We start from the raw sequence: 57,671 nt of genomic DNA, 5'->3' as shown, positions 1-57,671 counted from the left end.
CTATATTGTTTACCATTACAATCAAGCATCGTTCCCTGAATTCCGGCATCGGTCAGATTTCCTTCGATCACCAAATTCGCGGTACCACTCTCCCATTGTGGCGGAATTTCAAAACTGAACTTTCCATTAGCAAATTTAACTTCGGCAACGGGGCGTGCACTACCCGCAGTAGATACAAAATAACCTACTAATGTTTTTACTCCCGAAAGTTTTACTTCCAGCCAGGCTGGTGCCGGTTTCCCGTTTATATCAACAGTGATATCCCACCGGCCTATTAATTCTTTTGGCTCAGCAGTCAACGAAATATAATCACGGTTTGTAGTGGCTGCAGCAAGCGCTTTTTCAGACAAACCTGCAAGGAGCAGACAGCCTACGCTAAATAAAAAGATTTTTTTTCTCATAAGTTTGTATGTATAATCGAGGCTATTGCAAGCCTTAGGAAAGGTAATACTTATTTGTTTTAGCTGCAAATGCTTGTTATTAAAGGAACGCGGATACTCCATTATATTTGTGAAAGAAAGGTCAACTCAACACGATTTATCTAATTATGAGGTAATTTTATTACTTTAGGTAAAGTGAATAAAATATGATCAGATTTTTCGCGTCCCTCGCCCTTATTGTATGTATTTCTACCTTTAACTGTATTGCAAAACAGGATACCACTGGTAAAAAAACTGATAGTACTGCTATTAAAAGGTTTGATAACGATCTTGACAAAGTTAATCAGTTATCGGCCGAGCGACTTTCTGATTCTCTTAAAAGATCTGAACTGGAAAGGCGTGTGAGTACATTGGGTGCTGCTGATAAATCTGAACGTGCAACATTAATGGCAGAACTTTCCTCTCTAAAAAAAAGAGATTCTGCACACCTTTCACGGCAGCAACACCAAATTGATTCGCTTCGGGCAATTATTAAAGGCGTTCCGGTAGTTTTCCATTCGGATACCCTTTATTATCTTTATGCCAAACTGGGAAGTTTCAGCGCCAGCGATCGTGCACGCGCTGTTGTAGAAAGGCTAGAGCGTATTGGGGATGCTCCCGGATACTCAGGAGATTCACTCCGGCTCAGTTTATCCGAACAATCTACTGATTTACTTTATGGCAACAGCCTGCTGTTATCCATTACCGATCAGGATGCACTATGGGCGAGAAAAGACCGTGCCGGCTATACGGAATACATCAGAAAAAAAGTATCGGCTGCTCTTCTGCAATACAGGAATGATAACGGCTGGCGGGTTATTTTAGAAGAAATCTTGCTCACCCTGCTGGTTATTGCAGTAGTGATTACCCTTATTTACCTCATTAATAAACTCTTCAAAAAAATATCAAAAAGAATAATTTCTGCAAACGGAGAACCCAGGGTAGGAATTAAGATCAGAAATTACGAACTGTTAGATGCGGCGCATCAACAGAACGCGATCACCTTTATCCTGAAAATCATCCGTTATGCGGTTATTCTACTGGTTATTTACCTTGCTTTCCCGGTATTATTTGGCATTTTCCCGTTTACGCGTGATCTATCGGTTAACCTGTTGAGTTACATCCTCAGCCCTTTAAAGAAAATCGGAATAGCGGTATGGAACTATATCCCCGATTTGATGACGATATTGGTGTTACTGGTGGTTTTCCGCTACGTGATTAAGCTGGTGCGTTTTGTTAAAACGGAGATTGAGCGGGGAAAACTCACCATCCCGGGCTTTTATAAAGACTGGGCAAATCCAACCTATCAAATTATCAGGGTGCTGATTTTGGCTTTTATGCTTATCGTCATCTTCCCTTATCTTCCGGGTTCCGATTCGGGCGTTTTTAAGGGTGTATCGGTATTTATGGGCGTGCTGTTTACTTTCGGATCGGCCGGGGCACTAGGCAATGTGGTTGCAGGACTTGTACTGACGTATATGCGTGCATTTAAAATCGGCGATAGGGTAAAAATTGGTGAGGTTACGGGTGATATTACTGAAAAAACATTGTTGGTAACCCGTGTACGTACTATTCAGAATGAAATTGTGTCGATCCCCAATTCTACCGTAATGAATAACCATACGGTAAATTTTAGTATAGAGGCGGCAGATAAGGGTTTAATTGTGAATACCACGGTTACGATAGGTTATGATGTTCCGTGGCGACAGGTACACCAACTTCTTATTGATGCAGCCCTTGCCACTTCACTTATTGAGGCTGAACCAAAACCCTATGTGTTACAAACCAGCCTCGACGATTATTATGTAAGCTACCGGTTAAATGCTTATACGAAATCGCCAAATAAACAAGCCGTTATTTATTCAGGCTTACATGCCAACATCCAGGATCATTTTAACGAGGCCGGAGTAGAGATTATGTCGCCACATTATAAAGCATTAAGGGATGGTAATGCGACTACGATTCCTCTGGATTATCTTCCCGGCGACTACCAGGCTCCACCATTCCGCACAGAAAACAAAGCGCAAAAAGATCATAAGGGCAACGCAGATCAAAACACATAGACTCACAAGCGCTCAAAAAAGCTGACAAGCGTGTTTTGAAATGAAAAAGGGCCTTGCAAATGATTTGCAAGGCCCTTTTTCATTTGTATTATGATTTATCCATTAATGGCTTTCACACCTGGCAATTCTTTACCTTCCATATATTCTAATAAAGCACCACCGCCTGTAGAAACGTAGCTTACCTCATCTTCTAAACCGAATTTAGCAATCGCCGCAGCCGAATCGCCACCACCGATTAATGAGAAGGCACCATTATCTTTAGTTGCCGCTACAACTGCTTCTGCAACCGCTTTGGTACCTACCTGGAAACTTTCCATTTCGAAAACACCCATCGGGCCATTCCATAATAAGGTTTTAGAGTTTTTAATCACTTCCTGAAATAATTCAACCGATTTTGGACCGATATCTAACCCCATCCAATCTGCAGGAATCTGACCTGAGTTTACATCTTTTTTATCTGCATCATTTGCAAAACGATCAGCAATTACGGTATCAACAGGTAAAATCAGGTTTACTCCTTTAGCTTTTGCTTTTTCAATCAGTTCTAAAGAAAGTTCTTGCTTATCAGCCTCTAACAATGAGGTACCGATTTCGCCTCCCTGTGCTTTTGCAAAGGTGTAGGCCATACCTCCACCAATAATCAGGTTATCTACCTTATCTAATAATTTCTCGATCAAAAGAATTTTATCAGATACTTTCGCACCACCCATAATTGCAGTGAAAGGCCTTTCTGCGTGGTTTAAGATTTTTTCTGCATTTTCTACTTCCGAAGCCATTAAATAACCGAAGTATTTTGCATCAGGGAAAAACTGTGCAATAATTGAAGTTGAAGCATGTGCACGGTGCGCCGTACCAAAAGCATCGTTTACATAAACATCTCCTAATTTCGATAATTTCTCTGCAAAGGCAACATCACCTTTTTCTTCTTCTTTGTAAAAACGAAGGTTTTCTAACAATAATACTTCACCTGGTTTTAAATCAGCTGATTGTTTTACTGCACTTTCACCAATACAATCATCAGCAAATTTAACTTCAACACCAACCAAGGCAGATAAATCAGTTAAAATGTGTTTTAAAGAATATTTATCGGTTGGTCCATCTTTGGGACGGCCTAAGTGCGACATTAAAATAACTGAACCACCATCTTTTAAAATTTTAGAAATGGTTGGTAAAGCAGCCCTGATTCTTTTATCATCAGTGATTTTAAATTCATCATTTAATGGTACATTAAAATCTACCCTGATTAAGGCTTTTTTATCTTTAAAGTCAAACTGGTCAATTGTATTCATGTTTAATTATTTTGATTTTAAGTTTAATTTCATCTCGTAATGGAAACCGATTCCCGGGATATCAAATTCTGGAGATTCGGTAGTAAAGCCAATTTTTTTATAGAACGCTGCTGCCGTAGAACGTGCATTGCACCACAAATAATCGGTATTGTATTCTTTTAGGTATTCGATGGCAAAAGTAACCAATGCAGCGCCATAGCCATTTCCACCGGCATCGGGATGTGTAGCCATGCCACGGAGTTGATAACCTTCACCTTCTTCGGGGAAGAAATCATTACGCATAAAGGTTGCGATTGATTTTATCTCTCCATCTTTTAAAAAGCCAAGATGAAAAGTATCGTAGGCCAGGTCGCCATCAAAAACACATGCGTCAAATGGTTTACCGTTTCGTAAAACCAGGCTTCTTAAAGGCAGAACTTCTTCTGGAAGGATGAATTTGACCATATTTATTTTATCACTTAGCTCATGCCTGCTACCAGAATATGGCTATCAGGATGCGCCGCAAACGTTTGCAAAGTTAATAAAGCAATTGAAACGAGGTAATAATATCGGATAGAAAGTGCTAACATTTTAGATAGATAAGCAATCCGATCATAATGTTATATTGGCATAGAGAGCCAAAATTTTGATAATAGCAAACAGACTTCCGGTTTACTTGTTGATAAATAATATGTGCAAATGGTATAACCTAAACCAGCTTAAAGTGAAAGAAGAAAATATTAAAACCGCAGCAAGAATATTATTAGGAGCAGGTTTAATTACCGCAGGAATTGGTCATTTAACTTTTGCCCGTAAACCTTTTCAGGCACAGGTACCAGATTGGGTGCCTTTAAAAAAGGATGATACCGTTGTGTATTCGGGTTTTGTTGAAATTGCATTAGGTACAGCCCTGGTGCTGAGTCCGCAGAAATATGAAGATATAGTAGGCAAAATTGCCGCAGGTTTATTTGTCGGCGTATTTCCAGGCAATATTTCACAATATACCCATAAACGAAGTGCCTTTGGGCTTAATACCGACAGCAAACGATTTTTACGCCTGTTTTTTCAACCCGTACTGGTTTATTGGGCATTAAAATCTACACAAAAAGCTAAAATTAAGCTTTAGAAAGTATATCTATCTTTTTCACCACATCAATTAAACGGTTGCTGTAACCGTATTCATTATCATACCACCCAACCACCTTAACCAGATCGCCAACGATAGAAGTTAATAGTGAATCGAATATACAAGAGTGTGGATTATCAATAATATCAACGGATACAATTGGATCTTCGGTATACTCGAGCAGGTCTTTAAGTTCGTTTTCTGCAGCTAATTTAAAAGCGGCATTAATTTCTTCGATAGTTGTTTTCTTTTTTAACAGACAGGTAAAATCCGTCAGCGATCCGTTTAAAACCGGAACCCTGATACCTGCACCGCCTAACCGGCCATCCAGCTCCGGAAAAATGTGGGTGATGGCTTTAGCTGCCCCTGTTGTAGTTGGAATAATAGAAGAAGATGCCGCTCTTGCCCTGCGGAGGTCTTTATGGTTGGCATCGTGCAGGTTCTGATCACCCGTCATTGAGTGGATGGTGGTAATATAACCTTCCTCTACACCCCAGTTATCGTTCAGGATTTTGATCATAGGGGCAATGTTATTGGTGGTACAGCTTGCATTAGACAGTATTGGGCTTTTCAGATCAATCTGATCATCGTTAACCCCCAGTACCACCATTGGAATATCATCTGCAGCTGGTGCAGAAATCAGCACCTGTTTTGCTCCTGCTGTAATGTGTTTTTCGGCAGCCTGTTTGGTTAGGTTTTTACCTGTACAGTCGATTACTACATCTACCCTCAATGCGGACCAGGGTAATTCATCAGCCTCTTTTATGGCAAATACGGGAATGGAGAGTTGACCAATGACCACTGCATCGGGTTTAGCCGAAACTTTACCGGCAAATACACCGTGAACAGTATCGTATTTAAATAAATGGGCCATTGTTTTTGCATCTGCCAGATCGTTGATTGCGACTACCTCGAAACCCTCAGCCAATGCTAAACGTAAAAATGTTCTTCCTATTCTACCAAAACCATTTATTGCCAGCCTCATTTTCTATAAAAATTAGAGCGCAAAATTAGTATTTATTTATGAAAGCGAAGCCCTTATCATATAAGATGGAAAAGGCATGATAAAAGGGAATTTAAAGCGCTTAATTTGAGATGATTGCTATTTCTTTGCGTTTCGCAACAAACTTAGGGTGAGCAGGGCATTAAATAACATACAAATGCAAATAATGATCAGAATTAAAACAAAGTTTCCTAAGTTCTGAAGTAAAATGGTTGCTGCAAGAATAATGATGTTAAATCCTATAGTTGAAATTACAATTAAGCTTGGCCTTAATCCTAGCCGCTCTAAACGATGGTGGATATGGTTGCGGTCACCCCTAAACGGCGATCCTCCCTTTAATATCCTTATGGTAAAAACCCTTAAAGAATCGAATATGGGTACAATCAATATCGAAACAGCAATTGCGGGTGCTGAATAAAAGGCAGGATGGTTTTCGCCGGTAAACTTATTAAGCTCGATAAATTTGATTGCCAGTGCTGCTGAAATAAGCCCGATAATCAGGGCTCCGGTATCGCCCATAAAAATCTTTGCGGGAAACCAATTATATTTCAAAAACCCACCTACAGCTCCTGTCAGTGCAAATGCTATAAACGCATAAGGAATCTCTCCCATTAGCGAAAACAGCACGCCGAAGGTTAAACTGGTAAAAATACCTATTCCTGCGGCCAGGCCATCAATACCATCAATCAGATTAAATGCGTTGTTTAGGAAAATGATCAGGGCAATGGAAAAAAGACCTCCCCAAATGGCTACCATATCCCCGATACCGAGTACACCATACAAACTTGTTAAGCGGAAAGCGCCAAAAAAAACAAGGATAAAGGCCACTACAATTTGCAGCACAAATTTTGTACTGGTATTGGTTCCATACACATCATCTTTTAAACCAAGGGCGGCAAGAATAATACAGGATGCAATTAAAAAATTGGCTTCTTTAAAGTTAATAATCGACGAAAACAGGAGAATACTGATGGTAAAACTTCCCACAATGGCTAAACCACCTAAACGGGAAATATTACGCTTATGGGTTTTTCGGTGCAGGTCGTTTTTATCGAAAAGCCCGTATTTTAAGGAAGTATAAATTACACTTGGGATACTTAATATTACAATAGAAAAGGCCAGTATAAAAATGGCCAAATAAAAATAAATGGGACTTGTATGCAGGATATGCTCAAACAAAATTTTCGGGACTTAGAAGCAAAGATAAACATACAAAGATAAAGTAAAAGGTAATACCAAATGTTTAACATGATATTAATCAAATAGAAACATAGGCGAATGAAGTAAACATTCAACTTTATGCCTAAAAAAAAGGCTTATCTATTTTATTAAATACGCTCATACAAGCATCTTCTTGGAAGATTAAAACTGACCAAGTTTACTGAGTTTCTTTCTTACCAAAACAAAAAGAGGATTTGGCACTTTGTTCCTTTTTAATGCTTTGTAATCATTAATGAAGGCATAGTATCTACTTTTTAGCGACTGATTGCTTACTCCTCCTACCCGCATCTTCACCATTAATAGCGGCATGTACATGGTTTTTATTTTATGGGTATAAAAATAACGCAATATCAATTCGTAATCGGCAGCGGTCCCTAAATCGAGGGCATAATTCCCATATTCTTCAAACAAAGTACGCTTTAAATATAAAGTGGGATGGGCAGGCATCCAGCCTTTTTCCATATCTTCTGGAATTGCCGGTTTGGATCTCCATTTCCTGACTATTTTATCTGAAGTTGCATGGATATAATCCAAATTGCCATACAAGCCATTTATTGCAGGATTAGCCATAAAAACTTCTGCCACAGAAGATAACACATCAATGGTTGCAAACTTATCATCTGCATTTAAAATTCCGATGATATCACCTGTAGCTTGCTGAATGCCTTTATTTATCGCATCGTAAAGACCCTGATCTTTTTCTGAAATCAAATAATCAATATGCGATTGGTTCTGCTGAATGATGTTCAGTGTTTTATCTGTCGATGCTCCATCAATCACCAAATACTCAACATTTGGATACGTTTGGGCAATTACTGAATTAAAACAGTCTTGCAAAAATTTTTCTCCATTGTAAACAACGGTGATAAGGGATATTTTCATATGTACCAAATGGGATTCTTTGGCTTACTAGTTGGGATGAAGGCAAAAAATTATGCTAAAGATAAGAAATAGCCTAATGTTAATTCGATCAAAAAGTAATTATAGTTTATTTCTTCTTCTGATTACGAATATGCCGAGGAAGCTTGCCGCGGCGGCAAGGGGTAAGGAGTAATCGTCCAGGTTGCATTCTAGGGTTGTTGTATAATTAACTAATTCCCCATCGCCAAGACAATCATTACAAACCCCTAACACAATTGGAATTCCGGTGGGGTGCCCATATATACAGGAACCTATAACAGTATAGCTATTAACCCAACTTGTTGAACAAGAAACATCCGTAAATAAAGGATTAGAGGCTTCATAAATATTAGCACCAATTCCGATTGTTAATCCAGAACTTATTTTAACGCCTAATAAATAGGTTGTATAACTTGTGTAAATCGAATTTCCTCCCGGCACTTTACAACCTACTGCGGCATTGGAAATACCACTATAACATACAAATAGCAGTACAATCACAAAACCGCATATACATCTCATAACGAAAGGAATTGATATAATTGTAAAATTATAGCAAGACCAGGCTAGAAACTACATTCGTTTTGTTCAAGTCATGTATACAATTATTAAACTATAGAAGAAAGGATTAAAACATTCTTCATTTTAAATACGCCTATTATTGAAAAAACAACCAGGAGAATCAAAGCTCCACTATCAATCGGGCAGTCATTTAAGGATGGATCATAGGAATTTAAGCTACCCGGAGTATATGTTGATGGCCCAGTTTTCACTTTACATGACCCTAAAGATGTTGTATTAACACTATTTCGAGGAACTCCACAAGCCTGTTCCATATTATTTACAAGATGAACAGGATTTGAAGTGCTGTATACAGGAATTCCGATACAGCCTGGACAATCTCTATAAATTTCCGCTGTAAGATCAGGATAAATGTTGTCACCGAGATTGCAACCTACATCCGCTGATGAGCTGGAAATTTTCAAAAAAAACAGGGCTAAAACTAAAAATAAAACTTTCATGAATAAGACGACTTTCTATGTAGTTTAAAAACTACAATATTTGCAAATATTGCAAATAAATAAATTAGATACGAGTCTGTTTATTCCTTGGATTTCAAAAAAGACAATCAAAAAACAAAAAGAAGATGCATTAGTAAATATTATTTGATAAAAAACATTCACCAAGCTCTCTAAAGCCTATTTCGCCAGGGTTTCGATTTAAAATTAGGCCTGTTGAAGCATTGATAATTATCATGAACAAAATGAACATCAAATTGTCAAAAGATAGGTGATTAAGTGCATTAACACCAATTTACGTTTACCACCCTTAAATTTCCAGGTAAAAATACATGCGCAGCCTGGCTAGCTCTGTTACAATACCTGAGGCAATTTTTGAAATGTCTATTGAGTTTTTTAGACAGATTAAGTTGTACAAAAATACACCCTTTTACCCTACAAAATTATGCACCTTAATAAGCGATTTGTTATTAAGCTGGTAATGGTATCTAAGTACAAATACTCCCATAAAGGCTGAAAAAAATAAAAGAAATATTTCATGGCTATCTAGCGGCAAACCACAAGGAGCCATAAAAGTTTCAGAAATTGAATAAATCTGTCCTGTTTTGGTTGAACCATTTAATGTACAAGGTCCTAGCGAGGCACCAGAGGTTGCAAGATAAGTATGTGGACCACACACCCCTTCCCACCATACAAAATTATTTCCGTTCCCTGTATAAAACTGTGTACTTGTTTCGGGATTGTTAAAAACCTTATTATAAGTATCGAAATTTAACACCAGGCACCCTGTTGCAGCAGAAGCACCGATAGAAATGGATAGTGAAATAAAAAGCAAGAATAGAATTTTTAACATCTCCCGGAAAATTTGCTACAAAGATTATAAAAAGCATCATAGAAATACCAAAATGCAAACGAAATCATACAAAAAAGATAATTTTGCTTATTATTAATGAGTAGTTATGCTTTGTTAAAAGCTTTCGGCTCCAAATAATTTATAAGCAACCAGAGACTGAGTTAAGAACTAAAAGAATTTTGTTTTGTACTTTTTTGGATCCGATAAATAGCCAAAAACCCGGTTGCGCATAACATTAGCGGCATATAATCATCAATAGGGCAGTCTGTTGGGGTGTAAGTATATTCAGCTCCAGCCCTGTAATCACCTGATAAGAAAACATAACAAGTTGCCCCAGGGCTGCTAAAGCTACCAACTCTGGGGCAGCTAGAAGATGTGTTTAGTGGGAATGAATTCGTATAAACATTGCCTCCACTGTGATCGGTACCTGTGTCTGTAATGTAAAATCCAGGTCCATAAGTACCTCCTATGTAACAACCAGGACCATCAGCAAAACAGAAAAAAAAATTACTGCATAGCATCACAGTAAAGAGATAAGTCTTATACTTATTAAACATACTTAGGGACGACGGCGGGATAATTCCGTTTGACAAATTTACCTCGTATAGATCAAAAACCTCCTGTAAACCACCCCAAGGAGGTGCATTAATTGCGTTTTATCAACTACAATTTTATAACATCAGGTATTATTTATACTTACAGGGACTAAACTGAACTATATTCAATTTAGTAAATGGTAACACGAAATCTAATTATTTGTGATTGATATTAACTTATTTTCTTTGATGTACAGAATATCGTCTTAAATGATAAACCGAATAAATAACCGGAACTAAACCAAACAAAAAAATGTAATCATCGATTGGTAAGGTGAAATAACTGAATGTTCTTTGACCAAATACCCCACCATCAAAATTATTTACATAATAATGAGAGTTGTCTCCACAAGTAATCAAAACAACCCCATCATAAATGCATCCACCACTTAAAGTACAGGGCGAGATTCCAGCAATATTATTGCCGGGACAAGTATATGTTTGACTCAAGGCAGATTTTCTCGACGAGGCAAAGATAAAAAAGAATAAAATGAATAATTTAAATGTCCGCATAGTGTATAATGTTTCATCAAATACAACCTTGAGTTGTAAACATGATACTTGACAATTTTTGATAAAATCAAAAAATCGTCGTAACCATGTATTCCTACATTATAAGCGGGATAGTATATGAATATAAGCATTTAATACTTAACTTAATAAGCTTAACGATGGCTCAATACCAGATCAAGCTTAAAAATCATTTTCCCATTAATTTTTTTTTAAGCATCTTTAACCCATATTTTGCGTGTATTGCCCATTAGCAGTCACTGTACATCCCGATTCTTGATTATGATCCCAACAAAAGCAATTATTAAATTTCTTTGTATCCTATCTGTTTGCGCAATGTTTTTAAGTTGTGCCTCACGGAAAGAACACAGTTTGTTTAATGCGCCTAGTGATATTGTTACCGATACCATTAAACAGGTATATGTGGTAAATGATCAGGGTATTAGTGATGCTTATTATAAAATAAAGGTGAATGATCAGCTGGCCATCCGGAACTTACAAAATAAAGAATTTGGTGCTACGGCAGTTGCCAGCAGCGGCACAAGTGTTAATCAAACAGCAGGTGGAACCATCAATAATACCCTTTCATATTTAGTGGACATAGATGGTAAAGTAAATTTGCCGGCGATTGGAAAAGTTGAAGTATTAGGCCTGAGCAGAAGAGATGCTGCAATAAAAATACAGGATTTATACGCCAAACAATTGCTTCGCGATCCGATTATAGAACTTAGTGTGGTAAATTTAAAGGTTACTTTATTAGGCGAATTTGGCAGGCAGGGCAATTTTTTATTGGAAAGGGAGAATACTACCCTTATTGATATTATTGGTGAAGCGGGGGGCATAAACAAAACCGCCGATCCTAAAACGCTTAAAATTATCCGTGGTGATAGAAGCCATCCTGAAATTATTTATGTTAACCTGAATGATATCAATAGTTTGGCAAGTAAAAAACTTGTTCTTCAGAATAACGACATCATTGTACTTCAGCAAACCAAAAGTGCTGCGCTTAGCGAAAAATTAACGAGCGTAAATAATATTGTACAACCCTTTCTTGTTGTAGTCAATTTGGCTGTATTAATCTTTACCCTCACGCGCTAATGGATAACACAATAACGACAGAGCACAAGAAGTTAGCCAGCCAAACCATCAATTACTGGAAAATTGCCTTAATTTTCCTGAGCAGATGGTATTGGGTTGCCGCAACGGTACTGATTAGTTTTATACTAGCCTGGTTGTATGTACGTAGCATTACCCCTATCTACATTACTTCCGCTTCGCTAAAGTTAGATGGCGATCAGCAGCAACAAATGGCTTCGCTGCCAGGTTCGCAGATGAACTATCGTCCTTTTAATCAAAATCAGATACAAACTGAAGGGATCATTATGCGATCTGAAGATGTAATTCTAAATGCCTTAAAAAATCTTGATTATAAAATCAGTTACTATTTAGAAGGAAGGGTGCGCGTAACTGAACTTTATCCGAAACAACCTTTCCAGGTTGATATTTTAACACAGGATTCGGTTAATTTCAGCAGGGCAACCTATTCAGTTAAACCGATTGATAGCAAAACCTTTGAGTTATCCAGCAGTGACGACAACAAGAACCCGAAAAAGTACCGTTATGGCCAAGCAATTAATGCTGGCAATATGGTGTTCACTGTAAAAACAGAAGTCCCACCTGCGGGCAATTACAGTTTCAAATTTAACGGAACCAGGGATTTATATGGAAGGGCTGCAGGAGGATTAAATGTATTTGAACAGGAAAAAAACACCAATATTATGGGCGTTACCCATACCGATAGCAATCCTGTTTTCTCCGCTAATATACTCAATGAAATTATTAAACAATATGTAAAAAATGATGCAACGCTAAAAAAAAGATCAGCTAAGCAAACCATAGATTATTTAGATAGTCAGATTGCTTTTCTTGACGCACAGGTAAATAAATCGGGCAATAAACTTTCTAGTTTTCAAAGCAGCAATAAACTCATTGATCCTAATAGTGACCGCCAAATAGGCACTTCGAAATTGGGTAATCTGCAAAACCAGATTGCGGAACTACAATTACAGGAGCTTGGTATCCAACAACTGGAAAGTCAGGTTAAAAACAATAAAGACCGGATTCAATTTAATCTCAACCTGGAGGGTACCAATAGTACACTTTTAACGGGTTTAATTACGCAACTAAACTCCCTTATTTTAAGCAGAGAGAATAAACTCCAAAATTTTAATGCCGACGCGCAGCCTATACAGGATATAAACAGGCAGATCAATGAAGTTAAACAAGCCATTGTAACCAATATCCGCTTATTGCACGAGCGCAACCAAAAAACCATTAGTTATATTAATAACCAGATTGGTCAGGCCAATCAGGAACTCGGAAGCATACCGGCTAAACAAAATGATTTCGCCAAGTTACAGAGCAATTTCGATATTAATCAACGCATGTTCTCGATGTTGTTTGAAAGAAAACTTTCAGCACAGATCAGCTCCGCGGCAGTAATATCCGGCGCTACCATAATTAGCGTGGCACAGCCTTCCTTCTACCCTATTTCTCCGGTTCCAAAAAAGATTTATTCTTCATACCTGTTTATGGGTTTATTTTCTGGTTTAGGATTAATTTTATTGGTTAGAATATTAAATCCTTATTTATATGATATCGAAACCATCGAGGGTTTAACCGCAACGCCAATTATTGGGGTTATTTTAAAATATCCTAAAAAAGTAGAACCGGGAGAAAGTGTTTTATCGATAGAGCGCCCAAAATCCATATTTGCCGAATCGGTCAGGTCAGTAAGAACCAATCTGAGTTTTATGGCCAGCGATCAGGATACCAAGGTAATCTGCATTACTTCTGAAGTTTCGGGCGAAGGAAAATCCTTTGTGAGTTTAAACCTTGCTGGTACACTTTCTATTATTGAGAAAAAGGTAATCATTATCGCCGCCGATTTGCGAAAATCCAGGCTTCACCATGCTTTCGGTTCTGATAACCGCATTGGTTTGAGTACTTATTTATCCAAACAGGTCGGCTTATCCGACATTATCTTTACCGATGAGAAACACCATATCGATTACATCACTTCAGGGCCGGTACCGCCAAATCCGTCGGAGCTTTTACACCACAAAGCCATGGAAACGCTCATCGAAAAATTGCGGGAAACCTATGAGTATATCATTATAGATACAGCTCCTGTTGGATTGGTATCAGATTCAATCCCGCTGATTAGAAAAGCAGATGTTAACCTTTTCATTATCCGTTCGGGTGTTTCGAAATTCAGGGCTGCAACCATCCCTGATCGTTTATCAAAAGAATACGGGCTTAACAACATTGCCATTATATTAAATTCATTTGGTGATGAAAAATTACATGCCAATATCTACACCACTAATTACGCCCATAGCAATACCGGAACTTATTATTATTCGAATTATACCGGCTATGGAAAAAGCGGTTATTACGATGATGAGAAGAGCTGGTGGGAGTTTTGGAAAAGGAAATAAATGGAAAAGGTAAGAAGGATGACGGGAGATGGAAAAGCAATTCAGTTTAGAGATTAAGCCTTATGATTGATCAAAATTACAGGTGGTATCCGGTTTATACGCGGTCGAGGGCAGAAAAAAAAGCCCACGAAGAATTAGACAGAAAAGGGATTTTAAGTTATTTACCTCTAAAAAAGACAGTTAAACAATGGAGCGACCGTAAAAAAATCGTCGAGGAGCCCTTGATTAAATCCTATCTCTTTGCGTATATTTCGGCTAAAGAATATGCAGAAGTTTTAATGACCAATGGTGTTGCCAGGTTTATTTATTTCTCCAGTCAAATCGCCTCTATCCCTGACCAACAAATTAATGATCTTAAACTCTTACTGGCTACTGATGCCGATCTTGAGCTTATTGATTATGATATTAAACCAGGAGAAAGGGTATTGATTAAGGCCGGGCCTTTTAAAGGAATAATTGCTGAACTGGTTTCGGCACAAAACAAACAGCGTATTATTTTACGTTTACAAAATATGGGGTATTCGATTAACATCAATACATCAATTGCTTTTGTAGAGCCATTATAGGGATACGAAAAGAGATTAATGCTCAATAAAAAGCTGATACTTTTGGATCAGCTTTATTCATAAAAAAATATAATCGGTTCATTTTGAAAAACAAAATGTGACTGAAAGGGCGAAGCTGTATCCAGCGCAGCTCAAATGGTTCAAATTCTGTCAAAGTTTAAATATTTATGTGCCGTATAGCTGGCATTATCAACAGCAAAAATTCATCAGAAAAAACTACTCAACAGGTGAAAGCCATGTGTGATAGTATGCAGCATGGTGGGCCTGATGATTATGGTATTTATAGTGATGAAAACGCATCTGTATGTTTCGGTAACCGCAGATTAGCCATTTTAGATCTTAGCAGCAACGGTCACCAGCCTATGGTAAACCATAAGGAGGACATTGTAATTACCTATAATGGAGAGATTTACAACTATCAGAAAATCAGAATCGAATTAATCAATTTAGGTTATATATTCAAAACACAAACCGATACAGAAGTAATACTTTATGCTTATCAACATTGGGGAGAAACTGCTTTCGAAAAACTGGATGGAATTTTTGCCTTTTCTATTTACGACAAACGACAACAATGTGTATACCTCGTTCGCGACCAGAATGGAATAAAGCCGCTCTACTACCATTTTGATAACCACACTTTAACCTTTGCTTCCGAAGTAAAAGCATTTAAATATGCCGAAATCTCTCAAGAAAATGAAAATTGGCGGATTTATTACCTCGCATTCGGTCATATTCCTGAACCTTACACCACATTAAAAAATGTTTGCAGTTTAGGCAAAGGCTGTTTTCTCAAATACAATATTAGAAGCACGGAACATTTTATTCAATCTTATCATGAATTTGAAAGTACGTCTTATATCAGAAATGAGGCCTATGCCATCGAACGTATTCGTGAACAATTGGGTAACTCCATCAAGCAGCAGATGATTTCTGATGTAGAAATAGGTGTTCTGTTTAGTGGCGGTCTTGACTCTAGTATTATTACCATTTTAGCCAATCAATACAATAACAAACGGCTGTCTTTCATTTCAGCCAACTTTAACGAGATAGATTTTTCCGAAAAAAAACAACGCAGCAGCCTGCTCAAAAAAATAGATGGCCGCAAAATAGAGCAACTGATCACCTACCGCGATTTTGTACATAACTTCGATACGGTTTTAGCCAGCATGGATCAGCCTACAAATGATGGTATTAATACCTGGTTTGTATGTAAAGCGGCAAAAGAGCAGGGAATAAAAGTTGTGTTATCAGGTTTAGGGGCCGATGAACTCTTTGGTGGATATCCTTCTTTTGACAGGATCCATAAGATTCAGAATTTAAACTGGCTAAGTAAAAGTGTGTTACGAAGCATGCGTTTTTCTAATAACACCAAATTTAAGCGTTTATATTACCTCAGCTTAAATTCTCCCATTGGTGAGTATTTATGTTTAAGGGGCGTTTATTCTCCAGATGTAATAGCAGAGTTGTTGGATATCGATATGAGAACCGTGATCGATTGCCTCGAAGAAATTCCCCTGCAGCCCGGCATCAAAAAAACCAGTAACGAAACGCGGGCAAGCTGGTTCGAGTTTAACATGTACATGCAGAACCAGTTATTAAAAGATACTGATTTTATGAGCATGAGCCATGGTGTTGAAGTAAGGGTACCCTTTCTCGATCGCAATTTTGTTGACCTGGTGCTTTCTATCTCGACAGAGATCAAATTCAGCTATGAACAAAAAAAGAAACTGCTGGTAGAAGCTTATAAGGAAGATTTGCCTGTTGAAACATGGAAAAGATCAAAAATGGGGTTCACTTTCCCTTTTCAGGAGTGGATGAGAAAAAACAGCGATATTGCAGATCCATCACGCTACCATAATAAACGGGCAAAATCGCTCATCAAGAGTTTTGGAGCAAACAAACTGCACTGGAGCTCAGCCTTGGCGTTATACCGAACTTACCATGCCAGTTAAAGTATTATTTTTAACGCTTAAAACTTTTAGTTTAACCGGTGGCATTGAAAAAGTATGCCGAAGTTTATCACGTGTTTTATACGATCTGAGCGAAGAAGAAATTGTTCAATCTACCGTATATTCCATGTATGATAAAAATACCGACCGCGATTCCAGATACCTGAGTAAACAACAATTTCAGGGTTTCGGAGGGAAAAAAGAGCGGTTTGTAGTTCACTCTTTTTTAAGCGGGTTAAAGGCCGACGTTATTTTGCTAAGCCATATCCATTTAATCAATATTGTATATTTCATTAAAAAAATACATCCGAATAAAAAAATATATCTGCTGGCACACGGAATTGAGATCTGGAAAAAATTATCGGATTCTAAGCTCAAGATTTTAAACCAATTGGATAAAATAATTTGCGTCAGCCATTTTACTGCACAAAAAATAATGGATATGCACCATATTCCAGCTGATAAAATTGAAGTATTGAATAATTGCCTAGACCCATTTTATTACCTCTCTACACAGTTTGAAAAACCGAAGGAATTATTGAATAGGTACAGTTTAAATGATGAAAATATCATTCTGTTTTCATTATCACGCTTATCTTCTTCTGAAAAATACAAAGGATACGACCATACCATTGAGCTTTTACCTAAACTTTTAGAAAAATACCCAACATTAGTTTATTTATTGGGCGGCAAGTGGGATGCTATTGAAAAGAAAAGACTGGATGAACTGATCATTAAAAACAAGCTCCAGGATCACATCAGGATGGTCGGTTTTATCGATGAAACAGAAATTACCGAACACTTTTTACTGTCTGATATTTTTATCCTACCAAGCAAAAAGGAAGGTTTTGGGATTGTATTTATAGAGGCGCTGGCCAGCGGGCTCAGGGTAATTGCGGGTAATAAAGATGGCAGTGTAGATGCACTTCAAGGAGGAGCGCTGGGTGTACTCGTCGATCCTGACGATCAGGATGGCATCCAAACCAGTATCTGCAATTTATTAAAACATACGCAAACCGAAAGTGAGAAAAAAAACCTCCAGGAAAAATGCATGCAGGTATTTGGTTATGCTACATATCTGCAATCGGTAAAAAACTTGCTTTTAGATGGTGTGATTAATCATAACGAAACAATTGTACAAATGAACAAACCAAGCATTTATGGTTAAAGAAGAGCAACAGTGGACCATTGAGGCAAAATCTTCTTTGCTCGATCTAAAACTGAATGAGGTTTGGGCCTACCGGGATTTGTTGGTTTTATTGGTGAGAAGAGATTTCGTTTCTTTTTATAAACAGACTATTTTAGGCCCACTCTGGTTTTTTATCCAACCTTTATTTACCACCATTATCTTCACATTTATATTTGGCAATTTGGCAGGGATCTCTACTGATGGCTTGCCGAAACCCTTATTTTATATGGCAGGCATCACCGCCTGGAATTACTTTGCCGATTGTTTGACAAAAACATCTTCTGTTTTTAAAGATAATGCAGGTATTTTTGGCAAGGTATACTTTCCAAGGTTAATTATGCCATTGAGTATTGTCGTGAGCAATCTCGTACGCTTTGCTGTACAAATGGTTTTGTTTATCATTTTAATGGCTTACTATTATTTTGCTGGCGCCAATTTTAACATCAGCTGGGCAATTTGCCTGTTTCCTGTTATTGTAATCTTAATGGCTTTATTGGGCTTAGGGGCAGGCATGATCATTTCTGCCATGACTACAAAATATAGGGATCTGGCTTTTTTGATCAGTTTTGGTGTGCAACTGCTCATGTATGCCACCACTGTAATTTATCCCCTATCAGAAGCTGTAAAAAAATACCCAGCCTACGCCTGGATAATCGAATACAATCCAATGACTCCTATTATCGAAACCTTTAGATACGGCTTTTTAGGAGAAGGAAGTTTTAACTGGTTTAGTTTAGGTTATGCAACGATGATTACATTAATCCTACTGATCATTGGTACTGTAATTTTTAATAAAGTAGAACGGAATTTTGTTGATACAGTTTAGATTGATAATGGAAAATGTGAGATGGATAATGGAATATAAGTATGTCAAAAAACATTGCTATTAAAGTAGAAAATTTAAGCAAAGCTTATCAGCTAGGACAGATTGGAACCGGAACCATCAGTCGCGATTTAGAGCGTTGGTACGCACGGATTCGAGGTAAAGAAGATCCCTTCTTACGCATAGGTGAAAGCAATGATCAAAATACCAAAAGCACAAGCGATGTGGTATGGAGTTTAAAAGACATTAATTTTGAAATTGAGCAAGGCGATGCAGTAGGTATTATTGGCAGAAATGGTGCTGGGAAAAGCACTTTGCTTAAAATACTGAGCAAGGTTACCGCTCCTACTACCGGTAAGATTTCTGGTCGTGGTCGCATTGCAAGTTTATTAGAAGTAGGCACTGGTTTCCACCCAGAGCTGAGCGGTCGTGAGAACATTTTTTTAAATGGTGCTATTTTGGGCATGCGCAAGAAAGAAATCCAGCGAAAATTGGATGAGATTGTTGATTTTGCAGGGATAGAGCGGTATTTAGATACGCCGGTAAAAAGATATAGCAGCGGCATGTATGTACGATTAGCCTTTGCCGTAGCTGCGCATTTAGAAAGCGAAATATTAATTGTAGATGAGGTACTGGCAGTGGGCGATGCGGAGTTTCAAAAAAAATGTTTGGGCAAGATGGGTGAAGTGAGTAAAGGTGAAGGTAGGACAGTGTTGTTTGTGAGCCATAATATGGGTGCGGTAAAACAACTCTGCAATAGTGGGATAGTACTTAAAAATGGACTAATGAACTACCAATCTGGTACTATTTCTGAAGTCATTAACAAATACCTTGCTTCAGAAGACAAAGAATTGTCAAACATCCTCAATATAGATGACAAAAGATATAAAAATCAATATTTTACCCCTCTGATGATGCATACTACGAAAACTTCGTATAGTTTAAAAGAAGAGATTAAAATTTCAATTTTGGGAGAGGTTTTAGAACCTAACAGTTCGTTACAAATAGGATTTGCATTATATGATGGAGAAGGTCATAAATTATTATGGTCATTTCATACTGACACAATAACTCAAAATAATTTTTCATCAGGTAAAATTGAACTCACCACATCCATTATTCCTTATTTATTAAACGAGGGGAAATATTATATTTCTCTGGGAGTGGCAATATTTAACCAGTTTTGGATAATAGATCCTGATAACAACAACGATAGAATTTTTTTTGAAATTAACGGGGGTTTTGATTTTTCAAATTTTTGGACAGAAAAGAGACCAGGAATTCTCGCAAACAAATTTAACTGGAAATTAGAAAACTAAAATGGGATCAATAACAATGGGGCCCGATAAAAGGCTTGTAGAATTTATTAAAAACAAATACGGCATTCAAAACTTTATAGAAACCGGCACATACTATGGCGGCACTACAGAATGGGCTTCGACGTTATTTAAGGATGTACATTCAATTGAACTTTCTGAATATTGGTATAACCATACACGCAATAGGCTTATTGATAGAAAAAACATTAAACTATATTTCGGTGATACAAGAGAATTTCTTCCAAAAATACTGTCTGTTGTTGATAGTGCAATATTATGGCTCGATGCTCATTGGTGTGCCGACAATTCGTCAGGCGAAGATGATCAATGCCCACTAATGCAGGAACTAGAAATTATAAACGAGCACACAAAAAATTTTTTTATACTAATTGATGATGCCAGGTTATTTTTGGCTCCACCACCAGAGCCAAACCATATCAAATTCTATCCCGACTTGCTTTCATTAATTGATATTTTAAGATTGAAAAACAGACATGTCTATGTTTATAATGATATAATTATTGCAATACCCATAATTGCAAAGGATGAGTTTGATTTGTTTCTTCAGGGATTGGCTTCACAAAATCAGCTTAGCCCTCTAAAATCAACTCTATATCATAGAATCAAAAATAAACTTACTAAACTTAAATGATTGCGGTTATATTAGAAGGTCGCCTGGGCAATCAATTATTCCAATATGCTTTCGCCTACGCAACTTCTAAAAAACTAAAAACAAATTTCTATTTAGACAAAAGTATACAACCCATATTATTAACAAAATATTTTGTTCTTTATAATAGATTTAACCTACTCGACCAATACGTTTTCAGTATTAGCGGCTTTAAGAACTTCTTCACTTACTATTTAAGAATCTATTTTTATTATTTAATTAGAAGAATTTATAACTTAAAGGATATAGAATTTTCTGACACTATAATGCCAAAAATTCAACTGAATAAAATCTCACGTCAAAGTATTTTTAAAGGTTTCTTCCAGTCAGAAGAATATTTTGAAGCATATAAAGCAGAGATTTTAGAAAAATTAAGATTGAAAAAAAAATACATTGATCTTTTTGAGGAAATATATTTTAAGTTAGAGATTTCATCAAAGGTAGTTGTAATTCACTTGAGAAGAGGTGATTATTTAAGCCTAGACATCCATCTTCCAGGTAGGTACTATCACAATGCAATTTCTTTAATTCACAATAGTGAAAATTTTTACATCATAATTTCCGATGATCCCGAATTTGCAAAAATTGAATTTAATTATCTTCCAAACAAATACATTTCAAGCCATTCGGAAATAATAGATTTACAATTTTTGATACATGCCGATATTTGTATTTTATCGAATAGCTCATTTAGTTGGTGGGGAGCATATTTAAATAAAAAAAAACCAAAAGTGATTGCACCAAGATACTGGCTTGGTTTAAAAGAAAAGAAAGAGTGCCCCATGGGTGTAATTTTAGATAATTGGGACTTAATTGCCACATAAGCAAAATGAGTTACGCACCTATAGTATTATTCATATATAACAGGCCCAGGCATACTCAATTAACACTAATTGCACTTGCATCGAATGAGCTTGCAAAACGATCTGATTTATACATTTACGCGGATGGGCCAAAACCAAAAGCTGGTGCCGCCGATCAAGAAAAAATAAGTGCTGTAAGATTATTAGCAGCAAATGCAAAAGGATTTAAATCGGTTACGGTTTTCGAGAGAGAAACCAATTTAGGTTTAGCAAATTCTATTTTTTCTGGTGTAACTGAAATTATTTCAATAAAAGGAAAAGCAATAATTTTAGAAGATGACCTGATTACCAGCCCCTATTTTTTAGAATACATGAATGAAGGGTTAGCTCTTTTTGAAGCCGACAAACAAGTGGGTTCAATTAATGCCCATGCAGAATTATTTTTAAAGTCGCATAAATTTCCTGAATATTTTTTGTTAGATGGTGCTGACTGTTGGGGTTGGGCTACATGGAAAGATAGGTGGGAAGGATTTACACTAGATCCGAAGTTAATAAAAGACGAACTATTTAAAACTAACAAACTAAAAGAATTTGAATACGGCCCACATTTAAATCTACTGAATTTGCAAATAGCAAAAAAAATCGATACATGGGATGTACAATGGCATGGCTTTAATGTCTTAAAACATAGGAAAGGGATTTTTCCAAAGTACAGTTTTATCGAAAATATCGGACTTGATGGGTCAGGAACTCATGGTGATATGACTAATAAAGTTTTCGAAGTTGATTCTGATGCGCTAAATCAATACAAATTCAAGTTAACTGATTGGAATAAGCATAAAGCTGAAAAGGAGTTAATTTGGGCGCAAAAAAAATATAAAAAAATTTACAAAAAAAAGCACGTCTCTTCCCTATCGAAAAAGCTAATGAACTTAGCAACTAATAAATTAAGGAAATTAATAAAAATGATCAGGAAGTTATAAATAATCAATACTGGAATCAGTAACGCAATTTTCACAATCAAAAGTAATAATGAAAACCATTTCAGTAATTATTCCAACTTATAACAGATCTAACCTAATATCCATTACTTTAGAAAGCTTTGCACGACAAAACTATCCCAATGAATGTTTTGAAATTATTGTAATGAACAACAATTCGACTGATAATACAGCAAGAATTGTTAAAGAGCTGATGGTAAAATACCCCATTATAAAATATTACGAAGAGCCAAGGCAAGGTGTTCATTATGCTCGTAACTCGGCTGTAAAATATGCAAAAAGCGAAATATTATATTACACTGATGATGATATGATTGCCGATCCGGAGTTATTAGCAACTTTGGTTAAAACTTTCGATTTAGATCCTAACATTGCTGTAGTTGGTGGCAAGGTTTTACCCAACTGGGAAGTTCCTCCTCCCGAATGGGTTTTAAAATACTGCGTCAATACTTTTCTTAGCTTAAATCCTGACGATACTGACTTAATAATTTCAGATAAAATGATTAATGTTTTTAGCTGTCATGAAGCAATAAAAAGAGAAGCATTTTTAAAATCTGGAGGGTTTAATCCAGAAAATACTAAAGGAACATGGATTGGAGATGGCGAAACAGGTTTATCAATAAAGATTTTGAAATTAGGCTATAAACAGGCTTATAATGGCTCGTCCATTATTTATCATATCATACCTAAAAGCAGAATGACACAATCATACCTAAATAAGCGTTTGGCAAATCATGGTAATTGCGATAGCTACACAATTTACAAAGCTACCAATGGTATGAAAAAATCAGAACTATTAAAAAACATTGCCAGAAATGCTAAAAACTTAATCAATAAATGTTTAGCTACGGTATGGTACATGTTAAACTTTAGGGATAAATGGAGGCTGAGCTTAGCACAGTCTTTTTATCATCGAAACCGAATTCTTTATGATATTAAACTTTTTTATAGTCCAGGTTTGAGAAAATTAGTTTTGAAAAATAATTGGTTTGATAATGATTTAAATAATAATTGCCAATCAACTAAACTTTAATTTCATCTCCACAATAATATATGATAGAAAGAATACTTCACAAAAACCAAATCCTGGCTATTATAATAAGATCAAACTATCAAAAAGAAGGGATCTCTTTCTTTACTCCGGGAGATTTTTCTCAACAATTAGGCTATATGAATAGACCTAAAGGCTATGTAATTGAGCCACACATACATAATATCATAGAGCGCAAAGTTACTTTAACACAAGAAGTATTATATATAAAATCGGGCAAGGTAGTGGTAAACTTTTACACCGATGAAAAACTGTATCTCGAAAATAGGATTGTTGAAACCGGAGATGTTATTTTATTGGCAGCCGGAGGACATGGCTTTGAAATGATTGAAGACAGTGAAATTATAGAGGTAAAGCAAGGACCTTACTTTGGGGACGAGGATAAGATTAAATTTTAATAACAGAGGCTTTAATAAATAATCATAAATGTTTAAAAATCGCATAAAGTCTTTAGCTAAGTTTTTGGCAACTGCTATTGATGATAATGGCAGCAAAAATCATGAAAATTATATGACTGCGATGGGATCATTATTATCCAATCAGCAGGCTTTAATAAATTCATCTCATTTAAATGATTTTGAATTCAAAATATTCAGTCAGTTTGGTGATGATGGAATTATTCAGTATTTGATTAAGAACGTTAATATCGGTAATAAAATTTTTATCGAATTTGGGGTAGAAGATTTTTTAGAATCCAATACGCGGTTTTTAATGGTAAATAATAATTGGAGCGGTTTGGTAATGGATGGCTCGGAAACATCAATAAATAGGTTAAAAGCTCAAACCTGGTTTTGGAAATATGATCTCCAGTGTAAGGCTGTTTTTATAGAAAAAAATAATATAAATGAAATTTTAGCACATTTTGGATTTGCAAACATTGGTATTCTGCACATTGATTTAGACGGGAATGATTACCATATTCTGGAGGAAATTGAGTTATCTGTACTAAACCCTTCAATTCTCATAATGGAATATAATAGCGTATTCGGCGACGAGCGGAAAATAACGGTTCCTTACAGAAAAGATTTTAGCAGATCTAAAGCACATTATAGCAATCTTTATTGGGGTGCTTCGTTACCCGCAATAGCACATTTGGCCAATACTAAAGGTTATAAATTAGTTGGTTGCAATTTAGCAGGTAATAATGCCTATTTCATAAGAGAAAATTTATTAAATGAAAAAGTAAGGGAAGTATCTTTAAAATCTGCCTACAATAAAAGTCTTTATAGAGAAAGCAGAAATGAAGATGGATCATTATCTTATTTAAGGGAAGACGACAGATTAAATATTATTTCTGGATTAAACATCCTAAATATTGTTAGCAATCAAATAGAAAAACTATAACAAGAAAAATTTGACAAAGAACTTTAAATTATACAGTCAATATTACGATTTACTCTATCAGGATAAGGATTATGAAAAGGAAGCTTTTTATATACATAACCTGATCCAAAGTTATGCCCCAAAAACAAAAAAAATTCTGGAATTAGGTTCTGGAACGGGAAAACATGCCAAATTGTTTTCAAATCTTGGGTATAGTATTTTAGGTATTGAGCAGAGTGCGGAAATGGCCGAAATTGCCCGGAAAAGTGCGGGTAATAATACAAGCTTTTTAATAGAAGATATAAGTGTGTTTAGGGTAAAAGACAAATTCGATACTGCATTATCTTTATTCCATGTAATCAGTTATTTAACAGAAAGCAGCACACTAATCAGAACATTCGAAAATGTCAACAATCATTTAAAACAAGGTGGCATTTTTATATTTGATGTTTGGCACAGCCCGGCTGTATACCACCAGGTTCCCCAAAAAAGAGAAAAAAAGCTTAGTAATAAAGTGATTGAAGTGAGCCGAAAAGCATCTCCTGTAATCAATACAGAAACCAATATTGTTGAAGTAATATACTACATAGAGGTAAAATCGAAAGTCACGGGAGAAATATTAAAGCTTACAGAAACGCATCCAATGCGTCATTTCAGTAAACCAGAAATTGAATTACTTGCTTACGCAACAGGGTTTGAAATCCTGCATTCTGAAGAGTTCTTAAGCAAAACAGAACCTTCAAAAGAAACATGGGGCGTTTGTTATGCGTTAAAAAAAAATAAAGATGTCTAAGCCTATTCCGGTAAATACCCCCCTGCTTAATGGAAATGAATTGAAATACGTTACAGAATGTATCAAAACAGGCTGGATTTCTAGTGAAGGTCCCTTTATCTCAAAGTTTGAAGTGGGTTTTAGCAATTACATCGGAATGCAACATGGCATTGCCGTTAGCAATGGTTCTGCAGCCTTAGATATAGCTATTAAAGCATTAAATATAACTAAGGGAGATGAGGTAATTATACCTGCATTTACAATTATCTCCCCCGCCCAATCAATAATAACTGCCGGAGCGCTACCAGTTTTGGTAGATAGTGATTCATTAACCTGGAATATAGACATTACACAGATTGAAGCCAAAATAACCTCCAGAACAAGGGCAATTTTAGTGGTACATATTTATGGCTTACCGGTTGATATGGATCCCGTAATTGAACTGGCAAAAAAATATAATCTGAAGATAATAGAAGATGCAGCTGAAATGCACGGGCAAACTTATAAAGGTAAAATGTGTGGCAGTTTCGGAGATATCAGTATCTTCAGTTTTTACCCTAATAAACACATTACTACTGGCGAAGGAGGTATGTTACTTACTAACAACGTTGAATTGGCAGAAAGATGCAGGAAATTAAGAAATCTTTGTTTTGAACCAAATGGACCTCGCTTCATTCACCATGAAATTGGTTGGAATTATCGGATGACCAATCTACAGGCAGCATTGGGCCTAGCCCAACTAGAACAAATTGATCATTTTATAAAGAAAAAAAGAGCCATGGGTGCTTTTTATCAAGCAGCGCTTTCTTCATTACGCACCCGGGGTTATCAGTTACCTCTCGAAAAAACCGATTTTAGCGAGAATATTTATTGGGTGTTTGGCCTTGTTTCCCCAAGTATAGAAGAGAAAAATAGAATAGTTGATCTTTTAACTGCAAGTAAAATCGGCACACGTCCTTTTTTTTGGTGTATGCACGAGCAGCCTGTGTTTCAAAAAATGGGCCTGTTTAAAAATGAAAGTTATCCTGTTGCCGAAAGGTTGGCAAGAAATGGCTTTTACCTTCCAAGTGGATTAGGATTAAGTAACGAAGATCAAAAGGTTGTAATTAAATGTATAAACTAAAAATAGGGATTCCCATCGCCGATTATGATCTACATGGAGGAGGAAGTTTTTCTTACCCTACTCAGTTAATTAACGCAGTAGATAACTATGAATTTAACGATCAGATAGAAATTGTATTTGTTGATTTTACAGGAAAAAAAGAAAATCTGTTCAAAAAAAAATTTTTAAGTTTCCATCCGTTTAAGAATCTTGGTTTTAAAGATTTTTTAAGAAAAACGATATTGGAAATGCTTAAAAGCCTGAAAATTTTTCAGGCTTATTTAGTAAAACTTGAAACAATACACTCAGCAAAAAGAAATAGGAATATTAAAAAAAAATTAGAAGACAATGATGTAAAATTGTTATTTAACATAACCCCTGGTGGCAATGAGTATAATTTCCCATTCATAACTATTCATTGGGATATTGGCCATAGATCAACCTTTATGTTCCCGGAGTTTGTAGAATCGCTTGAGTCGAGAGATTTTTTTTACGAAAATGCCCTTAAAAAAGCACTGTACATTTTGACAGAAACGGAAACAGGAAAAAAGGAACTATTAAGGTATACTACACTTAATGAAAGCAAAATTAGCGTGATGCCAATATTTGCAAGTTCTGTTATAAACATAAATTTAGATACAAAAATCCAACAAGCGTTTCTAAATAAAATTTCAGTTTCGCAAAAAAAATACTTTTTATATCCAGCTCAGTTCTGGGCACATAAAAACCATACACTTTTAATAGATGCTTTTAATAAAATTCCATTTAATGATTTTGGAATAAAGCTGGTTTTTACCGGCAGTGATAAAGGAAATCTTTCTTACATCAAAAAGTATGTACTAGAGCATAATCTGGAGCAATCCGTCATATTTTTGGGTTTCGTATCAAACGAAGAATTATACATATTATATAAAAACGCCTCTGCCCTGGTTATGCCAACTTACCTTGGCCCCTCTAATATGCCTCCCTTAGAGGCCGCAAATTTAGGCTGTCCTGTTATTATAAGCGACCTTGAAGGACATAGAGAAATTATGGGCGATTATGCCGAATATTTTCCACCTGGTGATGTTGAAACACTAAAACATAAACTCCTGATGGCTATCGAAGATCCTACGGAGCGAAAATACAAATTAAATACATTTAGCATTGATAATGCGATGAGGTGTTTAGAAATAGCACTTTTAAAAATTATAACTATTCGTAAAACATGGGAGAATTAGATATTCATCTTTCTTTTATTATAGTTACCAGAAATCGTTTAGATTTTCTTAAAATTACACTAACAAGGCTTATCCAAAATCTCAAAACAGGAGAAGAAATAGTTGTAGTGGATGGAAATAGCAATGACGGATCAAAAGAGTATCTTTTAGATCTTTTTAACGCCGGAAAAATCCATCAATTCATAAGCGAACCAGACCAAAACCAGGCACATGGTTGGAACAAGGCCATGTTGATGGCAAAGGGAAAAATAATCAAAAAGATTATTGATGATGACGTTTTCGATTATTCGACCATCCGTAGATGTGCAGAATACATGTTGGTTAACCCTACAGTTAATATAATAATCTCAAATGAATTAAATGCTTCTTTAAGCAATCATAATCAAATTTCGAAATCGACAAGGCTTATACAGTTTATGGCATGGAAAGAGCAAAAAACAGAATCTTTTACTTTTAGTGATGTACATATTTTAATCAGGAAATCTGTACTGCCCTATATCGGCTTATACAATACCAGCTTTGTGATGATGGATTGGGAATATGCACTGAGAATAAGTTTTCTAAAAACAAAAATCGTATATTTTACCGGCTACAATGCACTCTCAGTAGGGCACGAAGAATCTATATCGGCCAATAAAAATGCTAAGCTAGTGTACCAGCAAGGTGAAAGAGCCAGGTTAATATACAATTATGCAGGCGATGACAGAGAAATCACTTTATGGTCGAAATTGAAAATCAAAATAGGAAAGATATTATATGCTAAAAGTAATACAGAAAAGTATCCGGCGCACAAAATAAACATATCAGAGGTTTATGCCGATTTCTATTTAAAGATTGAAGAAATAAACAATCAGAACGAAGGTAAATTTATAGCTTAACACAGTCAGCCTAACCAGTTCTATGCTTCGCCATATTAGAAAATTATTTACTTCTATATATTGGAAAATATCCAACTTTATAATCCGTAACACTTTGTTTTCTGAGGTTAAAGTCTCAAAAAGATCTGATACAGATACTAAGGTCATTTCTTTTTCACTCTATGGTTATGATAAAAGATATTTTGATAATCTTGAGCTATGCATTAAGAGCTACAATAAAATATTTCCGGATTGGGTGATAAGGGTGTATATCGCATCCGATCTGCCAGACAGTGTGATTGATGTGCTCCGATATTACCATTGTGAGATTATAATTATGAAAGGTATTGGTATAGATTTTCGATATATGTACTGGCGTTTCTTACCGTTGGATGATAAAAATGTATCACATGTTATTATTCGTGACATTGATTCCCTAGCCTCGAATAGAGAGAAAATAATGGTCGATTTATGGTTAGCATCTGATAAAAACCTTCATATTATCAGAGATCACGAGTTGCATTGCTTTAAGATAATGGGTGGAATTTGGGGTATGAAAAGACATGAGGTTATTTATGGCATTAAAAAAAAGATGTTAGCTTACAACATGCAAAACAGATACGGAAGTGATTTATACTTTCTAGAAACTATTTATAAACAACACCTTAATGATATGTTTGTTAATGATGTTATTACACGGTTTCAAAATGAGAAGCCAATTATCATGCCACCTGAAAACGATTTTTATATCGGACAAATAAATCTGATTAACGCCTCTGCAAGCTCTAAAATAGCCAATGAGTAATCGAATACCTTCTTTAGACGGATTTAGAGCTATTTCCATCATTCTGGTAGTATTCAGTCATTGTAGATTTTTTAAAGACTTTCCGGCTTACCTATTTGATTTTGCACGACAATGTGATGTTGGTGTAACCGTTTTTTTCGTAATTAGTGGTTATTTAATAACTTCTTTGCTTATACGTGAATATAAAAATACAGGTAAAATTAATATCAAAGCCTTTTTTATAAGGAGAGCATTTAGGATAATACCCGTTTTTTTTCTTTACGTATGCTTTGTGTTATCAGTAAATAACAGTTTGCAATTAGGTGTTACAACAACAAATTTTCTCTATGCAATAACATTTACAGCTAATTTCGACCCAATGCCTAGTTGGTATTTGGGACATTTTTGGACACTCTCGATAGAGGAGCAGTTTTACCTTTTCTGGCCGGCGTTTTTCTTTCTTTTCAACAAAAATATAAAACTTATAGTTGTTCTACTCATTCTATACTCTTGCATAATAAGGGTTATAGTTTATAAATTCCATCCTGATACACTTTTTGTACTTTATGGCTTCTTTGTAAAATCTGATGCCATTATGATTGGGGCATTAGCCGCACTTTTAAATTTAAAAAGACTCCCATTTTTCTTAAAAAAAACAATGGTCAATTATAGCTTACAAATTGTAGCTATTCTACTCATTGCATTGTTTGTTTATAGTTCGGCCCACGGCAAACTTGGAATTATTGCCTTACCATTTGGCAATACAATAGTTTCAATATCAATAATGTATTTGTTGTTAAGCTATGTTGAACCCAAAGAAAATTATCTATTTAAAATTCTAAATAGCAAGATATTTATCCACATTGGTGTATTGTCTTATAGCATTTATATATGGCAACAGTTTTTTATTTTTCAGAATATCCATTTTCTTAACAGATTTCCTTATAATTTATTAACCATATATGTGATATCATTTATCTCTTACAATTTGTGGGAAAAGCCATTCTTAAAACTTAAAGATAAATTTATAAGCAGGTATAACTTAGCAGGTGTAACAGTTAAGCATAAAGTCGGTTAATGTAATGATTTTTTAAAAATATGATTTCTGTTATAGTTTGTTCAATTAACGATCAGCACTTTATTGCTTTCGAAACCAGCTTAAAGAATACAATTGGTATAGCACACGAAATTATAAGAATCGAAAATTCAATAACCGATTATTCGCTGGCTAAGGCTTACAATATTGGGGCTGAGCGTGCCTCTTATCCATTTTTATGTTTTGTGCATGAAGATGTATTGTTCAGGAATGAAAACTGGGGCATCGAACTAACTTCATTTTTAAAAACTACTCCTCAGGCCGGAGTAGTTGGCATTGCGGGTGCTACAGTAAAAACCCTAACGCCTAGCATTTGGGCCAACGGATTGTTTGATACAGATTATTATAATTTCATACAGTATTACAATAAAACTAATACTTCTGCCCATTTACAGTTTAAAAACACAAATGAAGACTATATAGAGGTTAAAACTCTTGACGGTGTATTTCTTTTTACGAAAAAGGAAACCTGGGCAGCAAATAAATTTGATGAAACCCTGGCTAAATTCCATTGTTATGATTTGGATTTTTGCATACAGGTAAGTCAGTCGAAAAAAAATTATGTAGCTTATACTATACTTTTAGAACACTTTAGTAATGGGAGCCTCAATGAAGACTGGGCGGAGGCTTCTATCCGCTTATCTGAAAAATGGAAACATCTACTTCCTTTAGGAAACCTAAGTAAGAACAAAATAATGGCGCTGGAATGGAAAAATAAAAAGGCTTTCTTTTACAGAATGAATATTCTCAAATATCCATACAGGCAAATCATCACCCAGTTCATCAAATGGAATTATTTTAAAAATTTCTCTTTAATAAATCATTTAGCTTTTGTGAAAGAATTGCTGGCACATAAATTAAATTCAAAATAGCGTGCAAAAAAGGCCTAAAGTTTATATAAAATGTCAAAATGGGATAGATTTTAATATCGCTATCAAAGATATTTTCAATGAAATTGAAGACCAGATTGAATTTATTGAAAGCGATGCCCCTGATTTTATTCTTTTTGGCCCCTACGGAAATCATTTCCCGCCAAAAGGCAAGTACATAAGAATCGGCTACTTTTGCGAAAATATAATTCCCGATCTTTCTATTTGCGAATGGGGATTTGGAATACCAAGAGAAGAAGAAATAAACAACCCACGATACAAAAGGATTCAGTGGCATGGTTTAAAGCCAGATACATTGGTAAAAAACTTATCAGATAACGATATTGATTTTATTATAAATCAAAAACAGCACTTCTGCAATTTTATCTATTCACACCCGGTTGCTTATCGGACACATTTTTTTAAAGAACTTTCAAAATACAAAAAAATAGATGCTCCCGGAAAATCGATGAATAACATGCCTTCTATTGACAAAAAATACAGCGGAAACATGTGGGAACGCAAAAGAGAATTTTTAAGTCAATATAAATTTACAATAGCATTCGAAAACTATGTTTACCCAGGCTACCAAACCGAAAAACTATACGATTCTATGCTTTGCAATAGCTTGCCTATTTATTGCGGAGATCCATTTGTTGGAGCAGTTTTTAATACCGATAGCTTTGTAAACATACCTGATTACTTAAACCTTTCAAACAGTTTCTGGATTGATTACATAGAAAAAAATGCCCAAATGACACTCACTGATATTCTGCCTCAGTTTCATAACAACCTAAAAAACAAGGCTACAAGAAAAGTAAAATCCATTGCAAGAAAGCTAAAAATGCAACTTCGGTTTAACCGGTTAAATTTCCAACCTGTAATAGAGCGCATTATTGAAATAGATCAAAATCAGGATTTATACATCAAATACCTTAAAAGCCCCTGGTTAAACCATAACAAGGTTTCAGAGCATCTTTCTTTAAAAAACCGCTGGTTAGAAATTTTTAATGGACATAATAAATAAGAAAGAAATTTCTGGTATACAGATTCTAAGGGGATTAGCATCATTAGCCGTAGTACTGTGCCATGCATCTTTTGCGCTAACGGCTTACCCCGCTCTATCTGGTTTTTTAATGAATGGCCAATTGGGCATCCATATTTTTTTCTTTATTAGTGGCTATATCGTTATCTATTCATTATTGAAAAATAAATATTCCGTTAAATATTTTTTTCACTTTCTGGCCAAGAGAAGTATTAGAATAGACCCAATGTACATTCTGACTATTTTTTTAACATTGGCTAGTTTTTGGGTATTTAGTTTCTTTCCTACTTTTAAGGGAAAAGCCATTCCATTTATCTTTCAGCAGTTTGCAGCACATTTGATTTATATAGTTCCATTTACAAAATGGCCCTTTTACAATCACGTATTTTGGACCTTGTGCATTGAATTTCAGTTTTACATTTTAATTGGTACACTTTATTTCGTAGTCAATAAATGGCCCTTTAAAGCAATCTTTATTATAGCTTTTAGCCTTTGCTGCTTTATAAATGTGCCCAACTCATATTATTTGCTAATCAATTACGCCCCAATTTTTGCAATGGGGATTGCGCTGATTGAATATCAAATGACTAAGAAAAACATTTATGCCATCTGTTTTATAGTTTGTGGGATTTTGACTTACCTGCATTTTGATCTGCTAACACTCGCACTCATCCTGGCATCAGCAGCAGTTGTTGTTTTAAACAAAAAGAAGTATTTGATATTAATTTTTTTCGGAAATATTTCTTATTCATTGTATTTGATACATCCATTGGTATTGCTTTATTTAAACGGCATAACCAGAAGGTTTTTGCCTCATTTATTGTCTTATCAATTAATAGTACTTATGATGCAATTGATATTTTCAATTGCGGTGGCTTATTTATTTTACTTTTTAATTGAAAAACCTTCTATTAAGTTATCTAAGAAAATTAAGATTAGCTCATAATGCATCAAGATTTGGTTTCGATAATTATTCCGATGTATAACTCAGAAAAATACGTGGCTGAGACCATTAAATCAGCAATTGATCAAACCTGGAAAAGCAAGGAAATTATTATTGTAGATGATGGCTCAACTGATCATTCTTTTGATATTGCCAATAAATTTTCTGAAAGCCGCCTTACCATCATAAGGCAAAAAAACAGTGGTGCTGCTGCAGCCAGAAATACCGGGTTAAAAAATGCTAACGGCAATTTTATTCAGTTTTTAGATGCTGATGACCTTTTAAGTGCTGATAAGATTGAGTTACAAATGACCGAAATTTGCGGATTTTCTGAAAAAATTTCATTATCAAACGCTGTACATTTTTTTGAAGATTCCGATCCTCTTGATTCTTCCCCAACTAAGGCCGATATGGAGTTGTTTAAAAGTAGCAAAAATCCATCAGATTTTCTATTGAATTTATTTGGCCGGACAGGTAATGGCGGCATTGTTCCCATTCATGCATGGCTTACACCAAGAGCACTATTAAATAAAGCAGGATATTGGGACGAAAGCCTTAGCCTTGATGATGATGGTGAATACTTTTGTCGCGTTGTTTTAGCTGCTAAAGAGGTAGTATATTTAGAAAATACCATTGCCTATTATAGGAAATATAAATCAAATAAAAGTTTATCTGCTCAGAATTCGTTTAAAGCTTTACAAAGTGCGTATAAAACCTTAATGCTAAAACAGAATTACTTTAGCATGGTTAAAAAAACAGATTTTTATGCAAAAACATTTGCCGCATCATATTACAAGCTCGGTATACAATGCTATCCCACCTACAAAACGCTAAGCAGGCTATGTATCAATCAGGCAATATTGTTGGATAAAAATTATAAAAACAACCAACAGTACATTGGAGGCAGAATTTCTAATTATCTTGCCAACAACATTAGCTGGAAATTAGTCAGATACATTCAAAATATTAAATCATTAATAAAATGATTGCGTTAATTACGAGTACATTAATTCCGGAAGCCCATTCTTTTTTCAGTGTAGAAGAGCGTTATAATCAAACCATTGATACCATAAATAATTTAAGAAGCGTTGGTTTTGAGCATATTTATCTAATAGACAATTCTGTTTCCAGGATAGATCAAAATCGATTAAAATCGAGTTTAGCCAATAAAATCAATATCATCTCTTCTTGTCAATATAACTTCGACAACAAAGGATTAAACGAGGCCTTGCTCATTCTAAATAATTTAATCCATCTTCCTGATCATCAGCCTATATTTAAAATCAGTGGCCGTTACTCTCCCACCAATCAGTTTAATGCAGCACTTCTTTTATCAGATTTAGCCGAAAAGGAAATCTTAGGCATTGGCAGCATTGGAAAAAGTGCCGATTCATATTTTAATACACGGGCTTACCTGGTAAATAACAAAAAACATTTAGAGATCATTCTGGTATTAGTTATACAAGAAATGATTGCTTATAGCAGGGGGATTAACGGTTTTAGAGGCTGGTTTAGGGCATTAAAAACAATGTTTACACCACAAATCGGCAGTCCCTTTCAAATCTCAATTGAGAATGCTTTTGCAAGGGTTTTAAATATAAAAGGTAATTACAAGCTTATAGAAAAAATTAATATTGAAGGATTTGTAGCCGGATCAAAAACTTTAACCTTTATATCAGAATAAGTGATAATAATAAATGACAAACCCGGACAACTTTGTAATCAACTATGGTCTTATGCACCGTTTATAGCTACTAGTTTAGAAAATAAAAATACTTTTATTACACTTTACTTTGAAGATAATTTTTATTTGTTCGAGGATTTGAATCGTTTTGAAAATATAAAATTCGGTTGGTTTAGAATAGGGAAAATTGATGTTTATTTAAGGAAAATCCTTCTAAGATATATTCGCATTATTCCTGATCGTGTCCTCAAAATCTTCAATATTCATATAGATAAAGTGAATTGGAAAGCGGAAAACTGGGAAGATAATTTAATCAGTAAAAAAAATAGCATCATTTTTCTTGGAGCTGGTTGCCACAAAAAAAATAATTTGTTTTTAACAAAATATCATTCTGAAATTACCCAAATTTTTGAGCCAAAAAAAATATATAAGCAAAAGGTCGATAATGAATTTCGCGAAAAATTTAAAAACTTCGATACAATTGTTGGGGTGCATATCAGGCGTGGGGATTATAAAAACTTTTTAGATGGAATTTATTATTTTGATGATAAAGTATATATAAGAGCTATTAAAGCAATTAAAAATCAATCAGATAATAGAAATAAAAAGGTAGTTTTTTTATTATGTTCAAATGAGGAGTTAGAATTAAATTTATATAATGATATTGATATTTTCCAGATTTCAGAACCGAATTCAATCGCAGATCTTTATGCCTTAAGTTGCTGCAATTATATTATCGGACCGCCGAGTACTTATTCTATGTGGGCCTCTTATTATGGAAATGTCCCTTTAAAATTCATTAAACATAATGACGAATCAATCCGTTTAGAAGATTTTAGTGAGATTATTGCGCAGGATACTTTTGCCAACGGAGATTTGTTGATACACGATGCAAATTAAACCTTTAAACATTTTTTATCAGGAACCAGATCCTGATAGGTGGATTAAATACGACCATTATCCCAGAAAATTCATTAGAAGGATTTTTAGAGGTAAACATAAGCCTGGCGGTGTAATGATGGTAGCCCTCCATCTAATGAAGGGGTTTGATAAAATAGGAATTCCCTATAGATTTAATGATTTCGCATACATCAAAAAACATCCCGAAGAAATTGCCTGTATCATTGGCAAACCTCAGGTTTTAGACAAATTCAAATGGAAGAATCCAATTATATTCGGCGCCGGAATTTTTTCGCACCCAATCGATTGCCCGAATTTATTAAGTCTTTATCCGGGTATAAAAAAAATAGTTGTTCCCGGCAAATGGATGAAAAAAGCATTTGATCCTTTCTTTGGCGAAGATAAAGTAGTTTCTTGGCCTGTTGGAATTGACACAGATCAATGGAGTATGGCATTAAAGACATCCGAATTGAGCACTGATTTTTTAATCTACGATAAAGTTCGGTGGTTGCATGACGAGTTTGAAAAAAGTTTAATTCATCCCATAAGAACTATACTATCAGATAAGGGCTTGTCTTTTGAAAAGATTAGATATGGCCATTATAATCATGCCGAATTAAAAGATAAATTATCGAGGTGCAAGGCTGTTATATTTCTGTGTGAACACGAAACTCAAGGATTGGCTTATCAGCAAATCTTAGCTACAGGCACACCAATTTTAGCTTGGGATAGAGGAGGATTTTGGCAAGATCCACATTATTTCCCTGATAAAGTAAAGTTTAGCCCTGTAAGTGCCGTACCCTATTGGAATAATCAATGTGGTTTAAAGTTTAATGGAATTGACGACTTTGAATCAGCATTAAATACCTTCATCATAGAGAACAAAAACAATACTTTTGCCCCGAGATCTTTTATTCTCGAAAATTTAACATTAGAAATTTGTGCTAAAAAATATCTGGACATTTTTAATGCGGTAAATCCATGAGAATTCTCTTAATTATGGATCCGGGAATTGCTGTACCTCCCCCTAATTACGGAGGGCATGAGAGATTGGTACACATGTTTGCCGAAGAATATACTAGATTAGGGCATGAAGTAACATTACTTGCCGGGCCAGATTCTAAAATCTCTGGTCAAACGATTACATTTGGCATTAATAACCTGCAACGTTCTAAATTCCAAAAACTTAAAGAATTATTTAAGGCTTGGAAATATCTTTTTAGCAATCGAAACAACTTTGAGTTAATTCATAATTTTGGACGCCTAGCTTATTTGATTCCCATTTTAAACAGTCCAGCAAAAAAGATAATGACTTATGGAAGACCTGTTTCTAAAAAAGGAATTAAAATAGTCACCGCTCTTCCGAACCAAAATCTGATTTTTACAGCCTGCAGTAATTATTGTGTTTCAACAGGTAATGTAGCAGGACGCTGGGAAACTGTTTATAACGCTATAGATTTTTCAAAATACAATCTGGTTCAACAAGTGAATCGTGATGCCCCACTGATATTCTTAGGAAGAATGGATAAGATCAAAGGCTTGCATACAGCTATAGAAGTTGCACTTGAAACGGAAAATATACTTTTAATTGGAGGAAACATTCCAAATACTGCCGATAATTTGAATTATTTCAAAGAGCATGTCGAACCAAAATTTGATGGCAAACAAATTATTTATCTTGGTCCACTAAATGATGAGCAGAAAAATCATTATTTGGGCCAGGCAAAAGCGCTGCTATTCCCAATTGAATGGGACGAGCCTTTCGGCATGGTGATGGTAGAAGCCATGGCTTGCGGCACTCCCGTTATCGGATTTAAAAGAGGTTCAGTAAATGAAGTAATTACCAATGGCAAAAATGGCTTTATTGTAGAAAACAAAGAAGCGATGATTCAGACCCTTCAAAAAATTATAGCTATTGATCGACCTGCTTGCAGAACATTTACCCTTAGCAAGTTCGATGTATCAATTATTGCCAAACACTATTTAAATCTATAATATGTTTAAAAAGCTAGTATCCAAATTGATGCCTGCAAAGTTTATTCAAAAGCTAAAGGATGATTTAGGGGTACCTTCGCAAAGAAAAAGTTTACAATCGCTCAAAAAACTGGGCTTTTCTCCCAATTATGTTCTAGAAATCGGAGCTTATGAAGGAAACTGGGCAATAGAATTCAATCAAATATTTCCTGACTCTAAAATCATGATGATTGAAGGTCAACTTCAAAAACAGGAAATATTATTGCAAAGGAAAAAACAGCTGCCAAACTCAGAAGTTAAAATTGCGTTATTAGGTGCTGAAAATAAGTCTGTTGAATTCAATATATACGAGACAGCCAGTTCTGTATTTAAGGAAGATAATGAAACAGGAGCGTCAATACAAGAGATAGAACTACAGCTTCTAGATGATATTTTGTCGCCCACTGCTTTTTATAAACCAGACTTCATCAAGATAGATACTCAGGGATTTGAACTGGAAATTCTTAAACAAGCTGCAAAAACACTACAATTTACCAAGGCCGTTCTTTTAGAAGTATCATTTCTCAATATCTATAAAGGCGCACCCCTGGCAGCTGAAATAATTGCTTTCATGGAAAAAAATAATTTTGTGATTTATGATATTTGTTCACTGATGAGACGGCCTTATGATAAAGCATTATTCCAATCAGATTTTCTTTTTTTACAGAAAGATTTTTACCTGAGGACATCAACCAGATGGGCCTAGTACAAAAAATTGTGCTTGTTACCTCCGGCCAGCCTTCGCTCAACCCTCGTTTGGTAAAAGAAGCTGATGCACTTGCCCATGCTGGCTATGAAGTTCTTGTTATTTATCAGTATTGGAATGATTGGGGAACCCAATTGGACATAGAATTATTAAAACAAAAAAAATGGAATTCAATTAGAATTGGGGGAAATCCAAAAACAAACAAATTGATATATTGGAAAAGCAGAATAATGCATAAAATTGCCAATATACTAGCAGCCAGGTTTGGTTATAATTATGCTTTGGCTGAGCAAAGTATTACAAGAGGCTGCGTAAATCTTATTTGTAAGGCAAAAAAACTAAAAGCTGATTTATATATCGCACATAATCTCGGAGCGCTACCAGCAGCTGTATTGGCAGCTAAAAAGTATCATGGCAAATGTGGTTTTGATGCTGAAGATTTTCACAGACAAGAGGTTACCAACGATAATAATGCATGGGATTTTAAACTTAAAAAGTTTATTGAAGATAAATACTTTCCCAAAATTGATTATCTGACTACTGCAAGTCCCTTAATAACCGAAAAGTATGAGAGACTTTATCCTTTAATCAATCCAAAAACGATTCTGAATGTCTTCCCTTATGAAAAAAACTTATTAGAAAAAAATGGAGAAAAGCTCAAACTATTTTGGTTTTCTCAAACGATTGGGGGAAATAGGGGGCTAGAACAGATCATCAGTTCTTTAGCCTATCAAGATAATATAGAGCTCCACCTCCTTGGCTATAGTGAAGTATCAACACAGCAATATTTCAATCAGCTTGCTAAAAAAAATTTCTATAAGTCGGAGAACATTTTTTATTATAATCCAATACCTCCAGATGAAATAATTAAACTAGCATCCCAATTTGATATTGGTTTAGCAACCGAAACAGGTGTACCGTTAAACCGGGATATCTGCTTAACAAACAAAATTTTCACATATATACAATCTGGCCTTTCCCTAATCGTTTCAGACACAACCGCTCAAAAACAATTATTAGAAGAATACCCAGATATGGGTATGGTCTATAAAAAAAACAATCCTGATTCTCTGGCCCAGGTACTTCAAGCTTATATTAATGACCAGGCTTTATTATTAAAGCATCAGCAACAAGCTTATCAATACGCAGAAAAAATACTTAACTGGGAAGTTGAAAAAGAAAAATTTCTATCCGTCATTAAAAAAACACTTGATGCTTAAAATCTTCAGTTATTACTCCGCTATTAGTGTAATAAAAAAAGAGAAATAAAATTGAAAAAGGTTCTTATCATTTCTCCATACTTCCCACCGTCAAATGCCGCAGATATGCAACGCGTAAGGATGAGTTTGCCCTATTTTAAGGAATATGGCTGGGAGCCAGAACTGGTTGTTGCCGAAGAAATTTATAGTGATATGATTAAGGATTCGCTACTTTTGGATTCTATCCCAAAAGATATACAAGTGCATCAAGTAAAAGCTTTTTCAAAAAAATGGACCAGCAAATTTGGATTAGGAAGCATTGCTTTAAGGTCTTTATTTTTTTATAGAAAAAAGGTAAATGAACTTTTAAGAGATAAACATTTTGATCTAATCTACTTTTCAACAACCCAATTTCCAGTCTGCATTTTGGGGCCATTTTGGAAAAAAAAATTCGGCATTCCTTATGTAATTGATATTCAAGATCAATGGCATTCGGAGTATTATCAGGATAAACCAAAATCCGAACGCCCTAAAAAATATTGGTTCTCTTATCGGCTAAATAAATATTTAGAGCCAATAGCCATGCGAAATGTAGATGGTTTAATCAGTGTGTCAGAAGCATACATTAACACATTAAAAACCAGATACCCTAAGTTGGTTAACAAACCATGCAGCACTATAACATTTGGCGCACACCAACTCGATTTTAATATTGCAAAACAAAATTCATCTTTATCTGAGTCTGTATACAATAGGGACAATGGAAAAATTAATCTGGTTTATATTGGCCGGGGTGGCTTTGATATGCAACAATCAGTGAGTTTATTATTAAAAGTCTTTAAAAAAGGAATAGATCAAAATGCAGATGGATTTAAAAATATCCATTTTCATTTTATTGGGACCAGCTATGCACCAAAAGGAAGTGGTATACCAACACTTATGCCTATTGCAAAGAATTTAGGACTTACAGATTATGTTACTGAATATACAGATCGAATTGGCTATTATCAAAGTATAGATCATTTACTACATGCTGATGGTTTAATTGTTTTAGGGTCAAATGATCCTGATTATACAGCCTCCAAGCTTTATCCTTACATTTTAGCAAAAAAAAACTTATTGGCTATTTTACATCTAAAAAGTAGTGCTGCCCAAATACTTGAAGAATGCAATGCCGGCTTATTAATTCCTTTAGATAGCGATGCAGATCGAGCGTTTGATGCACTTAAATCTTATCTTAACAAAGTAAAACTGAAAGTTACACCATCAACTAAATGGCAGGAATTTGAAAAATATAGGTCAGACTATTTGACCAAAAAACAAGTTAATCTTTTTAATAGTATAATATCGACTAACTAGCTTGAAAAAACTAGCCATCATTACTACCCATCCAATCCAATATTATGCACCGGTTTTTAAACTGTTGGCCAAAAAAACACAACTAAAAGTATTTTATACCTGGGGTGAACAATCGATGGTTAAATACGACAAGGGGTTTGCCAAACAAATAGAATGGGATATACCTTTGTTAGATGGATATGACTATCAGTTTTTAGCAAATACTTCAAAAGATCCTGGAACACACCATTTCAATGGCATTATTAACCCGGGTTTGGTAAGTGCAGTTCAAGATTTTGAGCCAAATGCAATCTTAATTTACGGTTGGGCCTGGAAAAGTCATTTAAAAGCTTTGCGGTTTTTTAAAGGTAAAATCCCAATCTATTTCAGGGGCGATTCTACCTTACTCGATCAGCAGAATAACTTTAAAAACTTGTTGAGGAAAATTTTTCTTAAATGGATTTACAGCCATGTTGATAAAGCTTTTTATGTAGGTAGTACTAATAAAAATTATTATAGTCAATTTGGTTTAAAAGAAAAACAGTTGATTTTTGCACCGCATGCTATAGACAATAACAGATTTGAAAAAATTGATCAGCAGGAAACGATCAAAATAAGAAAAAAACTATCCATTGGAGCAGACAGTATCCTTATTCTTTTTGCAGGCAAATTAGAACCTAAAAAAGCACCTGACTTATTATTAAAAGCTTTAAAAAAACTTGCAAATCCTAATCTTCAACTGTTATTTGTAGGTAATGGACAATTGCAAAAAGAATTAAAAACAACTGCTGGTAATTTTTCTAATATCCATTTCATGGATTTTCAAAATCAAAGTAAAATGCCTGCCATTTATCAAGCCTGCGACTTATTTTGTTTGCCTTCTAAAGGTCCGAATGAAACTTGGGGCTTAGCTGTTAATGAAGCCATGGCAGCCGGAAAAGCGATTTTGGTTTCTACAAAGGTGGGCTGTGCAGTAGATTTGGTTAAACCAGGAATAAATGGAGAGGTATTTAAATCGAATGATTTGGACGATCTTATGCAAAAATTAACAGAATTAGCAGAAAGTAAAGAAAAATTAACAAAAATGGGAATCCAGTCCCAACAGATCATCCAAAACTGGTCATTCGAAAAACAAGTGGAAGCCATTGTAAATACTTTTTATAATAAAAATGCAAAATAATACCCCAACCAGACTTATTTTAACCCTGTACGTTCCTGTTCTGGTTTGTTATTTATTAATCAATAGTCCAATTATATCATATTTTGTAGCCTGGTTCGGCTCACTCTTCATCTTTTATACTACTATACTATCTCCTGCTGCCATTATTAATCAGGATTTGCCTATCCACAAGCAAATTATGCGGCCTATATTTCTTACACAGCTTATTTTTGCCGGCTTTATGTGCACCACCTCTATATTCTATTTTATGGATCATTTGGGTTATCGGTATTTAACTGAAGTTAATTATGGGGCACAATTTAAAGAAAGTGAACAAACCGCACTCATTGCCAGTTGCCAGCGTATGAGTTTACTAGCCCACGCAGCACTTGTTACTGGTATGCTATTGGTTCAAAAAAATAACATCATTATTAAGAGTGTAAAAACTTTTGAAGATGACGATTTTTTAATCTGGCTCGGCATTATCGTTTTCGGGATTGGTTCATTAGCTCAACGTTTTTCAGGACTTAGCCAAATTGCCCTCCCACTTACTTTGGTCGGAATCTCTTGTGCTGCAGTATTATTTGTTAAAGGCTTCAATACCAAAAACATTAAATATCTCGGTATAGGTGCCACAATTTTCATACTCAACTTCATACACGCATCATTATCTGGCTATAAGGAACCAATTATCATCAACATTATCGTAATTGCCTGTGTATTTTTTCCTTATTACAAGAAATTAATACTCTACGCAGCAATCCCTGTAGCTTATGTTTTGCTTTACTTTTTGCCAACCTATAACAATACCGTAAGACAGAGCTGGAGCGGTGAGGTAAGCGCTGAAGAAGCACAAAATCAGGCATTTGAAAATTTAAATTCTAAAAACGAAGAACAAATAGAAGATACCAATTGGGGCTTTCTCACCAGAAGGTTAAGTGAAATTGAAATGTTTACGCAATTTGTAGATTTCGTACCCAATCATCATCCTTATTATGATTGGGAAATTGTAGAAAATTCATTGGAAGGGCTGGTTCCCAGGATTTTTTGGGCAGGAAAGCCCAACATGGAAACGGTATCGATGCAAAGAGTGTATGATGCAGGTGTGGCACATCAAATGTCAACAGTTTCGGCAAAAACCCGCCCGGTGGTAGATGCATACTTAAGCTTTGGTATTATAGGTGTATTTTTATTCATGCTCCTATATGGGATGCTTGTACAACATTTTTCTGATCTGGCAGAAAGTTTATTCGGCGGCTACGAACTCGGCTGTGTAATTATGTTCAATAGTATTTTTCAGGGACTCTGGAGAGGGAACAACTTTGAATTTATGTTCAATAATATTTTTTGGGGTTATGTAATTATGTGGTTTCTGTTTTACCTGCTCAGAACCATTAAAGTATTAAAACCCACATTCGACTAATTCTAAAAATTGAAAGTCATACACATCACAGCGTCTTATAAACCGGCCTACATTTACGGAGGGCCGATACAAAGTGTCGCCAAACTGTGCGAAGCGCTAACAGGGCTTAGTGACAAGCAATTAGCAGTTGGCGGTAATGAGATTATTGTAAATAACATTCAGGTATTAACGACAACAGCTAACGGGAAAAAAGAACTCGACGTAAAAACTGGTAAGCCGGTTTCAATGGACGGTGTATCTGTTACCTATTTTAAGCGCTGGACAAAAGATCACAGCCATTTTTCGCCACAATTATTGTGGACGTTAAGGAGAAAGGTCCGTCGTTACGTTCAGGATGACAAACATATTGAAATTTCAAACTCTAAACTCATTATCCACATCCATGCCTGGTGGAATTTGGTTTCGGTATTGAGTTGCCTGATCGCTAAATGGTATAAAATACCTGTGATTCTATCTCCTCGTGGCATGCTTACCTCCTACTCTTTTGGTAACCGGAATTCGTTTTCAAAAAAGCTCATACACAAATTATTAGGAAAACGTTTATTAAAATATTGCCATATCCACGCCACAAGTGAACAAGAGAAACAAGATATCCTCAAAATAATTACGCCTAAAAGCATCACTATCGTCCCTAATCTGGTCAATTTCCCCTTATCCATTTCCAGTTTGCAATCATCAACCGATAATATATTTCGGTTAATCTTTCTTTCCCGCATTGAAGAAAAAAAGGGACTTGAATTACTTTTTGAAGCTTTGAGTCTGATTGAGGTTCCATGGCAATTAATCATCGCCGGTATGGGAAAAGAGGAATATGTAGAAAACCTGAAACGTAAAGCCGAAAAGCTTAAGCTTAGTAACAAGATCAAATGGTTTGGCCTGGTGAGTAAGGAAGATAAATTTAATTTAATGGCAGATCACGATTTAACTGTTCTCACTTCTTACAATGAAAATTTTGCCAATGTAGTAGTCGAAAGTTTAAGTGTAGGCACACCAGTTTTAATAAGCAAGAATGTTGGTTTAGCTGATTATGTAGCCGATAAAAACCTGGGATGGGTTACGGGCCTGGGTATTGAAGAAATCAGAATAGGAATTGTTTCAGCTTATCAGGACATTAAAAAAAGGAATGAAATCAGAACTTCGGCTCTCAAAATAATTAGTCATGATTTTAATGATGATGCACTCATTAAAAAATATGTTAAATTTTATAAGGATATCTTAGTTCAGGCTAGTGCTAAGCTTTAAAAAGTAAAATGAACAAAGATTTCAGTTTTATCATATTAACCTTTAATGAAGAAATTCACCTGCCAAGATTATTAGAGTCTATTAAAAATTTAAATGCTAAAACATTTATTTTGGATAGCGGCAGTACCGATGCTACTTTGAAAATTGCAGAGAATTACGGCGTCGTGGTAAAAGAAAACCCATTCGAAAACCACCCAAAACAATGGGATTTTGCCTTAAAAAATTTTAAGGTAGAAACTCCATGGACCATTGGACTGGATGCCGACCATACGGTTACACCTGAATTGTTCGATATACTTGCTAATTTTAAAGAGGAAGAACATCAGGATATTAACGGCATTTACTTTAACCGCAAAAACTTTTTTCAGGGAACTTGGATTAGGTTTGGTACATTTTACCCCTTTTATCTCTTAAAAATGTTCAGAACAGGCATCGGTTTCTCTGATTTGAACGAAAATATGGACCACCGTTTTATTGCTCCTGGCAAAACCAAAATCTGGAAAAAGGGCTGGATCCTGGAAGAAAACCTAAAGGAAAATGACATTACCTTTTGGAAAGCTAAACACGAACGTTATAGTGATCTGGTTGCGCAGGAAGAGATAGAGAGAATACTGAAATTAAGAAATCAAAGCTTAAAACCTAATTTATTGGGTAGCCCTGACGAAAAACGGGCATGGCTAAAACGTTTATGGTGGGAGCTTCCACTCGGTTTTCGCCCATACCTTTATTTTGGTTACCGGATGTTTTTTAAACTCGGTATATTTGATGGCCGCACAGGTATTAAATTTCACTATCTCCAGGGCTTTTGGTTTAGAAAACTAGTAGATAAAAAAATTAAAGCCATACAAAAAAGAACTGTTAAATTATAAATGCCGTTAACATATGACTCAGGAAGAAGCAAAAAAGCAAGCCAATAAAAAGGCCATCAAATTTGTTGTCGCACTATTTATTCTTTACGTGCTGTTTAGCCAGGGAAACCTGTTTATGAACAGTGTGATGACACCAGGTTCGAGATTTTACAACCCTTTTATCTCCCAGCATTTTGATTATATTCAGGGCTTAAAGTCGGCTTTAATTGTACCTGCAGTATGGATCATTAAAGCATTTGGATTTTATGCCATTTACAATGAAATGGATGTAATGGTGGTATCAGGACCATATCTGCGCATTAACTATTCTTGCCTGGGCTTGGGTGTAATGAGTTTTCTGGCGGCATTTGTCCTGGCATTTCCAGCATCCTGGAAATCAACATTTAAAATGCTGATTATCGGCTTTATTGCCATTTACGTATTAAATGTATGCCGCATCGCAGGCCTGGGCATATTACTCGGTTTTTTTAAGTCGCAACGTAATAATTTCACCTACCACCACGAGATTTTTAATATCATTGTGTATATCTGCATTTTTACCATGTTATACTTCTGGATTAAAAAAAGCAGCAAATTAACTATTGCCTAATATCCTTATTACCCATAAATAAATAATAAGCTAGTTTTGTTAAAAACACAGTTACATAAGGATTTTGATACCGGAAACTTTAAAATAGGGGCTTCTGTAATGAAGCAGTTTTTGTGGTATTTTACAGATGTATTTTTCTTCAAAAGTAGGGTGATGCCTATTAGCAGTGTACTGGTTTTTTTCCTAAAATTATTTGGGGCTAAAATTGGCAAACAGGTACGTATAAAACCTGGTATCCACATTAAATACCCATGGAAACTTGAAGTGGGCAATTACAGCTGGCTTGCCGATTGTTATATCGATAACCTGGATGAGGTTAAAATCGGGGAAAATTGCTGTATTTCTCAACAAGCAATACTTATTACTGGTAATCACAACTACAAGAGCAGCGCTTTCGACTTGCTCACCGCCCCAATTACTCTTGAAGATGGGGCATGGATTGGTGCGGCAGCCAGGGTTTGCCCTGGTGTAACCCTGCATAGCCACGCTGTATTAACCTTAGGAAGTGTTGCAACGAAAAACTTAATGCCCTATAACATTTATCAGGGTAACCCTGCAATAAAAATTAAAGAACGTACCATAAAGGAATAAAATTTTAGGCTTCAAAAGTATTGTAAACGGACTGCTAAACGGCAGTCCGTTTGTTTTATCTTTCAATTCACAAAATTATAATGACAATTATCAAAAGCTTTACAGTTCTTTTACGCTGTAAATTACCTGATATTGAAAATTATTTTGACATTTGCATTGTCTGTCGTCATAAAACTATTTAAGTTGGTGAATTTTAAGTTAATGAGGAACAAGTATTCCTTGTCTTCCAATCTTATTTTAATTACTTTTTTAATCGGGATAGTAAATTTATTTTTCTACGATTATGAGAGTACGCAGGAAACTATTGTTTTTATATCCATACTAACTATGCGTTATTTGCTTTTTATCCTTATTAAACGGAGGTTTGAATGGAGCAAATATTTGCTGGTACTCATTATTTTAAGGAGTATTTACCGATTATATACTGTTATGGGCGACATGGATGTTAACCCTGTTACCAAAATAAACCTTACTCTTCAGCTGATTATTTCTTTACTGGCATTTGGAATCCTTATCGTTTTCCCAAAGCTGAGAGAATGGATAAACGATAAAAGAAAATATATCGCAGCTCCAAGGGTATCTAATCCACAACACTAATACCCTTCTAAATCACCTACTGCAGGTCCTATTAATTTCATACTGTTAAACTTTATAAAGAATGATTAATATGCCATGGATTTTTTGTTCAGGTAGCCTAATCCTATAGCGCTAAATTGCAACTATACCATAAAACCAAATTTTCTTCGATAACCAATCGCCAGGTTTCTAAAAGTTATTTTTCCTAAAATTTTGTATTAAAAATAAGACTAAATTTCACTTTAATTAACAATAAAGCTTTATCTTGGTATCAATATATGCAGTTTGTAAATTTTCTAGCTGGTACCACTTGTTTTTTCTTGCTTTTGATCTCCCTTCATTTGTTTTTTGCAAAAAACGGGAATAGAAAGCAAAATATCTTGCTGTCAATTTTATTATTTTCCCGTTTTGGACAAATGCTTAACTCTCTGTTTATTACAACAGGAAGTGCAGCACCTCTTTCTATATCTTTTCAGTTTTTTACCCCTCTTTATTTTGCAGCGCCTGCCTGTTTTTATCTTTACATTACCGGTTTTGTACAGGAGAAAAAAACAATTGAAAAAAGAGACTTTTTACATTTCATTCCTGCTGCCATAGCTTTAATACATGTTATTCCATGGCCGGGATCAGCAGTTTTGGATTGGAATTTAATCGTTACACAACTGCACGCTGATGGATACCACTCTTTAGTAGCAAAAAGTGGTTTATTCCCCTCTTCCATTCATTTTGTATTACGGCCGGTACTCACGGTTGTTTATTTAGGTTTAACCTGGTTTGCAGTGGTTAAATCTAAAATTTTATGGAAACAAACCATAGATCCTGCTACACGCAGTTGGGCACTTTTTTTACTAAAAATTGCAACGTTCTTTCAACTTTTAGGCCTCCTTCCACGCATATTAAGAAACTTGTCCCTACCCATTGATAATTCCGTTTTTGTCGTCATTAATTGTGTTTGCCTGTTAATGATCATTTTATATTCCTTACATAAACCCAGTATTTTTTATGGCTTTTTATTGGTTGCCATTGATTGGAATAAAAATGAATGGAAAGAGAAACTGGTCTCCGATCACATCACCACTCCAGATGATTTCGACATTTCAGAAATAATTAAAGTACCCGGAGCCTTATCACTTTCGATCAAAAAGTTTAACCTTTCAGAAGAGCAGGTTTTATCTTATTCCGGCCTGATTAAAAAGGAAATGGAAGATAATTGTTTATATCTTAATCAGGATTTACAAATTATAGACCTCGCCATCCGTGTCAATATCCCTGTTCACCAATGCTCTTTTGTGATCAATAACCATATCGGAAAAAATTTTCGCGACTGGATCAACAGTTACCGCATTGCACATTTTTTACAGCAATATCCTATTCTTGCCGATAAAATCACCATAGAAGCAATTGCCCAGGAAGCTGGTTTTAAAAATCAGGCTACTTTTTACAACGCCTTCAAAAAAGAAAAAGGTATTATGCCAACAGCCTATTTTTCTCAAGAATTAAAGGCCCAAGACCTGTTTTAGCCCTATTTTGCTCTAACGATTGAATCATTAGAGACCAATCCCTCCTTTAGCTTGCCTTTTTTTGTGAATAGCCAATACTTTTGAAGAGTAGTTTTTGGGTTACCCTGCATTGCCCTGAAAATTTACTATTTTATTTAACCTATCCCAAGTAATAGTCATGATAATTGATTTTGAGAATCGTCTTTTTATGAAGCCATTTTTCAACTATTTGGAAAAGCTTCATCCCCTACCCAAGGAAGTTTTTACTTATTACGAAACAAATTGCCAACTCATTACGATACGAAAACATAAGCATATACTTTCACCCCTAGACTCTAACAATGCTATGTACTTTTTAGTTAAAGGCGTGGTGAGGGGTTTTATTAAAGACAAAAAGAAAGACATTAGTACCTGGTTTGGCTTCGAAAACCAAATTATTGAGGCCATTCGTCATCCAGATCAGCAATCAAACCATTCAGTAGAATACCTTCAGGCCCTGGAAGATTGCGACCTGATCCGCATTCCGTACGCAGCTACAGATTTTTTACATGCAAACTATCCGGAGGCGAACGTTATTGCAAGAAAAATACTTGAGACACAATATTATCAGGCAGCCGAAAGATCAATAATAGCCAGAATACCAAATGCGTTAGGGAGGTACCTCAAATTAGAAAGTACAGCTTTTGATATTGACCGGGTACCACAACGTTATTTAGCCAGTTATTTAGGCATGCGCTTAGAAACCCTGAGCCGGATTAGAAACAGGGCGGTTGATCAGGATTTAAAAATGCTGGCTTAGCGGCACCTGAATATATTTGTATGTTTTTCAAAATATAAAGGCCAAAATGCTGTATTTAGTATTCATAGTGGATTACTATTGGTCAAAAAAATCTATTTGTTTTTTAGCTTTGTACGTATTATTGCTTTAAATCAGGATCAGAAATTTTACTAGAATGAATATTATACTGGCTTCAACCTCTACCCTTTTTGGTGGAAATTACCTGGAATACTTAAAAAACGAGCTCATTACTTTATTTGATGGGATAGACGAAATCATATTTATACCATTCGCAAGACCTGGGGGAATTTCACATGAAGAGTATACCTTAAAAGCCAAAGATTTTTTTTCATCATTAAATATTAAAGTAAAAGGCTTGCATGAATTTGCCGATCCTGTTGAAGGCCTAAATAAAGCCAAAGGATTTTTTACCGGTGGAGGAAACACTTTCCTTTTGGTAAAAACACTACACGAGCTTGGCCTGATGAAGATTTTGAGTGAAAATATTAAACAAGGGAAAACCTATTTAGGCTGTAGCGCAGGCAGTAACATTGGTGGCATCAACATGAAAACCACTAATGATATGCCTATTGTTTATCCGCCATCTTTTGATTGTATGGGATTGGTACCCTTTAACCTCAATCCTCATTACCTGGATCCGAATCCTGAATTGAAACATAACGGAGAAACCAGGGAAACAAGGATTATGGAATTTTTAACGCAGAACAAGTTAAAAGTGGTTGGCTTGCGTGAAGGCAACTGGATTAGGGTATTAGGTGATAAAATCACGACAGAAGGAAGCCGGGAAACCAGGATTTTTGAACCTGGAAAAGCACCATACGAGCTTCAACCGGGTTCTCCTTTAATTGTAAGCAGCCTACCAAGTACATCTTTTAAATAACTTTCGCGATGTTTTTCTTTGCATAAAAGAAATCTATGAGAACATCAGAAGAAAAAATGTTAGCAGTTGAGGCTTGGCGCACTAGTGGGCTTAGCCAGAATGAATATTGCAAGACCCTTGAGGTTAAACGTATCACTTTTGCCAATTGGGTATCGCGCAACAAACGAAAAAAAGCTGCTCCAAATTTTGTTAGGGTTACCCATCCTCCGTATACTTGCCTAGCTGCACTAGAGTTTCTGATTTTGTTAAAAAATAACAACTCTCAGTAATTTCTACGTGGACATGAGTGAAGACCAGTCATTTTCAAATTCCCAAGTGTCCTTTTCTTATAATGTTAGGAGATGATAATGTTATAATTCAGTGTTTTTGGATTTTGCCGTGTAATAATTAAATAACCAAACATTCCAACCACAATTAAAAGATAAAGAGCATATTCATCCAATGGGCAATCGACTACGGAAGTAATCGTGACGTATGATCCAGTTGTTATGCCGTCAACTTTGCAGCCACCAGAAAATGGTGCACCACCGTAATTGAAGGTAACTTGGCAAGATTGAGTGCCAACAAAATAAGGATTGTCTGGTGAGTAGTCCCGGGTGCCATTTGTTTCGGTTGAAACATGGTTGGTATATATTCTAAATGGGCCACCAGAGGACAAAAGGCATCCGTAGGGAAAATCATCAGCTCCATATACAGATTTAGCATTTGAAAAAATTATAAGAATAACGAGTAAAAAGACGGGAAGCGTTCGCATAGTACAATAAACTAAGAAGAAAGAAAATTGTTTAAAATAATTCGGGATTTATTTCATCCCATCCAGACAGAATATCCCCCTTCGATTTTCCATTAAATATAATAAGCATGGCTACAGGAGATGAGTTTTTGTATGCAGCCCATAAAGTGCATATTTAATTAACCTATTATACTTTTAAAGTTCTGTGGAAACAGGTTTTTAATTTTCTTGTGGTTTATTGACATTATATTTTCCAATATGTATTTAAGCCACTTGTAGGGATTAACCTCATGTTTTTTTTGCAGATTGCAAAGAAAGAATAGATCATTGCTAATCTTTGCGCTGCCTGGTGGCTTCCAGCGAAGAGATAGCTTTTTCTGCTCAGGCTCACCGGTCTTATTGCATTTCCTACCAGGTTATTGTCGATTTGGAGCGTGCTATCATAAAGGTATGCACTTAAGGCATCTCATCTTGCATAAGCATAGGCCCTTGCCTTGCCAATATGGCTTTTGGGCAATGTTATCTTGATTTATTAAAGGATCCATTTGCCGATATCATTCAACATCGGTAATGACTTCTCATGCTTACCTTGGTCAATCTTTAACAGGTAAACCCTACTTTTGCTGCAACCAGTTTTGGGCAGCTTTTAAAGTTACATCGTCGCCTTCGGTTTCTTTAACCAAAACATCGGGCTGAATTTTCCCTCTATATTCTTTTTTATTGCGATCGGCAGTATAACTCACAGCCAAAAGCAATGCAGATCCATCAGATAGATTGTATTGCGCATTTGCAGAAGTGTAACCTCCGGTGGCTTGTCCGAAAAATTTGGTGTTTGCCTTGCCTATAAAGGAAATAGCAGTCATTTCGCCCGAACTTCCGGTTCCCGGGCCAACAAGTACGGCGATTTTGCTGTCAGGTTTTCTTAACTGATAAGGTTGTTCAATATTTACACCTAAACCAGAGCCTTTTTTCCCTTTTTTGGGATTATAAGACCAGGCATTATAATTCTTTTTAGCTCCACCATTGACAAAATAACCAAGGATTCCCTCACCGGTAAGAGGCCCCAAACCTGCAATCATGGGGTACATGTTCCCTCCGTTGTTACTTCTTAAATCCACAATCCAGTAAGCAAGTTTATTTTCGGTATCTAAAGTCCTGATTCGATCCTGTATATCTTTTGCGAAATCATCTTTAGTTTTTTGATCAACAGAACCAAAGCCGGGAACCGAAATATAACCGATATTATTTTCTATCAGTTTTGAAGAAGTTCTTCGGGGATTTGTATTTCCTTTTGAATAGGCTTTAGCAACTGCTGGTGGTTGGATAAAAGAATGGTTATCACCTGCCTGGTGTAACTTGCCCAACACATAATTGGTTACGATTTTAGCTTCGTCTATACTTTTTATGCCTTTGGAAAGCAGGGTAACACTTTCATCAATAGCGGTCCAATTTAGCGAATCTTTATAAATGGAATTTTTCTTGATGATCGAATTGAATTCGCTGATGTACTTAGCGGCTTCAACACTTGGCGGAAGGTCTGCTACGGCCACTTCTTCCACTTCGAAATCATCGAACCATACCTTTCCGGTACCCGCAAGATATGAACCAAAAAACAATTTTTTGATGTCCTGATCTACCGTTAAGTTTAATCTGTACTTTTTCCACTCACGCGTTCCTGAAACGCTCCCCTCTTGCATCGATAGATTTTGAAACCCGACCTGTTTGTCATTTTTATCCCAAAGCTGGCACCAGGTTGCCACTTCACCTTTAACATCCTTTGTTTTGATATAAACGCTGATTGCTATTTTTTTTAAGTTATTTACCGTTATTGGAATGACCTGCGAAAAAGTCTGAAAACCTTTAACGGTACTATCCGCATTTGAAATGCTGAAGGAAACATCCCCCGAATATTTCTCTGAATGGTCTAATACCGAAGAATAACCTTTTACCAGTGGGAGGTTCCAATCTGCCGGAACCAATGAATTATTATTTTTACCCGTTTCGAAATCCTTGTTTTTGATTTGAGCGAAAAGCGAAGTGGCAAATAAAAGCGATAAAATACTGGTGGTTATTCTTTTCATTGAGCCGTTGATTAAAATTATTTAAAATTGACGTGATCGGGATTAAAACCCTGGCAAACAATATTTAGCATAGTTACAAAAAAATAATTATCTGTGCATTTTCTCTCAAAAAATTATGATGAGGCAATGTTGTAGCATTAAAGAGAAAATAAAAAATAGGATTATCGACACCGTCCCAATGAAAATCGGGAGATTCAGGCTAATATTTAATTTAATGGTGCTGCCTACTTGTTACCTCGAAGTATTAAGAGACTGTTAATACTTAAATGCCAACATTTGAAATTTCTGAATTTAACCGGTTACAGATTTTATTAAAAAACGAACTGTTTTTCGCCCGATTTAACATCCCGTTCGTCGAGAAATTACCAGCGTTGGTATAATACGGCCATTTGTGCTGAAACGTTTCTCAAATCCTTGCGTCTCATTATCAAACAATCACAAAATATTAATTAAAAATATAAATAAAAGCATTATGAAAACTCTATTCTCAACCTCAGCAAAATCTTTAATGGCAGCTTTAGTTTTAAGCGCAACAATTTTCAGTTCAAATGTAATGGCTGGCGAAAAACAACCAGTTAAAATGTCGGCAGCAAAAAACTTCGATAAAGTAGTGGTAAGCGGAAATGTTCAGGTTACCCTGATCCAAAATGGTACGGAAGGTGTAAGTTATGCAGATGAAAATACCGGAAATGTAAAAGTAGTACAAGATGGATCAGCGTTAAAGATTACCTCAACGAATCTTAATCCTGCAAAAATTACCGTTTATGTAAAAAATATCTACAGGGTACAGGCTTCTGACAATGCAACGGTAACAACAGAAGGCAAACTTAATGTAAAATATCTTCAGGTATTTTTAACCGGAAATGCTGTAGCCAAAATCAATTCAAAAACAGAAAGTTTATACACTGTGATGGAAGGTTATGCAGATTTAAAATTGAGCGGAGCCACTCAAAGCCACAATTTGGTAATGGGCAGCACTCCAAAATTAAACCTGGATAAATTTGCTGCCTTAAAAACAGAAATGACCTCTCCAGTAACTGCTACTGTTCAGACTGCAGCACTGGCTAAATAAGCCATACGAAAAAGTGAAAAGAGCGATGGCTATCCACCGCTCTTTTTTGCGTTCAACGCGATCAATACAAAGGTACAAAAGCAACACCTGAGGCAGAGCGGCAAAAAGGAAGTTCAGCGCCCGGTCCTGTTTCCCTTATCCCCGCCCTGATGCTGCCAGGGAAACTGCTTTGCCACTCTCGGCGGGGGAAGTACCCCCTCAAAAGACCTTTTTTTCTCCGGCGGGGGATTTTCTACTTTAGACTGTCCGGTACCCAAGATATGCTCATCCCTGATCGCTTTCATGTCCCTGGAGTAAAGATCGAGGGTTTTGGCCTTTGGATTTGCCGCTAAATAGACAGGTTCTTCTTTTTCACCGATTTTGAGCGGAAGTTCAACAAGGTTTCCATAACGGAGCGCCTTGATGACGGCCTCTTTTTTTTCAGGGTCTTCAAGCCCGGAAAAAGCATATTTATCAACTGCCCTGTCAAGGTCGTAGCCATATCCAGGGAAAAACCGGTTCATGGGATGATTTCCACTGTCATCGCTTACCGATAGATCAAGCTTAAACCATACCGGCACTTTACTACGCTGTTCATTTCCCCCCTGAGCATTATTTTTAATGAATATCTCTTTTTGCAGGGAAAGCCCACAGAGCAGTTTATAACTCTGGAGAGCACTCATCCTATTGTCCCGTTCAAGTTCAAAGTTCTGGACAACTGCATCAGCGCTATTATACCGCCGCAGTTCTGCCCGGTAGCTATTTAGGAAGTAAACATCTGCATCTTTTGCTTTTGAAAAATTAAGTTCAAAATGCATGTGGTCAACCCCTTGACCAGGATCGGACCTGAACTCCCAGGGAATGTAACGCTGGTTAATTCCAAGGGAGAATTTCTCAGGCCTTCGGTATATCGAGGAGGCCAGAACTTCGTTGAGGCGTGTTCCAAAACCGAGATAATCGAGTGTTTTCTGTAGGTAGGCTAAATTATTCTCATCCATAACATTCTAATTTTATTTTATCTGATATCATTCACATACGCTTTATCCACGCTTTGATATTATCCGTTTATCTGGATAGCCCCCTGAGAGGGTTGGATATGGCGGGATTTTGCCCTATTTCTACCATCTTATGGGCGCTGTACTTTTGGCCTTCCATCTGTTCATAGGCGCTGTTGAAGGATGGTGTTGAGTAATTGGCCTGCCGGGCATTATCCATCAGGGATTTGATCCCACGCAGCAGCAGGTAAGAAATGCCCCCATCCAACAATACCGAGAAGATCAGTGCTTTCCTGTCCGAGAGTATCCCCAAAGGTTCCGAGGCGCGGTGCTGTACCAGTGTGCCATCGGCAAGTTCGATCTGTTCGCCTCTTTGATATGCGGATTTTTCTTCCTGGGAAAGGAACATCCCGTTGATCAGGTCGGGCACCTGTACACTGGATACTTCATAGGAAATGAATTCTTTGGTTTCCTTGTCATACTCTATATTGAGCATCGAATATTTCCCTTCCTCCATTTGGATACTCTTGCCGATATAGGTAGACTTTCCGTCGATAAGACTGGACATCTGTTCTTCGGTAAGCAATGGATGGGGCCTGTATTGTTTATAGATCGGGTGGATCAGTACCTGAACTTCGCCTCCAGGACTTCGAGCAAGGGAAAGTTTGGCATCTAGCCGGTCAATGGAGAAGTTCTCTGCCCTCAGCCCTTCCAGAGAGAGCAGTTCGGTCCTGCGGCCGGCCAACAGGGCCCGGATATTATGCGGATCAAGCAGCAGCTGATCCTTGTGGTAAACGCCCAGGTTTTCCAACTCCTTGAGGGGCAGTTCACTCTGATCAAATAGGTTTTTCATATTTGTGAGGATTTTATCGTCTGTTTTTTTCTTTGTTCACAGCCACATCCGGCATCACCGAAATGAGCGGAGTGGCTGAAAAGTCAACTGAGTTTTTTTGGGCCGACTTGACCTTGAGCAGTGACTGATACAGTCCGTCATTCATGGAAAGAGTAAAGTGGAGTCCGGAAGGCTGCTGTACCACCCGCAACCGGCCTTGCTTTAGATGCCCCTGGATCTGGTAAAGATTTCCTTTATACCCAAGTTCATCCCCGGTGGTAAGGTATTTGATATTGATACTTCCATCCCTCTCCGGTATTTCTGCACTCCTGGTTTGCAGCTCAATTTTCTTTTGCAGCTCAAGCTCTATTCCGATGAGAAATGAAAATATCTTTTCTGCATCCATTGCTGCCGAGTGGATCTCAACAGGACTGTTTTCCAGAATCGATACCCAGCTTTCCACATAAGCGGCATGCTGGGAAGGGTCGTGGCCGATATTCAGCTCATCGCCCAGCAGCATGGAAGCGATTTCAGCCCTGAGCTCCTCCCTGGCATACGCTTCGATTCCGTTTTTCATCAAACTTTCACGGTCTAGCCTTGAGGGATGCCCGGTCCAGTGCGCCATCTCATGGAGCAGAGTGGCGTAGTA

Annotated in this window: 56 protein-coding genes and 1 pseudogene (2 of these 57 only partly in view); 43 read left to right on the top strand and 14 right to left on the bottom strand. The window is 36.0% G+C overall.

The window, feature by feature from the left end; all coding sequences use genetic code 11:
• A protein-coding gene (locus R2R28_RS06090) for a DUF1080 domain-containing protein (RefSeq protein ID WP_316824822.1) crosses the window boundary here: on the bottom strand, nt 1–401 show its 5' portion. It extends 574 nt beyond the left edge of the window; 401 of the gene's 975 nt are visible here — the first part of the coding sequence; its start codon is at nt 399–401; its stop codon lies off the left edge, out of view.
• A gap of 185 nt (nt 402–586) precedes the next feature.
• Here R2R28_RS06090 and R2R28_RS06085 point away from each other — a divergent pair, with 185 nt between their 5' ends.
• A complete protein-coding gene (locus R2R28_RS06085; protein ID WP_316824821.1) occupies nt 587–2,482 on the top strand; it encodes a mechanosensitive ion channel family protein in 1,896 nt (631 codons plus the stop codon).
• Nucleotides 2,483–2,577: 95 nt separating this feature from the next.
• Here the strand turns inward: R2R28_RS06085 and R2R28_RS06080 are convergent, their stop codons facing one another.
• Together R2R28_RS06080 and R2R28_RS06075 are read right to left on the bottom strand one after the other, a co-directional pair.
• Nucleotides 2,578–3,771, bottom strand: a complete 1,194-nt coding sequence (locus R2R28_RS06080; protein WP_316824820.1) for a phosphoglycerate kinase — start codon at nt 3,769–3,771, stop codon at nt 2,578–2,580.
• 6 nt (nt 3,772–3,777) lie between these two features.
• Nucleotides 3,778–4,215 (bottom strand): GNAT family N-acetyltransferase, encoded by a 438-nt coding sequence (locus R2R28_RS06075; RefSeq protein ID WP_316824819.1) that lies wholly within the window; start codon nt 4,213–4,215, stop codon nt 3,778–3,780.
• Between the two features lie 226 nt (nt 4,216–4,441).
• Between R2R28_RS06075 and R2R28_RS06070 the strand changes: the two genes are divergently transcribed.
• Complete coding sequence (locus tag R2R28_RS06070) at nt 4,442–4,876, top strand: hypothetical protein (protein ID WP_316824818.1); 435 nt, start codon at nt 4,442–4,444, stop codon at nt 4,874–4,876.
• On the opposite strand, the gene gap is transcribed toward R2R28_RS06070, so the two are convergent.
• The 5 genes from gap to R2R28_RS06045 form a co-directional block, all read right to left on the bottom strand.
• A complete protein-coding gene (gene gap, locus R2R28_RS06065) occupies nt 4,866–5,861 on the bottom strand; it encodes a type I glyceraldehyde-3-phosphate dehydrogenase (protein ID WP_316824817.1) in 996 nt (331 codons plus the stop codon). The genes R2R28_RS06070 and gap overlap by 11 nt on opposite strands.
• Before the next feature lie 117 nt (nt 5,862–5,978).
• On the bottom strand, nt 5,979–7,016 hold the full coding sequence (locus R2R28_RS06060) for an MraY family glycosyltransferase (protein WP_316824816.1): 1,038 nt from the start codon (nt 7,014–7,016) through the stop codon (nt 5,979–5,981).
• Between the two features lie 225 nt (nt 7,017–7,241).
• Nucleotides 7,242–7,982 carry a glycosyltransferase family 2 protein gene (locus R2R28_RS06055; protein ID WP_316824815.1) on the bottom strand — a complete coding sequence of 247 codons (741 nt, stop codon included), beginning with the start codon at nt 7,980–7,982 and terminating at the stop codon, nt 7,242–7,244.
• Between the two features lie 626 nt (nt 7,983–8,608).
• The gene (locus R2R28_RS06050; protein WP_316824814.1) at nt 8,609–9,022 is read right to left on the bottom strand and encodes a hypothetical protein; all 414 of its coding nucleotides are present in this window, start codon (nt 9,020–9,022) and stop codon (nt 8,609–8,611) included.
• Nucleotides 9,023–9,449: 427 nt separating this feature from the next.
• Complete coding sequence (locus R2R28_RS06045) at nt 9,450–9,872, bottom strand: hypothetical protein (RefSeq protein WP_316824813.1); 423 nt, start codon at nt 9,870–9,872, stop codon at nt 9,450–9,452.
• Between the two features lie 1,442 nt (nt 9,873–11,314).
• Between R2R28_RS06045 and R2R28_RS06040 the strand changes: the two genes are divergently transcribed.
• The 40 genes from R2R28_RS06040 to tnpA all read left to right on the top strand — a co-directional run bounded on the left by R2R28_RS06040 (nt 11,315) and on the right by tnpA (nt 51,599).
• Nucleotides 11,315–12,076, top strand: coding sequence for a polysaccharide biosynthesis/export family protein (locus tag R2R28_RS06040; RefSeq protein ID WP_316824812.1), 762 nt, complete (start codon nt 11,315–11,317; stop codon nt 12,074–12,076).
• Nucleotides 12,076–14,478 (top strand): polysaccharide biosynthesis tyrosine autokinase, encoded by a 2,403-nt coding sequence (locus R2R28_RS06035; RefSeq protein ID WP_316824811.1) that lies wholly within the window; start codon nt 12,076–12,078, stop codon nt 14,476–14,478. Before R2R28_RS06040 ends, R2R28_RS06035 begins: the two co-directional genes overlap by 1 nt.
• 62 nt (nt 14,479–14,540) lie before the next feature.
• Nucleotides 14,541–15,044, top strand: a complete 504-nt coding sequence (locus tag R2R28_RS06030; RefSeq protein WP_316824810.1) for a UpxY family transcription antiterminator — start codon at nt 14,541–14,543, stop codon at nt 15,042–15,044.
• Between the two features lie 167 nt (nt 15,045–15,211).
• Complete coding sequence (asnB, locus tag R2R28_RS06025) at nt 15,212–16,999, top strand: asparagine synthase (glutamine-hydrolyzing) (protein WP_316824809.1); 1,788 nt, start codon at nt 15,212–15,214, stop codon at nt 16,997–16,999.
• On the top strand, nt 16,989–18,164 hold the full coding sequence (locus tag R2R28_RS06020; RefSeq protein ID WP_316824808.1) for a glycosyltransferase family 4 protein: 1,176 nt from the start codon (nt 16,989–16,991) through the stop codon (nt 18,162–18,164). The genes asnB and R2R28_RS06020 overlap by 11 nt, the downstream gene beginning before the upstream one ends.
• Nucleotides 18,157–19,011, top strand: a complete 855-nt coding sequence (locus R2R28_RS06015) for an ABC transporter permease (protein WP_316824807.1) — start codon at nt 18,157–18,159, stop codon at nt 19,009–19,011. The genes R2R28_RS06020 and R2R28_RS06015 overlap by 8 nt, the downstream gene beginning before the upstream one ends.
• 41 nt (nt 19,012–19,052) lie before the next feature.
• On the top strand, nt 19,053–20,327 hold the full coding sequence (locus R2R28_RS06010; protein ID WP_316824806.1) for a polysaccharide ABC transporter ATP-binding protein: 1,275 nt from the start codon (nt 19,053–19,055) through the stop codon (nt 20,325–20,327).
• Nucleotide 20,328: 1 nt separating this feature from the next.
• Complete coding sequence (locus tag R2R28_RS06005; RefSeq protein ID WP_316824805.1) at nt 20,329–20,979, top strand: hypothetical protein; 651 nt, start codon at nt 20,329–20,331, stop codon at nt 20,977–20,979.
• On the top strand, nt 20,976–21,821 hold the full coding sequence (locus tag R2R28_RS06000; RefSeq protein WP_316824804.1) for an alpha-1,2-fucosyltransferase: 846 nt from the start codon (nt 20,976–20,978) through the stop codon (nt 21,819–21,821). The genes R2R28_RS06005 and R2R28_RS06000 overlap by 4 nt, the downstream gene beginning before the upstream one ends.
• A gap of 5 nt (nt 21,822–21,826) precedes the next feature.
• Entirely contained in the window at nt 21,827–22,783 is a 957-nt protein-coding gene (locus R2R28_RS05995; RefSeq protein WP_316824803.1) for a hypothetical protein, read from the top strand.
• A 49-nt stretch (nt 22,784–22,832) separates the two neighbouring features.
• On the top strand, nt 22,833–23,834 hold the full coding sequence (locus R2R28_RS05990) for a glycosyltransferase (RefSeq protein WP_316824802.1): 1,002 nt from the start codon (nt 22,833–22,835) through the stop codon (nt 23,832–23,834).
• Between the two features lie 20 nt (nt 23,835–23,854).
• A complete protein-coding gene (locus tag R2R28_RS05985) occupies nt 23,855–24,250 on the top strand; it encodes a hypothetical protein (protein ID WP_316824801.1) in 396 nt (131 codons plus the stop codon).
• Between the two features lie 28 nt (nt 24,251–24,278).
• Nucleotides 24,279–25,196: a hypothetical protein gene (locus R2R28_RS05980; RefSeq protein WP_316824800.1), complete on the top strand. Its 918-nt coding sequence runs from the start codon at nt 24,279–24,281 to the stop codon at nt 25,194–25,196.
• 10 nt (nt 25,197–25,206) lie between these two features.
• On the top strand, nt 25,207–25,968 hold the full coding sequence (locus tag R2R28_RS05975) for a class I SAM-dependent methyltransferase (RefSeq protein ID WP_316824799.1): 762 nt from the start codon (nt 25,207–25,209) through the stop codon (nt 25,966–25,968).
• Complete coding sequence (locus R2R28_RS05970; protein ID WP_316824798.1) at nt 25,961–27,070, top strand: DegT/DnrJ/EryC1/StrS family aminotransferase; 1,110 nt, start codon at nt 25,961–25,963, stop codon at nt 27,068–27,070. Before R2R28_RS05975 ends, R2R28_RS05970 begins: the two co-directional genes overlap by 8 nt.
• Nucleotides 27,058–28,269, top strand: a complete 1,212-nt coding sequence (locus R2R28_RS05965; RefSeq protein ID WP_316824797.1) for a glycosyltransferase family 1 protein — start codon at nt 27,058–27,060, stop codon at nt 28,267–28,269. The genes R2R28_RS05970 and R2R28_RS05965 overlap by 13 nt, the downstream gene beginning before the upstream one ends.
• Nucleotides 28,257–29,147, top strand: a complete 891-nt coding sequence (locus R2R28_RS05960) for a glycosyltransferase (protein WP_316824796.1) — start codon at nt 28,257–28,259, stop codon at nt 29,145–29,147. The genes R2R28_RS05965 and R2R28_RS05960 overlap by 13 nt, the downstream gene beginning before the upstream one ends.
• Nucleotides 29,148–29,463: 316 nt before the next feature.
• On the top strand, nt 29,464–29,931 hold the full coding sequence (locus R2R28_RS05955; RefSeq protein WP_316824795.1) for a hypothetical protein: 468 nt from the start codon (nt 29,464–29,466) through the stop codon (nt 29,929–29,931).
• Entirely contained in the window at nt 29,924–30,988 is a 1,065-nt protein-coding gene (locus R2R28_RS05950) for an acyltransferase (RefSeq protein ID WP_316824794.1), read from the top strand. Before R2R28_RS05955 ends, R2R28_RS05950 begins: the two co-directional genes overlap by 8 nt.
• A gap of 20 nt (nt 30,989–31,008) precedes the next feature.
• Nucleotides 31,009–31,878, top strand: a complete 870-nt coding sequence (locus tag R2R28_RS05945) for a glycosyltransferase (RefSeq protein WP_316824793.1) — start codon at nt 31,009–31,011, stop codon at nt 31,876–31,878.
• 1 nt (nt 31,879) lies between these two features.
• Nucleotides 31,880–32,902: a glycosyltransferase family 10 domain-containing protein gene (locus R2R28_RS05940; RefSeq protein WP_316824792.1), complete on the top strand. Its 1,023-nt coding sequence runs from the start codon at nt 31,880–31,882 to the stop codon at nt 32,900–32,902.
• Entirely contained in the window at nt 32,886–33,866 is a 981-nt protein-coding gene (locus tag R2R28_RS05935; protein WP_316824791.1) for an acyltransferase, read from the top strand. The genes R2R28_RS05940 and R2R28_RS05935 overlap by 17 nt, the downstream gene beginning before the upstream one ends.
• The gene (locus tag R2R28_RS05930; RefSeq protein WP_316824790.1) at nt 33,866–34,849 is read left to right on the top strand and encodes a glycosyltransferase family 2 protein; all 984 of its coding nucleotides are present in this window, start codon (nt 33,866–33,868) and stop codon (nt 34,847–34,849) included. The genes R2R28_RS05935 and R2R28_RS05930 overlap by 1 nt, the downstream gene beginning before the upstream one ends.
• Nucleotides 34,846–35,547, top strand: coding sequence for a hypothetical protein (locus R2R28_RS05925; protein WP_316824789.1), 702 nt, complete (start codon nt 34,846–34,848; stop codon nt 35,545–35,547). Before R2R28_RS05930 ends, R2R28_RS05925 begins: the two co-directional genes overlap by 4 nt.
• A complete protein-coding gene (locus R2R28_RS05920; protein WP_316824788.1) occupies nt 35,548–36,447 on the top strand; it encodes an alpha-1,2-fucosyltransferase in 900 nt (299 codons plus the stop codon).
• Nucleotides 36,437–37,432 carry a hypothetical protein gene (locus tag R2R28_RS05915; RefSeq protein ID WP_316824787.1) on the top strand — a complete coding sequence of 332 codons (996 nt, stop codon included), beginning with the start codon at nt 36,437–36,439 and terminating at the stop codon, nt 37,430–37,432. Before R2R28_RS05920 ends, R2R28_RS05915 begins: the two co-directional genes overlap by 11 nt.
• Nucleotides 37,429–38,442: a glycosyltransferase gene (locus R2R28_RS05910; RefSeq protein WP_316824786.1), complete on the top strand. Its 1,014-nt coding sequence runs from the start codon at nt 37,429–37,431 to the stop codon at nt 38,440–38,442. The genes R2R28_RS05915 and R2R28_RS05910 overlap by 4 nt, the downstream gene beginning before the upstream one ends.
• Before the next feature lies 1 nt (nt 38,443).
• Nucleotides 38,444–39,166, top strand: a complete 723-nt coding sequence (locus tag R2R28_RS05905; RefSeq protein ID WP_316824785.1) for an FkbM family methyltransferase — start codon at nt 38,444–38,446, stop codon at nt 39,164–39,166.
• Entirely contained in the window at nt 39,157–40,386 is a 1,230-nt protein-coding gene (locus R2R28_RS05900; protein ID WP_316824784.1) for a hypothetical protein, read from the top strand. Before R2R28_RS05905 ends, R2R28_RS05900 begins: the two co-directional genes overlap by 10 nt.
• A 51-nt stretch (nt 40,387–40,437) precedes the next feature.
• On the top strand, nt 40,438–41,724 hold the full coding sequence (locus R2R28_RS05895; RefSeq protein ID WP_316824783.1) for a hypothetical protein: 1,287 nt from the start codon (nt 40,438–40,440) through the stop codon (nt 41,722–41,724).
• Between the two features lies 1 nt (nt 41,725).
• Nucleotides 41,726–42,883 carry a glycosyltransferase family 4 protein gene (locus R2R28_RS05890; protein WP_316824782.1) on the top strand — a complete coding sequence of 386 codons (1,158 nt, stop codon included), beginning with the start codon at nt 41,726–41,728 and terminating at the stop codon, nt 42,881–42,883.
• Nucleotides 42,873–44,285, top strand: coding sequence for an exosortase Y-associated Wzy-like protein (locus R2R28_RS05885; RefSeq protein ID WP_316824781.1), 1,413 nt, complete (start codon nt 42,873–42,875; stop codon nt 44,283–44,285). The genes R2R28_RS05890 and R2R28_RS05885 overlap by 11 nt, the downstream gene beginning before the upstream one ends.
• Before the next feature lie 9 nt (nt 44,286–44,294).
• Nucleotides 44,295–45,527: an XrtY-associated glycosyltransferase XYAG1 gene (locus R2R28_RS05880; RefSeq protein WP_316824780.1), complete on the top strand. Its 1,233-nt coding sequence runs from the start codon at nt 44,295–44,297 to the stop codon at nt 45,525–45,527.
• A gap of 8 nt (nt 45,528–45,535) precedes the next feature.
• Nucleotides 45,536–46,396 carry a glycosyltransferase family 2 protein gene (locus R2R28_RS05875; RefSeq protein WP_316824779.1) on the top strand — a complete coding sequence of 287 codons (861 nt, stop codon included), beginning with the start codon at nt 45,536–45,538 and terminating at the stop codon, nt 46,394–46,396.
• Nucleotides 46,397–46,409: 13 nt separating this feature from the next.
• Nucleotides 46,410–46,985, top strand: a complete 576-nt coding sequence (gene xrtY, locus R2R28_RS05870; RefSeq protein WP_316824778.1) for an exosortase Y — start codon at nt 46,410–46,412, stop codon at nt 46,983–46,985.
• 36 nt (nt 46,986–47,021) lie between these two features.
• Entirely contained in the window at nt 47,022–47,576 is a 555-nt protein-coding gene (locus R2R28_RS05865) for a WcaF family extracellular polysaccharide biosynthesis acetyltransferase (protein ID WP_316824777.1), read from the top strand.
• A gap of 992 nt (nt 47,577–48,568) precedes the next feature.
• A complete protein-coding gene (locus R2R28_RS05860; protein WP_316824776.1) occupies nt 48,569–49,672 on the top strand; it encodes a helix-turn-helix domain-containing protein in 1,104 nt (367 codons plus the stop codon).
• Between the two features lie 325 nt (nt 49,673–49,997).
• The gene (locus tag R2R28_RS05855) at nt 49,998–50,450 is read left to right on the top strand and encodes a hypothetical protein (protein ID WP_316824775.1); all 453 of its coding nucleotides are present in this window, start codon (nt 49,998–50,000) and stop codon (nt 50,448–50,450) included.
• 154 nt (nt 50,451–50,604) lie between these two features.
• Nucleotides 50,605–51,330 (top strand): dipeptidase PepE, encoded by a 726-nt coding sequence (pepE, locus tag R2R28_RS05850; protein ID WP_316824774.1) that lies wholly within the window; start codon nt 50,605–50,607, stop codon nt 51,328–51,330.
• Between the two features lie 35 nt (nt 51,331–51,365).
• Nucleotides 51,366–51,599: an IS66 family insertion sequence element accessory protein TnpA gene (gene tnpA, locus R2R28_RS05845; RefSeq protein WP_316824773.1), complete on the top strand. Its 234-nt coding sequence runs from the start codon at nt 51,366–51,368 to the stop codon at nt 51,597–51,599.
• A gap of 65 nt (nt 51,600–51,664) precedes the next feature.
• Here the strand turns inward: tnpA and R2R28_RS05840 are convergent, their stop codons facing one another.
• The 3 genes and pseudogenes from R2R28_RS05840 to R2R28_RS05830 form a co-directional block, all read right to left on the bottom strand.
• Complete coding sequence (locus tag R2R28_RS05840) at nt 51,665–52,084, bottom strand: hypothetical protein (protein WP_316824772.1); 420 nt, start codon at nt 52,082–52,084, stop codon at nt 51,665–51,667.
• A gap of 158 nt (nt 52,085–52,242) precedes the next feature.
• A pseudogene (locus R2R28_RS05835) lies at nt 52,243–52,580 on the bottom strand (IS66 family transposase); the annotation flags it as partial.
• A gap of 97 nt (nt 52,581–52,677) precedes the next feature.
• Nucleotides 52,678–54,144, bottom strand: coding sequence for a S41 family peptidase (locus R2R28_RS05830; RefSeq protein ID WP_316824771.1), 1,467 nt, complete (start codon nt 54,142–54,144; stop codon nt 52,678–52,680).
• 472 nt (nt 54,145–54,616) lie between these two features.
• On the opposite strand from R2R28_RS05830, the gene R2R28_RS05825 reads away from it, so the two are divergent.
• The gene (locus R2R28_RS05825) at nt 54,617–55,216 is read left to right on the top strand and encodes a GIN domain-containing protein (RefSeq protein WP_316824770.1); all 600 of its coding nucleotides are present in this window, start codon (nt 54,617–54,619) and stop codon (nt 55,214–55,216) included.
• Nucleotides 55,217–55,329: 113 nt separating this feature from the next.
• On the opposite strand, the gene R2R28_RS05820 is transcribed toward R2R28_RS05825, so the two are convergent.
• The 3 genes from R2R28_RS05820 to R2R28_RS05810 all read right to left on the bottom strand — a co-directional run.
• Nucleotides 55,330–56,193, bottom strand: a complete 864-nt coding sequence (locus R2R28_RS05820) for a hypothetical protein (protein ID WP_316824769.1) — start codon at nt 56,191–56,193, stop codon at nt 55,330–55,332.
• A gap of 67 nt (nt 56,194–56,260) precedes the next feature.
• The gene (locus R2R28_RS05815; protein WP_316824768.1) at nt 56,261–57,043 is read right to left on the bottom strand and encodes a DUF4099 domain-containing protein; all 783 of its coding nucleotides are present in this window, start codon (nt 57,041–57,043) and stop codon (nt 56,261–56,263) included.
• A 13-nt stretch (nt 57,044–57,056) separates the two neighbouring features.
• Nucleotides 57,057–57,671, bottom strand: the 3' portion of a protein-coding gene (locus R2R28_RS05810; RefSeq protein ID WP_316824767.1) for an ArdC family protein. Its footprint extends 609 nt past the window's final position; only the last 615 of its 1,224 coding nucleotides appear in the window; the start codon falls outside the window, past its right edge; it ends in the stop codon at nt 57,057–57,059.

It is taken from the genome of Pedobacter miscanthi, from assembly GCF_032678605.1.
In the GTDB taxonomy this organism is placed as follows: domain Bacteria; phylum Bacteroidota; class Bacteroidia; order Sphingobacteriales; family Sphingobacteriaceae; genus Pedobacter; species Pedobacter miscanthi_A.
This window is presented reverse-complemented; position numbering and strand designations above follow the sequence as displayed.

Bases quoted from the DNA above. Each gene is read 5' to 3' on its own strand.
- R2R28_RS06085 (WP_316824821.1), top strand. From the start codon at position 587: ATGATCAGATTTTTCGCGTCCCTCGCCCTTATTGTATGTATTTCTACC.
- R2R28_RS06080 (WP_316824820.1), bottom strand. From the start codon at position 3,771: ATGAATACAATTGACCAGTTTGACTTTAAAGATAAAAAAGCCTTAATC.
- R2R28_RS06075 (WP_316824819.1), bottom strand. From the start codon at position 4,215: ATGGTCAAATTCATCCTTCCAGAAGAAGTTCTGCCTTTAAGAAGCCTG.
- R2R28_RS06070 (WP_316824818.1), top strand. From the start codon at position 4,442: ATGTGCAAATGGTATAACCTAAACCAGCTTAAAGTGAAAGAAGAAAAT.
- gap (WP_316824817.1), bottom strand. From the start codon at position 5,861: ATGAGGCTGGCAATAAATGGTTTTGGTAGAATAGGAAGAACATTTTTA.
- R2R28_RS06055 (WP_316824815.1), bottom strand. From the start codon at position 7,982: ATGAAAATATCCCTTATCACCGTTGTTTACAATGGAGAAAAATTTTTG.
- R2R28_RS06050 (WP_316824814.1), bottom strand. From the start codon at position 9,022: ATGAAAGTTTTATTTTTAGTTTTAGCCCTGTTTTTTTTGAAAATTTCC.
- R2R28_RS06045 (WP_316824813.1), bottom strand. From the start codon at position 9,872: ATGTTAAAAATTCTATTCTTGCTTTTTATTTCACTATCCATTTCTATC.
- R2R28_RS06040 (WP_316824812.1), top strand. From the start codon at position 11,315: ATGTTTTTAAGTTGTGCCTCACGGAAAGAACACAGTTTGTTTAATGCG.
- R2R28_RS06035 (WP_316824811.1), top strand. From the start codon at position 12,076: ATGGATAACACAATAACGACAGAGCACAAGAAGTTAGCCAGCCAAACC.
- R2R28_RS06030 (WP_316824810.1), top strand. From the start codon at position 14,541: ATGATTGATCAAAATTACAGGTGGTATCCGGTTTATACGCGGTCGAGG.
- asnB (WP_316824809.1), top strand. From the start codon at position 15,212: ATGTGCCGTATAGCTGGCATTATCAACAGCAAAAATTCATCAGAAAAA.
- R2R28_RS06020 (WP_316824808.1), top strand. From the start codon at position 16,989: ATGCCAGTTAAAGTATTATTTTTAACGCTTAAAACTTTTAGTTTAACC.
- R2R28_RS06015 (WP_316824807.1), top strand. From the start codon at position 18,157: ATGGTTAAAGAAGAGCAACAGTGGACCATTGAGGCAAAATCTTCTTTG.
- R2R28_RS06010 (WP_316824806.1), top strand. From the start codon at position 19,053: ATGTCAAAAAACATTGCTATTAAAGTAGAAAATTTAAGCAAAGCTTAT.
- R2R28_RS06005 (WP_316824805.1), top strand. From the start codon at position 20,329: ATGGGATCAATAACAATGGGGCCCGATAAAAGGCTTGTAGAATTTATT.
- R2R28_RS06000 (WP_316824804.1), top strand. From the start codon at position 20,976: ATGATTGCGGTTATATTAGAAGGTCGCCTGGGCAATCAATTATTCCAA.
- R2R28_RS05995 (WP_316824803.1), top strand. From the start codon at position 21,827: ATGAGTTACGCACCTATAGTATTATTCATATATAACAGGCCCAGGCAT.
- R2R28_RS05990 (WP_316824802.1), top strand. From the start codon at position 22,833: ATGAAAACCATTTCAGTAATTATTCCAACTTATAACAGATCTAACCTA.
- R2R28_RS05985 (WP_316824801.1), top strand. From the start codon at position 23,855: ATGATAGAAAGAATACTTCACAAAAACCAAATCCTGGCTATTATAATA.
- R2R28_RS05980 (WP_316824800.1), top strand. From the start codon at position 24,279: ATGTTTAAAAATCGCATAAAGTCTTTAGCTAAGTTTTTGGCAACTGCT.
- R2R28_RS05970 (WP_316824798.1), top strand. From the start codon at position 25,961: ATGTCTAAGCCTATTCCGGTAAATACCCCCCTGCTTAATGGAAATGAA.
- R2R28_RS05965 (WP_316824797.1), top strand. From the start codon at position 27,058: ATGTATAAACTAAAAATAGGGATTCCCATCGCCGATTATGATCTACAT.
- R2R28_RS05960 (WP_316824796.1), top strand. From the start codon at position 28,257: ATGGGAGAATTAGATATTCATCTTTCTTTTATTATAGTTACCAGAAAT.
- R2R28_RS05955 (WP_316824795.1), top strand. From the start codon at position 29,464: ATGAAAGGTATTGGTATAGATTTTCGATATATGTACTGGCGTTTCTTA.
- R2R28_RS05950 (WP_316824794.1), top strand. From the start codon at position 29,924: ATGAGTAATCGAATACCTTCTTTAGACGGATTTAGAGCTATTTCCATC.
- R2R28_RS05945 (WP_316824793.1), top strand. From the start codon at position 31,009: ATGATTTCTGTTATAGTTTGTTCAATTAACGATCAGCACTTTATTGCT.
- R2R28_RS05935 (WP_316824791.1), top strand. From the start codon at position 32,886: ATGGACATAATAAATAAGAAAGAAATTTCTGGTATACAGATTCTAAGG.
- R2R28_RS05930 (WP_316824790.1), top strand. From the start codon at position 33,866: ATGCATCAAGATTTGGTTTCGATAATTATTCCGATGTATAACTCAGAA.
- R2R28_RS05925 (WP_316824789.1), top strand. From the start codon at position 34,846: ATGATTGCGTTAATTACGAGTACATTAATTCCGGAAGCCCATTCTTTT.
- R2R28_RS05915 (WP_316824787.1), top strand. From the start codon at position 36,437: ATGCAAATTAAACCTTTAAACATTTTTTATCAGGAACCAGATCCTGAT.
- R2R28_RS05910 (WP_316824786.1), top strand. From the start codon at position 37,429: ATGAGAATTCTCTTAATTATGGATCCGGGAATTGCTGTACCTCCCCCT.
- R2R28_RS05905 (WP_316824785.1), top strand. From the start codon at position 38,444: ATGTTTAAAAAGCTAGTATCCAAATTGATGCCTGCAAAGTTTATTCAA.
- R2R28_RS05900 (WP_316824784.1), top strand. From the start codon at position 39,157: ATGGGCCTAGTACAAAAAATTGTGCTTGTTACCTCCGGCCAGCCTTCG.
- R2R28_RS05885 (WP_316824781.1), top strand. From the start codon at position 42,873: ATGCAAAATAATACCCCAACCAGACTTATTTTAACCCTGTACGTTCCT.
- R2R28_RS05875 (WP_316824779.1), top strand. From the start codon at position 45,536: ATGAACAAAGATTTCAGTTTTATCATATTAACCTTTAATGAAGAAATT.
- xrtY (WP_316824778.1), top strand. From the start codon at position 46,410: ATGACTCAGGAAGAAGCAAAAAAGCAAGCCAATAAAAAGGCCATCAAA.
- R2R28_RS05860 (WP_316824776.1), top strand. From the start codon at position 48,569: ATGCTTAACTCTCTGTTTATTACAACAGGAAGTGCAGCACCTCTTTCT.
- R2R28_RS05855 (WP_316824775.1), top strand. From the start codon at position 49,998: ATGTACTTTTTAGTTAAAGGCGTGGTGAGGGGTTTTATTAAAGACAAA.
- pepE (WP_316824774.1), top strand. From the start codon at position 50,605: ATGAATATTATACTGGCTTCAACCTCTACCCTTTTTGGTGGAAATTAC.
- tnpA (WP_316824773.1), top strand. From the start codon at position 51,366: ATGAGAACATCAGAAGAAAAAATGTTAGCAGTTGAGGCTTGGCGCACT.
- R2R28_RS05840 (WP_316824772.1), bottom strand. From the start codon at position 52,084: ATGCGAACGCTTCCCGTCTTTTTACTCGTTATTCTTATAATTTTTTCA.
- R2R28_RS05830 (WP_316824771.1), bottom strand. From the start codon at position 54,144: ATGAAAAGAATAACCACCAGTATTTTATCGCTTTTATTTGCCACTTCG.
- R2R28_RS05825 (WP_316824770.1), top strand. From the start codon at position 54,617: ATGAAAACTCTATTCTCAACCTCAGCAAAATCTTTAATGGCAGCTTTA.
- R2R28_RS05820 (WP_316824769.1), bottom strand. From the start codon at position 56,193: ATGGATGAGAATAATTTAGCCTACCTACAGAAAACACTCGATTATCTC.
- R2R28_RS05815 (WP_316824768.1), bottom strand. From the start codon at position 57,043: ATGAAAAACCTATTTGATCAGAGTGAACTGCCCCTCAAGGAGTTGGAA.